General features: G+C 53.9%; 45 protein-coding genes and 4 tRNA genes. 24 read left to right on the forward strand and 25 right to left on the reverse strand.

Annotation, left to right across the window (positions count from 1 at the left end; all coding sequences use genetic code 11):
* Positions 1 to 15: 15 nt before the first annotated feature.
* The 6 genes from OGY67_RS21185 to OGY67_RS21210 all read right to left on the reverse strand — a co-directional run bounded on the left by OGY67_RS21185 (position 16) and on the right by OGY67_RS21210 (position 4,817).
* Positions 16 to 713, reverse strand: a protein-coding gene (locus OGY67_RS21185; RefSeq protein ID WP_095033700.1) for an IS1-like element IS1B family transposase whose coding sequence is annotated in 2 segments (ribosomal slippage) — positions 16 to 464 and positions 464 to 713 — 699 coding nt in all. Because the reading frame shifts where the segments join, the coding sequence is not laid out codon by codon here.
* A gap of 50 nt (positions 714 to 763) precedes the next feature.
* Positions 764 to 1,216, reverse strand: coding sequence for an isochorismatase family protein (locus OGY67_RS21190; protein WP_286574475.1), 453 nt, complete (start codon positions 1,214 to 1,216; stop codon positions 764 to 766).
* 163 nt (positions 1,217 to 1,379) lie between these two features.
* Entirely contained in the window at positions 1,380 to 2,231 is an 852-nt protein-coding gene (sitD, locus tag OGY67_RS21195; protein WP_032944764.1) for an iron/manganese ABC transporter permease subunit SitD, read from the reverse strand.
* Complete coding sequence (sitC, locus tag OGY67_RS21200; RefSeq protein ID WP_008785642.1) at positions 2,228 to 3,085, reverse strand: iron/manganese ABC transporter permease subunit SitC; 858 nt, start codon at positions 3,083 to 3,085, stop codon at positions 2,228 to 2,230. The genes sitD and sitC overlap by 4 nt, the downstream gene beginning before the upstream one ends.
* Positions 3,086 to 3,087: 2 nt before the next feature.
* A complete protein-coding gene (sitB, locus tag OGY67_RS21205; protein WP_286574476.1) occupies positions 3,088 to 3,903 on the reverse strand; it encodes an iron/manganese ABC transporter ATP-binding protein SitB in 816 nt (271 codons plus the stop codon).
* Complete coding sequence (locus tag OGY67_RS21210) at positions 3,900 to 4,817, reverse strand: metal ABC transporter substrate-binding protein (protein WP_286574477.1); 918 nt, start codon at positions 4,815 to 4,817, stop codon at positions 3,900 to 3,902. The genes sitB and OGY67_RS21210 overlap by 4 nt, the downstream gene beginning before the upstream one ends.
* Before the next feature lie 187 nt (positions 4,818 to 5,004).
* Between OGY67_RS21210 and OGY67_RS21215 the strand changes: the two genes are divergently transcribed.
* Entirely contained in the window at positions 5,005 to 5,349 is a 345-nt protein-coding gene (locus tag OGY67_RS21215) for a nitrous oxide-stimulated promoter family protein (RefSeq protein WP_048236638.1), read from the forward strand.
* Positions 5,350 to 5,471: 122 nt separating this feature from the next.
* Here the strand turns inward: OGY67_RS21215 and OGY67_RS21220 are convergent, their stop codons facing one another.
* From OGY67_RS21220 to hypA, 7 genes are all read right to left on the reverse strand, one after another.
* Positions 5,472 to 5,900 carry a TOBE domain-containing protein gene (locus OGY67_RS21220; RefSeq protein ID WP_286574478.1) on the reverse strand — a complete coding sequence of 143 codons (429 nt, stop codon included), beginning with the start codon at positions 5,898 to 5,900 and terminating at the stop codon, positions 5,472 to 5,474.
* Between the two features lie 44 nt (positions 5,901 to 5,944).
* Positions 5,945 to 8,023, reverse strand: a complete 2,079-nt coding sequence (flhA, locus tag OGY67_RS21225) for a formate hydrogenlyase transcriptional activator FlhA (RefSeq protein ID WP_032944751.1) — start codon at positions 8,021 to 8,023, stop codon at positions 5,945 to 5,947.
* A gap of 220 nt (positions 8,024 to 8,243) precedes the next feature.
* Entirely contained in the window at positions 8,244 to 9,254 is a 1,011-nt protein-coding gene (gene hypE, locus OGY67_RS21230) for a hydrogenase maturation carbamoyl dehydratase HypE (protein ID WP_234103182.1), read from the reverse strand.
* Positions 9,251 to 10,372 carry a hydrogenase formation protein HypD gene (gene hypD, locus OGY67_RS21235; RefSeq protein ID WP_003825899.1) on the reverse strand — a complete coding sequence of 374 codons (1,122 nt, stop codon included), beginning with the start codon at positions 10,370 to 10,372 and terminating at the stop codon, positions 9,251 to 9,253. The genes hypE and hypD overlap by 4 nt, the downstream gene beginning before the upstream one ends.
* Positions 10,373 to 10,645, reverse strand: a complete 273-nt coding sequence (gene hypC, locus OGY67_RS21240) for a hydrogenase 3 maturation protein HypC (RefSeq protein ID WP_003037411.1) — start codon at positions 10,643 to 10,645, stop codon at positions 10,373 to 10,375.
* Positions 10,636 to 11,508, reverse strand: coding sequence for a hydrogenase nickel incorporation protein HypB (gene hypB, locus OGY67_RS21245; RefSeq protein ID WP_003037409.1), 873 nt, complete (start codon positions 11,506 to 11,508; stop codon positions 10,636 to 10,638). Before hypB ends, hypC begins: the two co-directional genes overlap by 10 nt.
* Positions 11,509 to 11,611: 103 nt before the next feature.
* Entirely contained in the window at positions 11,612 to 11,983 is a 372-nt protein-coding gene (gene hypA / locus OGY67_RS21250; RefSeq protein ID WP_008785634.1) for a hydrogenase maturation nickel metallochaperone HypA, read from the reverse strand.
* 198 nt (positions 11,984 to 12,181) lie between these two features.
* Here hypA and hycA point away from each other — a divergent pair, with 198 nt between their 5' ends.
* The 9 genes from hycA (at position 12,182) to hycI (ending at position 20,060) form a co-directional block, all read left to right on the forward strand.
* Positions 12,182 to 12,640: a formate hydrogenlyase regulator HycA gene (gene hycA / locus OGY67_RS21255; protein WP_008785633.1), complete on the forward strand. Its 459-nt coding sequence runs from the start codon at positions 12,182 to 12,184 to the stop codon at positions 12,638 to 12,640.
* A 143-nt stretch (positions 12,641 to 12,783) separates the two neighbouring features.
* Complete coding sequence (gene hycB / locus OGY67_RS21260) at positions 12,784 to 13,395, forward strand: formate hydrogenlyase subunit HycB (RefSeq protein WP_003825909.1); 612 nt, start codon at positions 12,784 to 12,786, stop codon at positions 13,393 to 13,395.
* Positions 13,392 to 15,218: a formate hydrogenlyase subunit 3 gene (hycC, locus tag OGY67_RS21265; RefSeq protein WP_286574479.1), complete on the forward strand. Its 1,827-nt coding sequence runs from the start codon at positions 13,392 to 13,394 to the stop codon at positions 15,216 to 15,218. The genes hycB and hycC overlap by 4 nt, the downstream gene beginning before the upstream one ends.
* Before the next feature lie 2 nt (positions 15,219 to 15,220).
* Positions 15,221 to 16,144, forward strand: a complete 924-nt coding sequence (locus OGY67_RS21270) for a respiratory chain complex I subunit 1 family protein (protein ID WP_003825914.1) — start codon at positions 15,221 to 15,223, stop codon at positions 16,142 to 16,144.
* A gap of 17 nt (positions 16,145 to 16,161) precedes the next feature.
* On the forward strand, positions 16,162 to 17,871 hold the full coding sequence (hycE, locus tag OGY67_RS21275; RefSeq protein ID WP_003037393.1) for a formate hydrogenlyase subunit HycE: 1,710 nt from the start codon (positions 16,162 to 16,164) through the stop codon (positions 17,869 to 17,871).
* A 9-nt stretch (positions 17,872 to 17,880) separates the two neighbouring features.
* Positions 17,881 to 18,423, forward strand: a complete 543-nt coding sequence (locus tag OGY67_RS21280) for a formate hydrogenlyase complex iron-sulfur subunit (protein ID WP_286574480.1) — start codon at positions 17,881 to 17,883, stop codon at positions 18,421 to 18,423.
* On the forward strand, positions 18,423 to 19,190 hold the full coding sequence (hycG, locus tag OGY67_RS21285) for a formate hydrogenlyase subunit HycG (RefSeq protein ID WP_003037388.1): 768 nt from the start codon (positions 18,423 to 18,425) through the stop codon (positions 19,188 to 19,190). The genes OGY67_RS21280 and hycG overlap by 1 nt, the downstream gene beginning before the upstream one ends.
* Positions 19,187 to 19,597 (forward strand): formate hydrogenlyase maturation HycH family protein, encoded by a 411-nt coding sequence (locus tag OGY67_RS21290; RefSeq protein ID WP_003037385.1) that lies wholly within the window; start codon positions 19,187 to 19,189, stop codon positions 19,595 to 19,597. Before hycG ends, OGY67_RS21290 begins: the two co-directional genes overlap by 4 nt.
* Positions 19,590 to 20,060, forward strand: a complete 471-nt coding sequence (hycI, locus tag OGY67_RS21295) for a hydrogenase maturation peptidase HycI (protein WP_003037382.1) — start codon at positions 19,590 to 19,592, stop codon at positions 20,058 to 20,060. Before OGY67_RS21290 ends, hycI begins: the two co-directional genes overlap by 8 nt.
* A gap of 56 nt (positions 20,061 to 20,116) precedes the next feature.
* On the opposite strand, the gene OGY67_RS21300 is transcribed toward hycI, so the two are convergent.
* The 3 genes from OGY67_RS21300 to ascF all read right to left on the reverse strand — a co-directional run bounded on the left by OGY67_RS21300 (position 20,117) and on the right by ascF (position 23,430).
* Positions 20,117 to 20,356: a SymE family type I addiction module toxin gene (locus OGY67_RS21300; RefSeq protein ID WP_008785630.1), complete on the reverse strand. Its 240-nt coding sequence runs from the start codon at positions 20,354 to 20,356 to the stop codon at positions 20,117 to 20,119.
* A gap of 172 nt (positions 20,357 to 20,528) precedes the next feature.
* Positions 20,529 to 21,953 carry a 6-phospho-beta-glucosidase gene (locus OGY67_RS21305; RefSeq protein ID WP_286574481.1) on the reverse strand — a complete coding sequence of 475 codons (1,425 nt, stop codon included), beginning with the start codon at positions 21,951 to 21,953 and terminating at the stop codon, positions 20,529 to 20,531.
* A 22-nt stretch (positions 21,954 to 21,975) separates the two neighbouring features.
* On the reverse strand, positions 21,976 to 23,430 hold the full coding sequence (gene ascF / locus OGY67_RS21310) for a PTS cellobiose/arbutin/salicin transporter subunit IIBC (RefSeq protein ID WP_032944740.1): 1,455 nt from the start codon (positions 23,428 to 23,430) through the stop codon (positions 21,976 to 21,978).
* A 264-nt stretch (positions 23,431 to 23,694) separates the two neighbouring features.
* On the opposite strand from ascF, the gene OGY67_RS21315 reads away from it, so the two are divergent.
* The 3 genes from OGY67_RS21315 (at position 23,695) to hypF (ending at position 27,783) form a co-directional block, all read left to right on the forward strand.
* A complete protein-coding gene (locus tag OGY67_RS21315) occupies positions 23,695 to 24,708 on the forward strand; it encodes a LacI family DNA-binding transcriptional regulator (RefSeq protein WP_167820601.1) in 1,014 nt (337 codons plus the stop codon).
* Positions 24,709 to 24,853: 145 nt separating this feature from the next.
* The gene (hydN, locus tag OGY67_RS21320; RefSeq protein ID WP_003037366.1) at positions 24,854 to 25,399 is read left to right on the forward strand and encodes an electron transport protein HydN; all 546 of its coding nucleotides are present in this window, start codon (positions 24,854 to 24,856) and stop codon (positions 25,397 to 25,399) included.
* Positions 25,400 to 25,542: 143 nt separating this feature from the next.
* Entirely contained in the window at positions 25,543 to 27,783 is a 2,241-nt protein-coding gene (gene hypF, locus OGY67_RS21325; RefSeq protein WP_286574482.1) for a carbamoyltransferase HypF, read from the forward strand.
* 162 nt (positions 27,784 to 27,945) lie between these two features.
* Here the strand turns inward: hypF and norW are convergent, their stop codons facing one another.
* On the reverse strand, positions 27,946 to 29,079 hold the full coding sequence (gene norW, locus OGY67_RS21330; RefSeq protein WP_071445676.1) for an NADH:flavorubredoxin reductase NorW: 1,134 nt from the start codon (positions 29,077 to 29,079) through the stop codon (positions 27,946 to 27,948).
* Positions 29,076 to 30,524, reverse strand: coding sequence for an anaerobic nitric oxide reductase flavorubredoxin (gene norV, locus OGY67_RS21335; RefSeq protein WP_008785624.1), 1,449 nt, complete (start codon positions 30,522 to 30,524; stop codon positions 29,076 to 29,078). Before norV ends, norW begins: the two co-directional genes overlap by 4 nt.
* Positions 30,525 to 30,715: 191 nt before the next feature.
* Between norV and norR the strand changes: the two genes are divergently transcribed.
* Complete coding sequence (gene norR, locus OGY67_RS21340; protein WP_213752630.1) at positions 30,716 to 32,236, forward strand: nitric oxide reductase transcriptional regulator NorR; 1,521 nt, start codon at positions 30,716 to 30,718, stop codon at positions 32,234 to 32,236.
* Here norR and gutQ read toward each other — a convergent pair.
* From gutQ to srlA, 7 genes are all read right to left on the reverse strand, one after another.
* Positions 32,233 to 33,198: an arabinose-5-phosphate isomerase GutQ gene (gene gutQ, locus OGY67_RS21345; protein WP_213752631.1), complete on the reverse strand. Its 966-nt coding sequence runs from the start codon at positions 33,196 to 33,198 to the stop codon at positions 32,233 to 32,235. The genes norR and gutQ overlap by 4 nt on opposite strands.
* Positions 33,191 to 33,964, reverse strand: coding sequence for a glucitol operon DNA-binding transcriptional repressor SrlR (gene srlR / locus OGY67_RS21350; protein WP_213752632.1), 774 nt, complete (start codon positions 33,962 to 33,964; stop codon positions 33,191 to 33,193). Before srlR ends, gutQ begins: the two co-directional genes overlap by 8 nt.
* Positions 33,965 to 34,034: 70 nt before the next feature.
* Complete coding sequence (gene gutM / locus OGY67_RS21355; protein ID WP_008785622.1) at positions 34,035 to 34,394, reverse strand: transcriptional regulator GutM; 360 nt, start codon at positions 34,392 to 34,394, stop codon at positions 34,035 to 34,037.
* Positions 34,395 to 34,449: 55 nt separating this feature from the next.
* On the reverse strand, positions 34,450 to 35,229 hold the full coding sequence (srlD, locus tag OGY67_RS21360) for a sorbitol-6-phosphate dehydrogenase (protein ID WP_003037345.1): 780 nt from the start codon (positions 35,227 to 35,229) through the stop codon (positions 34,450 to 34,452).
* Between the two features lie 17 nt (positions 35,230 to 35,246).
* Positions 35,247 to 35,609: a PTS glucitol/sorbitol transporter subunit IIA gene (gene srlB / locus OGY67_RS21365; protein WP_008785621.1), complete on the reverse strand. Its 363-nt coding sequence runs from the start codon at positions 35,607 to 35,609 to the stop codon at positions 35,247 to 35,249.
* 13 nt (positions 35,610 to 35,622) lie between these two features.
* A complete protein-coding gene (srlE, locus tag OGY67_RS21370; RefSeq protein WP_048225255.1) occupies positions 35,623 to 36,594 on the reverse strand; it encodes a PTS glucitol/sorbitol transporter subunit IIB in 972 nt (323 codons plus the stop codon).
* On the reverse strand, positions 36,591 to 37,154 hold the full coding sequence (srlA, locus tag OGY67_RS21375) for a PTS glucitol/sorbitol transporter subunit IIC (protein ID WP_003037339.1): 564 nt from the start codon (positions 37,152 to 37,154) through the stop codon (positions 36,591 to 36,593). Before srlA ends, srlE begins: the two co-directional genes overlap by 4 nt.
* Positions 37,155 to 37,418: 264 nt before the next feature.
* On the opposite strand from srlA, the gene mltB reads away from it, so the two are divergent.
* From mltB to OGY67_RS21425, 10 genes are all read left to right on the forward strand, one after another.
* Positions 37,419 to 38,498 (forward strand): lytic murein transglycosylase B, encoded by a 1,080-nt coding sequence (gene mltB, locus OGY67_RS21380; protein WP_003037336.1) that lies wholly within the window; start codon positions 37,419 to 37,421, stop codon positions 38,496 to 38,498.
* 191 nt (positions 38,499 to 38,689) lie between these two features.
* A complete protein-coding gene (pncC, locus tag OGY67_RS21385; protein ID WP_286574483.1) occupies positions 38,690 to 39,187 on the forward strand; it encodes a nicotinamide-nucleotide amidase in 498 nt (165 codons plus the stop codon).
* Between the two features lie 92 nt (positions 39,188 to 39,279).
* On the forward strand, positions 39,280 to 40,344 hold the full coding sequence (gene recA / locus OGY67_RS21390; protein ID WP_003037330.1) for a recombinase RecA: 1,065 nt from the start codon (positions 39,280 to 39,282) through the stop codon (positions 40,342 to 40,344).
* A gap of 86 nt (positions 40,345 to 40,430) precedes the next feature.
* Positions 40,431 to 40,931 (forward strand): recombination regulator RecX, encoded by a 501-nt coding sequence (recX, locus tag OGY67_RS21395; RefSeq protein ID WP_008785618.1) that lies wholly within the window; start codon positions 40,431 to 40,433, stop codon positions 40,929 to 40,931.
* A gap of 128 nt (positions 40,932 to 41,059) precedes the next feature.
* The gene (alaS, locus tag OGY67_RS21400) at positions 41,060 to 43,687 is read left to right on the forward strand and encodes an alanine--tRNA ligase (protein ID WP_241177016.1); all 2,628 of its coding nucleotides are present in this window, start codon (positions 41,060 to 41,062) and stop codon (positions 43,685 to 43,687) included.
* A 238-nt stretch (positions 43,688 to 43,925) separates the two neighbouring features.
* Positions 43,926 to 44,111: a carbon storage regulator CsrA gene (csrA, locus tag OGY67_RS21405; RefSeq protein WP_000906486.1), complete on the forward strand. Its 186-nt coding sequence runs from the start codon at positions 43,926 to 43,928 to the stop codon at positions 44,109 to 44,111.
* 336 nt (positions 44,112 to 44,447) lie between these two features.
* Positions 44,448 to 44,540: transfer RNA gene (locus OGY67_RS21410), tRNA-Ser, on the forward strand.
* Positions 44,541 to 44,543: 3 nt separating this feature from the next.
* Positions 44,544 to 44,620, forward strand: a tRNA-Arg gene (locus OGY67_RS21415).
* Between the two features lie 60 nt (positions 44,621 to 44,680).
* Positions 44,681 to 44,757: transfer RNA gene (locus OGY67_RS21420), tRNA-Arg, on the forward strand.
* 192 nt (positions 44,758 to 44,949) lie between these two features.
* A tRNA-Arg gene (locus tag OGY67_RS21425) sits at positions 44,950 to 45,023 on the forward strand.
* Position 45,024: the final 1 nt, after the last annotated feature.

The following is a 45,024-nucleotide window of genomic DNA, read 5'->3' on the forward strand; positions in this document are numbered from 1 at the left end:
GGTAATGACTCCAACTTATTGATAGTGTTTTATGTTCAGATAATGCCCGATGACTTTGTCATGCAGCTCCACCGATTTTGAGAACGACAGCGACTTCCGTCCCAGCCGTGCCAGGTGCTGCCTCAGATTCAGGTTATGCCGCTCAATTCGCTGCGTATATCGCTTGCTGATTACGTGCAGCTTTCCCTTCAGGCGGGATTCATACAGCGGCCAGCCATCCGTCATCCATATCACCACGTCAAAGGGTGACAGCAGGCTCATAAGACGCCCCAGCGTCGCCATAGTGCGTTCACCGAATACGTGCGCAACAACCGTCTTCCGGAGCCTGTCATACGCGTAAAACAGCCAGCGCTGGCGCGATTTAGCCCCGACGTATCCCCACTGTTCGTCCATTTCCGCGCAGACGATGACGTCACTGCCCGGCTGTATGCGCGAGGTTACCGACTGCGGCCTGAGTTTTTTAAATGGCGGAAAATCGTGTTGAGGCCAACGCCCATAATGCGGGCGGTTGCCCGGCATCCAACGCCATTCATGGCCATATCAATGATTTTCTGGTGCGTACCGGGTTGAGAAGCGGTGTAAGTGAACTGCAGTTGCCATGTTTTACGGCAGTGAGAGCAGAGATAGCGCTGATGTCCGGCGGTGCTTTTGCCGTTACGCACCACCCCGTCAGTAGCTGAACAGGAGGGACAGCTGATAGAAACAGAAGCCACTGGAGCACCTCAAAAACACCATCATACACTAAATCAGTAAGTTGGCAGCATCACCCGAAAATCTTATGCGGTGAGGCAATGACCGTTTCGCCATCATAAATATATGGCTTAAACTGCGGTAAAAAGTCTGCGCCGGAATTTTCAAAATTCTCCATCGTCAGTGGACCTTTACGACTGAACATTCCAGTGCCGTGCATAAATGTTTCTCCCGGTGCGGTAGATTGCCATTTATGGTCGTGCGGAAAGTAATAATGTGGAGAAATAAAAACAGGCATTTGTGCTTCTTTTGCCATTTTGAACAACGTCTCGAGATTTTCTACAGTATTATTTTCAATAATGCTGTCTTTAAAAACCTCCCAGCCAATACCCTGAGGACTTAAAAAATCGATCTGTGGATCGACTACCACCAACGCAGCTTCCTTATTATTAAGTGTTATACCTTTGCGTGGTAAGCCATAGGCCTCTGGTTCAGAATAGATTTCTGACATGCTCATCTTGCTCATAAAATTTACCTGTATTTTTATCTAATGTGATAGTGACTATCTGATTATTAAATAGCGCTGGTAAATATGGCATGGTTTCAGAACGGGGCATTTGTTCAGGACGCTGGGAATATTGTCATTACGTATTCTAATAACGATAGTGGGCATATCACTGCCCACTCCGTTAGAGGTCGTATTGCTGGCGTCGCCGTTCTAAACGACGATCGCGCAGGGTGGAGTAAATAAAGGTCATCACAAACAGTAGTGAAAATAGTACGACGATGGTGGGGGCCGGTGCACTGTCGATGAAAAAAGACAGGTACACGCCCATAAACGAGGTAACGACCGACATAATCACCGCCAGCCACAAGGCGTGGGAAAATTTCCGCGTCATTAAAATCGCAATGGCGCCAGGCGCAATCAGTAAGGAGATCGACAAAATAATCCCTACTGATTTTAGCGTGGCGACAATCGTCAGGGCGATCATGCACAGCAGGCCGTAATGTAGCAGTGCAGTGTTAAGCCCACTGGCCTTTGCCTGATGCGGGTCGAACGCATGCAGCAGCAGATCTTTCCACTTAAGCCCAATAATAAGCGCTATCCCAAGCGTAATAACCGCGGTTTGTATGATGTCGCTGAACGATACGCCCAGCATGTCGCCGAACAGAATATGATCGAGATGGACCTCTGACTGGATAGAGACGTACAGCACCAGCCCTGCGCCAAACATGCCGGAAAAGACGATTCCCATCAGGGTATCGCGTTTGATGCGGCTGTTATCGTCGAGATAACCCGTCGCCACCGCACAGAACAGCCCGGCGATAAATGCGCCAATTGCCAGTGGGATGCCCGCAATCCACGCCAGTACAATTCCCGGGAAAACCGCGTGGCTCATTGCATCGCCCATCAGTGCCCAGCCTTTGAGTACTAAAAATACAGACAGCAGCGCGCAGGGCACGGCGACAATGGTGGAGATGACCAGCGCATTGACCATAAAACCAAACTGAAAGGGTTCCAGCAGCGTTGTTAAGATCATACTGACTCCTTGTTCACCAGACGGGCGCGGCGGCGATTCGCCAGCAGACCGTGTTTTGGCGCGAAGACAAATGCCAGCAGGAACAGCAGCGTTTGCAGAACGACAATAATTCCGCCGGTTGCACCGTCCAGCCAGTAGCTCAGCCAGGCGCCGAAAAAGCTGGTCAGGCTGCCAATAGCTACGGCGATAGTGAGCAGGCGTGGAAAACGATCGGTCAGCAGCCAGGCCGTTGCACCGGGCGTAACCACCAGGCAAATCACCAGAAATGCGCCGACGGTTTGCAGCGCGGCGACTGTGGAAACGGAGAGCAGTGTAAAAAATAACAGCTTCAACCGGCCCGGATTCAAACCGATAGAGCGCGCGTGGTTTTCATCAAAAAAAACCACCATCAGATCTTTCCACTTCAAAAACAGGATGGTTAGCGAAATAACCCCGATGATGGCCAGTTGTAGAATATCTTCTGGCGCAATCGCCAGCACGTTGCCGAGAATGATGGTCTGAATGTTCACCGACATCGGATTGAGCGACACCATAAACAGCCCGATACCGAAAAAAGACGAAAAAATCAGTCCGATAATCGCATCTTCCTTCAGGCGCGAACGTTGATTAAGAAACAGCATACTGCCCGCCGCCAGTCCGCCGGAAAGGAATGCGCCAAGCGCGAAGGGAAGCCCTAACATATAAGCGCCTGCCACGCCCGGCACGATAGAGTGCGACAGCGCATCGCCAATCAGCGACCAGCCTTTGAGCATCAGATAGCAGGAGAGAAACGCACACAGGCCACCGACCATCGCCGAGACCCACATGGCGTTGAGCATGTACTGGTAGCCAAACGGCTCCGTTAGCCAGTTCATGGTTATTCCCCCTCGTTTGCCGTGCGTCGCGAAATAAACGGGCGTTCATCATCGGTAATTACGTGCTGTTCACCGCCGCTCAGCGCAACGTGACGCAGTACACCGCTGAATGCCAGTTCGAGATTCTCGGGGGTAAAGGTGGTTTCGTTGGGTCCACTTGCCAGCACCGTGCCCTTAATCATCACCGTGTAATCACAAAACTCGGTGACGGATCCCAAATTATGGGTAGAGACCAGCATGGTTCGACCCTCATTACGCAGTTCACGCAGCAGGTCGATGATCCGGGCCTCGGTTTTTACATCCACGCCGGTAAAGGGTTCATCCAGTAAAATAACCTGTCCGTCCTGTGCGATAGCCCTTGCCAGAAAAACACGCTTTTTCTGCCCACCGGACAGTTCACCTATCTGACGATGGCGATAATCCAGCATATCAACCCGCGCCAGCGCCGCATCTACGCAGGCGTGGTCAATTTGTTTTGGTCGACGCAGCCAGCCCATATGGCCAAAGCGTCCCATCATCACCACATCTTCCACCAGTACCGGAAACGACCAGTCCACCTCTTCTGACTGGGGGACATAGGCGATCAGATTCCGTTTGAGCGCCTTATTTACCGGCTGTTGCAGAATTGAGATTTCCCCCTGCGCCAGGCGGACAAAACCCATCAGCGCTTTAAAAAGTGTTGATTTTCCCGAACCGTTTACGCCGACCAACGCGGCAATTGAGCCGCCCGGAACCTGAAAAGTGGCGTCCCGCAATGCGGTATGACCGTTGCGATACGTCACCGTAACCTGATTTACGGTAATCGCAGAGTGACTCATGGTTGGCTCTCCAGACCCTTGTTGATGCCGTTAACAATGGTTTGCGTGGTGACGCGCAGTAAATCCAGATAGGTCGGTACCGGACCATCGGCAGCGCTGAGCGAATCGACATACAGCACGCCGCCGTAATGTGCGCCAGACTCACGGGCAACCTGACGCGCTGGTTTGTCGGACACGGTGCTTTCGCTAAATACCGTTGGGATATGATGCTCTCTGATGGCATCGATAACCTTGCGTACCTGCTTGGGCGTACCCTGCTGATCGGCATTGATCGGCCACAGATACAGCTCCTTGAGATTGTTATCACGAGCTAAATAAGAGAATGCGCCTTCGCTGGTGACCAGCCAGCGTTTATCAGCAGGGAGCTTTGCCAGTTCTGTATGTAGTGGCTCCAGGGTCTGCTGGATTTTCGCTTTATAATTCTGCGCATTATTCTGGTAGGTTGCGGCATTGTCCGGATCATATTTGATCAGCGCATCGCGAATGTTATCCACGTAGATCAGCGCGTTCTCTGCTGACATCCAGGCATGCGGGTTTGGTTTACCGTTGTACGGCCCTTCGCTGATGCCCATTGGCTGCACGCCGTTTGAGACCATCACTTCTGGTACGCCGGACAAATTTTGGTAGAAGCGGGAAAACCATAGTTCGAGGTTTAGACCGTTAGAGAGAATAAGCTGTGCGCCTTGCGCCCGTTTAATATCGCCTGGGGTTGGTTGATATTCGTGAATTTCAGCACCCGGTTTGGTGATAGAACTAACGTCCGCCGCGTCACCTGCTACATTGCTTGCCATATCGGCAATCACCGTAAAGGTGGTCACCACTTTGAATTTTTCTTTCGCCCAGGCGGGTGACAGCGTCAGCGCTGTTAACACGCTGGCAAGGAGAAATGACTTCAGATGGGGCAGATGCGGCATAGTATCCCTCGCAACAAAGTGGTTAATTTATCATCGAATATAGCCTTTGCTATGTTATATAGCACATGGCATAAACAAATGAAAATAATTCTTATTTGCGTAGGGTGCTAAGGATGTATCACCTTCAGGTAATAGTTCTGTGCTTAGTTAAGGTGTATTATTTATGCAACTTAATTGTGGAGGCATCATGTCCGGCAAACGCATTGCACGTGAAAAAATGACGATCCAGAGAATGATTTCGCTCTACGAGAGCCAGTGCCCGCAGGCTTCAGGCGAGCCGGGGCATTACGATGCGTTATTTGCCTATGCGCAAAAGCGCCTCGACAAGTGCGTATTTGGTGAGGAAAAACCGGCCTGTAAACAGTGTCCTGTGCACTGTTATCAACCTGCTAAACGCGAAGAGATGAAGCAAATTATGCGTTGGGCTGGGCCGAGAATGCTCTGGCGTCACCCGATTCTGACCGTACGTCACCTGATTGATGACAAACGTCCAGTGCCGGAGTTACCCGAGAAGTACCAGCGGAAAAAATAAGGTCGCTGTGCGCCGGATGGCGGCTGCGCCTTATCTGGCCTACGAGAATAAGTGCATCTGTCGCGTAGGCCCGATGCGCATTGCGCCATCGGGCAACTTAGCCATGTGGTGATGAATGGCGACTACGCTTTGGTGGCAATCAGAATAGCTGAGGCTTTGATCAGCGCAACAACACGGCTTCCCTGACTCAGTTTCATCTCTTGCTGACTTTCGTTGGTGACGACGGCAACAATCTCGAAGCCTGCGTCAGTTTTGATATGTACCGTGGCGTTGACTGCGCCTTCTGTGACCTGGGAAACACTGCCAGCAAACTGGTTGCGGGCAGAGAACTTCAGACCACGGTCTTCAGTTGCCAGCGTCACCCATGGCGCTTTAATCAGGGCAATTGCTTCTTTCCCTTTCGCCAGACCCAGCGCCTGCTGGCTGCTATGGGTTACAATCGCGACCAGTTTTGCGCCGCCAGCCAGCGTCAGTTCAACTTCATCATTCACTGCGCCCGTAGCGACTGCGCTCACCGTACCGGTTAATTGATTACGTGCTGATACCGCCATACTGCCTCCTCTCGTTGAGATATCACCCAGTATAGCCACACTGGCTAAACCAGTGCATCCTTATCAATGCCTAATCTCTTCATGCGTGAGAGTAACGTTGTACGTTTCAGCCCCAGCCTTTGTGCCGCGCCTTTGGGACCGGCAACCACCCCGTTGGTTTCTTTCAGTACGCGCATAATCAACTGGTATTCATCTTCACCGTCCTGCGCGACTTCGGTTGCCACCGGAGGCGTAGACGGCGTCAAAGGGGCAATATCCGGAAGGGATAGTTGCAGTACGTTGCCCCGGGTAAGCAGAACCGCTCGTTCTACCACGTTTTCCAGCTCACGCACGTTACCCGGCCATTCCATACAGCTCAGTGTGCGCAGAGCCTCGGCGGGAATACTGTCGATATTGCGTCCCATCCGACGAGCAATTTTAAAGGTGAAGGCTTTTACCAGCAGCGGAATATCTTCCGGGCGCTCACGCAGCGGCGGCAGATGGATCGGGAAGACGTTCAGTCGGTAATACAGATCGTTACGAAATTCGCGATCGGCAACCATCTTCTTCAGATCGCGGTTGGTGGCGGCGATCAAACGGACATCGGTCTGGATCAGCTTATTACTGCCCAGACGTTCAAATTCCTGCTCTTGCAGAACCCGCAGTAGCTTAGGCTGAAGCTCCAGCGGCATATCGCCAACTTCATCGAGGAACAGCGAACTTTTGTCCGCCAGTTCGAAACGCCCAATACGTTGCGTGCTGGCCCCGGTAAACGCGCCGCGCTCATGACCAAACAGATCGCTCTCCAGCAATCCGGCAGGCATTGCCGCGCAGTTCATCTTCACCATCCGGCGGGCGTTACGTCCGCTCAGGTTGTGAATGGCTCGTGCGATCAGCTCTTTACCCGTTCCGGTCTCACCCAGAATCAAGACGGTGCTGTCGCTTTGCGCCACCATTTCGACCTGCTTGAGTACGCTGTACATAGCTTCGCTGCGACCAATGATTTCGCCGAACTCACTCTCTACGTTGTTGAGTTGTTCAGTCAACGCCAGGTTTTCATCGACCAGACGTTCCTTCAGGCGGTGAATTTCCTGGTAGGCTAGCGCGTTATCCACGGCAATTGCCACACGCTCGGCAATCTGGCGCAATAGCTTGAGGTTGGCGGTAGTGAAAACTTTCTCTTCGCACTGTGCCAGCTTGAGTACGCCGAGCATAGTATTGCCGGACATCAGCGGTAGCAGACACAGGGTTTGTAGCTGGTTGCCCCAGGTTTCGAACAGCATCCGTTCGTAAGGGGCAAGGATGTCACGTTCGCTCAGGTTGATCAGCAGCATCTCTTTGCTTTTGAAGACCCGTTCAGAGAGCGTTCCCGCTTCGTCCACTTCACTCTGTTCGTGTGCCGGATGATGTTCATCCAGATAGTGAGTGGAATAGATACTGAGTTTATTTTTGCGATCGCTGCGTAACACGATGCTGATGGCATCGATGTCGAAGTAGTGGTGGATCTCTTTGGCGACTTCGCTGACCAGCTCATCAATATCCAGTCGGGAGAGCACGGCATTGGTGATGGCGACCAGGATGCGAAAGTTGTCACGCTCACGACATAGCAGATCGTAATCGACGTTGTTGCTGACTCTGCTTTGAATTTGTTCAGCAACGACGCCGACTATCTGAGTGAAGGTCTGTAGACGGTTATATTCTTTTTCACTCCACGGACGGTCTTCGTTACGGATGAATTCGCAACCGCCAAAGATGCGCCCATCTGCCGCCAGCGGCAGCAGGCAGTAGTGGCCAAATTCAGAATACAGTCCACCTGAAGCCAATTGTGGCCATGTTTCCGTAAACTCATGATAGTTGCAGTGCAACGCATCAGGGCGAGACAAAATACGGCGTACCGGACCATGTGCCAGCACCGTTTCGTCTTCATAATCGATGGGTTTACCATTTTCACGCGTTGCAAAATAACGCGCACGTTGCGTTTGTGCCTGCCATAAGACAATAGCCGCGCAGTCGGCCAGCGCTGAACGCTTGACCAGCTGCGAAAGCGCCTCGCTAAGAGACGGGAGATCGGGCTGCTGTAATAATGTACGAGTAATATCGAACAGGCCTTGCTGTCCGAGGTCACTCATCGGTGTATACGACATATTGCTTTTCCAGGGAAAGCACCGCAGAACGGTGCGAAAACGGTAAATGAATTATAGGTATAAGTCGTAAATTATTGCCGGATGGCCTGCCACTGAACTGGCCAGGATATACAATCCGTTGGCCCGATCAGCAAAGCGGTATCAGGCATAATGCAGCATTAACGCCGGATGTTGACGCTAATGCGTCTTATCCGGCCTACAGCATGCTGCCAACCGGCTGCTAGCATATACGAGGTAATGGTTCGGCGTGTGGTAAATCGAGGGTTCGTTTTACGCCGTAGAGTCCGGCAAGACGAACACCTTTACGTTCAACCACTTCACCAATCATTGCCGCATCGCGTCCTAACGGATGCGCGTGCAGCGCGGCAAGCACGCTTTCAGCGGCCTGACGCTCAACGGCAATCACCAGTTTGCCTTCGTTAGCAAAGTTGAGCGCATCCAGACCCAGCAGCTCGCAAACGCCACGCACCGCTGGCTTCACGGGCAGGGCAGCTTCAGACAGCTCAATACCAAATCCGCATGCAGCGGCAAATTCATGCGTGACCGCATTCACGCCGCCACGGGTGGCGTCACGAAGCGCCTTCACGCCAGGAATATCACGCAGTGTCTGGATAAGAGGTGTTAACACCGCGCAGTCGCTGACCAGTTCGCCATCCAGACCCAATTGCTCGCGTAGGTTAAGGATAGTTGCGCCGTGATCGCCAAGAGAGCCACTGACCAGCAGCACATCACCCACGCCGAGAGTCTGTGCGCCCCAGTGAATGTTGGCGGGAATTGCCCCCATTCCGGCAGTGTTAATGAACAGCTTGTCTGCTGCACCACGCTGCACGACTTTGGTATCGCCAGTCACGATGGCGATGCCTGCTTCGCGCGCGGTTGCTGCCATGCTGTTAACAACGGTTTTCAGTGTCTCCATCGGCAGACCCTCTTCGAGGATAAAACCGCAGGAGAGGTAGCGTGGAATAGCTCCGCTGACCGCGACATCGTTAGCCGTACCACAGATGGCCAGCTTGCCGATATTGCCGCCGGGGAAGAACAACGGATCGATAACGTAGCTGTCAGTTGAAAACGCCAGACGGTCGCCTTCTGCCACCAGTTGTGCCAGTTCCAGACGCGCCTGATCTTCTTGTTCCGCCAGCCACGGATTCGCGAAAGCCTCCATAAACAGACTGTTGATCAACTGCTGCATAGCCTGACCGCCGCTACCGTGGGCGAGTTGTACGCTGCTCATGCTTCACACTCCTGCTGACGATACTGATACCAGGCGGCACATGCGCCTTCTGAGGAGACCATCAGGGCGCCAAATGCGGTCTCCGGGTTACACGTTTTGCCAAATAACGGACACTGATGTGGTTTACATCTGCCCGTCAGCACTTCCCCACAACGCGCGCGCGGATCGTCATACACCTGCTGCGGCGCTGGCTGGAAATGTGCTTCGGCATCAAAGCGCTGATAGTCCGGCGTCAGGTGAACGCCAGAGGATTCGATAACGCCCAGACCGCGCCATTCGCTGTCACCATTGACGCAGAACACCTCGGCAATGGCCTGTTGCGCTAACGCGTTACCGGCATCCGGTACCACGCGGCGGTACTGGTTTTCTACCTGGCTTTGGGCTGCAATTTTCTGCTCAATTAACATCACTACGCCTTGCAGGAGATCAAGCGGTTCGAAACCGGCGACCACCAGGGGGCGATGGAAATCTGAAGCAATGAAATTATAGGCGTCGGTGCCAATTACCATGCTGACGTGGCCCGGTGCTAAAAAGGCGTCGATACCGTTGTCTGGCTGTTCCAGCAGACTGCGCAGCGTAGGGATAAGCGTGATGTGCTGGCAGAAAAAGTAAAAGTTCTGCACGTCACGCTGCTTTGCCTGTTGCAGGGTGATAGCAGTCGTTGGCATTGTGGTTTCAAAACCCAGGCCAAAGAACACCACTTTACGCGTTGGGTTTTCCTGCGCCAGCTTCAGTGCATCCATCGGTGAATAGACAATACGGATATCCGCACCGCGCGCCTTGGCTTGCAGCAGGGAGCCTTGCTTACCCGGGACGCGCATAGCGTCGCCAAAGGTGCAGAAAATCACTTCTGGATGGCTGGCGATTTCTACACAGCTGTCGATTCTGCCCATCGGCAGAACGCAAACCGGGCAACCCGGACCATGAATAAACTCCACGTTTTCCGGTAGCAACTGGTCGAGCCCGAATTTGAAGATAGCGTGGGTATGACCACCACAAACTTCCATGATCCGCAGCGGGCGTTCAGCCGTGTAGGAGAGGTGGGCGGCACGTTCACACAGGTGCTCTATCAACTGCATCACCTGTTCTGGTGCGCGGTATTCGTCAACAAAACGCATTTATTTTTCCTCGCCGTACAGCAACGCGCCGACATCCGGCTCAACGTCAAACATGTTTTGCAGCGCGTCGAGCGTATCGCGCGCTTCAGCTTCATTAATGATGCTCATGGCAAAACCGACGTGGACCAGTACCCACTGGCCGAGACGCGGTTGGCCATGTTCATCACAGCTACCGACCAGCGTCAGGTCGACGTCGCGCTGAATACCGCAGACGTCGACTTTGGCCTGGTTGCCATCAATGGTGCGGATTTGACCCGGAACACCTATGCACATCGCTGCGTCTCCAGCCAGGAGAGCCATTGATCCATCCCTTCTCCACTGGTGGCGGAAATTAGGATAATCTCAATCCCCGGGTTCACTTCCCGGGCGCTGGCAATGCATTTTTCAACGTCAAAATTGAGGTACGGCAGTAGATCCACTTTGTTGAGCAGCATCAGCGATGCGGCGGCAAACATATGCGGGTATTTCAGCGGTTTGTCTTCACCTTCGGTTACTGAAAGCACGGCCACTTTATGGCGCTCGCCGAGGTCGAAGCTGGCCGGGCAGACCAGGTTGCCGACGTTTTCAATGAACAGAATACCGTTATCGTCAAGCGGCAAACGCGGCGCGGCGTCAGCAATCATTTGTGCGTCGAGGTGGCAACCTTTACCGGTGTTGACCTGAATGGCGGGTGTGCCTGTGGCGCGAATACGGGCGGCATCGTTCACCGTCTGCTGGTCACCTTCAATAACGGCGCACGGCACGCTATCTTTCAACTTCATCAGCGTTTCGGTCAGCAGGGTAGTTTTACCAGAGCCCGGGCTTGAAACAAGGTTCAGCACCAGATGCTGACGGGCCGCAAAGCGGGCACGGTTGCGCTCGGCGAGGCGGTTGTTTTTGTCCAGTACGTCAATTTCCACTTCCAGCATACGGCGTTGGCTCATACCTGGTGCGTGGGTTCCGGCCTCACCGTGACCGTAGTGCAAATCGCCTTCTTCGGTCTGGCTCGGTGTGAAATTTGAGGTCTTCACACCGGTAATATTCAGCGCCGGACGAGCCGCCGGGGCAAATGGCGCGCTGCGAAACGCCGAGTGGGGATTATGCTCATCACCCTCTATATATAGGTTGCCTTCAGCGCAACCACATGTCGTACACATCGCTCACTCCTGATCTTTTTACTTGCGATACATCTGTTGCCGGATGGCTGCGTTGCCTTATCCGGCCTACAAACGAGCTGTTTCTGTAGGCTGGATAAGACGCTTAAGCGTCGCCATCCGGCGCTGGAGTTTCATCTATTTCAATACGTCGAATCTGTAAGCCGTCATCGGCCACAATTCTCAGCATATCGCTGTTGCATTGCGGGCATCGGCGCACGCGTTGCGTCAGTAACGTGACGTATTGCTGACAAGATTCGCACCAACATTCGGCTTCTTGTTCTTCGAGGTGGAGTTTACAACCTTCTGCAAGGGTCCCGCGGCATACCAGATCAAAACAAAAGGAGAGAGCGCTGGTTTCTACGCAAGAAAATGCGCCAATTTTGAGCCAGACCCCAGTTACTCGCTTAGCACCGTGTTGCGTGGCCTGTTGTTCAATCAATTCCAGTGCCCGTTGGCAGAGGGTTATTTCGTGCATACCGCCTCCTGTGAAGTTGCTGTATTAAAAGCAATAAGCATGCCAGGTTGATTTTTTTCATTCGTGACAATGACGACGATGACGAAATGACATGTCGTCACCCGCCTTTGATTTTTTATCTATATGAAAATTAAGTGATTTAATTTTGGCATGAAATGTGCTTAAGGCTGTTCATCTCTGCTAAACGGGTAACCTGACATGACTATTTGGGAAATAAGCGAAAAAGCCGATTACATCGCTGAACGGCATCGTCGCCTACAGGACCAGTGGCGTATTTACTGCAACTCGCTGGTTCAGGGGATCACCCTGTCAAAAGCGCGTTTGCATCATGCGATGAGCTGCGCACCGGACAAGGATCTCTGCTTCGTCCTTTTTGAACACTTCACTATCTACGTCACGCTGGCGGACGGCTTTAACAGCCATACCATCGAATACTACGTTGAAACGAAAGACGGTGATGATAAGCAGCTGATTGCACAGGCAGAATTGACTATCGACGGTAAGGTCGATGAGCGTATTAGCAACCGCGATCGCGAGCAGGTCCTGGAGCACTATCTCGAAAAAATCGCCACCGTCTACGACAGCCTGTACACCGCGGTTGAGAACAATATGCCGGTGAATTTAAGCCAGCTGGTTGAGGGACATAGCCCGGCTTAAGCCTCGGGTGCTGCCCACTTTGTCATGGTGCGGTCTACATACTGCGTCACGACGTTTTAGGGAATGGGCATGTCGAAAAATGTCGAAATGACATTTGGTAGACATGTTTTCGTCAAAAATGACTATCACCTGAGGAATGCCTGGTGAATCGTTTTGTAATTGCTGACTCCACTCTTTGTATTGGCTGCCACACCTGTGAAGCCGCCTGCTCAGAGACACATCGCCAGCATGGCCTGCAGTCAATGCCGCGCCTGAAAGTGATGTTAAATGAAAAAGAATCCGCGCCGCAGCTTTGCCACCAGTGTGAAGATGCGCCTTGCGCCACCGTGTGTCCGGTTAATGCCATTAACCGCGTTGATGGCGCCGTACAGCTGAACGAAAGCCTGTGCGTAAGCTGCAAACTGTGCGGGATCGCTTGTCCGTTTGGCGCGATAGAGTTTTCCGGTAGCCGTCCGCTACACATTCCGGCAAACGCCAATACGCCAAAAGCGCCTCCGGCTCCGCCAGCGCCTGCTCGCGTGAGTTCGCTGTTGGACTGGGTTCCTGGCGTTCGTGCCATCGCGGTGAAATGCGATCTGTGTAGTTTTGACGAGCAAGGTCCTGCCTGCGTGCGCATGTGTCCGACCAAAGCCCTGCATCTGGTGAGCAACATGGATATCGCCCGCGCCAGCAAACGTAAGCGTGAGCTGACTTTCAATACCGATTTCGGCGATCTCACCTTGTTTCAGCAGGCTCAGAGTGGGGATGCAAAATGAGCGCAATTTCACTGATTAACAGCGGCTTAGCCTGGTTTACAGCGGCTGCGGTTCTGGCATTTCTGTTTTCATTTCATAAATCGCTGAGCGGCTGGATTGCTGGGGTTGGCGGTGCAGTCGGCAGCCTGTGTACGGCAGCCGCGGGTTTTACCGTTCTGACTAATGCGCTGGCAGTGAGCGGCGTGATGCCGTTTATTGGTCACAGTCTGCAAATTACTCCGCTGAATGCTATCTGGCTGATTACGCTGGGCCTGTGCGGCCTGTTTGTCAGCCTGTACAACATTGACTGGCATCGTCATCCGCAGGTGAAAGCTAACGGCCTGCTGGTGAATCTGCTGATGGCCGCGGCGGTATGTGCGGTGGTTGCCAGTAACCTCGGTACGCTGGTGGTGATGGCGGAAATCATGGCGCTGTGTGCCGTGTTCCTCACCGGATGCAGTAAAGAAGGCAAACTGTGGTTTGCGCTGGGGCGTATTGGTACGCTGCTGCTGGCGGTCGCCTGCTACCTGGTGTGGCAACGTTACGGCACGCTGGAGCTGCGTCTGCTAGACCTGCGCACCCAGGAGCTGCCGCTCGGATCTGACATCTGGCTGCTGGGCGTGGCAGGTTTTGGCCTGCTGGCCGGGATTATTCCGCTCCACGGTTGGGTGCCACAGGCACACGCCAATGCCAGCGCACCGGCTGCGGCGCTGTTCTCTACCGTCGTCATGAAGGTTGGTCTGCTGGGTATTCTCTCCCTGTCGCTGCTGGGCGGTAACGCGCCGCTGTGGTGGGGGATTACGCTGCTGGTGCTGGGCATGATCACCGCGTTTGTTGGCGGTCTGTATGCGCTGATGGAACACAACATCCAGCGCCTGCTGGCGTACCACACGCTGGAAAACATCGGCATTATTCTGCTGGGTCTGGGCGCTGGCGTGACCGGAATTTCCCTGAATCAACCGGCGCTGATCGCGCTGGGTTTGACCGGCGGTCTGTACCACCTGGTAAACCACAGCTTGTTCAAAAGCGTTCTGTTCCTGGGTGCAGGCAGCATCTGGTTCCGTACCGGTCATCGTGATATCGAAAAACTGGGCGGTATCGGTAAACGTATGCCGGTTATCTCGCTGGCGATGCTGGTTGGTCTGATGGCGATGGCCGCACTGCCGCCGCTGAACGGTTTTGCCGGTGAGTGGGTTATCTACCAATCCTTCTTTAAGCTTGGCAACAGCGGCGCGTTTGTCGGTAGCCTGTTAGGACCGTTGCTGGCGGTAGGGCTGGCAATTACCGGCGCGCTGGCGGTGATGTGTATGGCGAAAGTCTATGGCGTTACGTTCCTTGGCGCACCGCGCACGAAGGAAGCTGAAAATGCCTGCTGCGCGCCAATCCTGATGGGAGTGAGCGTCGTCGCGCTGGCTATCTGCTGCGTGATTGGCGGCGTTGCTGCGCCGTGGCTGCTGCCGATGATCTCCTCCGCCGTTCCGCTGCCGTTGGAAACCGCGAACACCACCGTTTCTCAGCCAATGATCACGCTGCTGCTGATCGCGTGTCCGCTGCTGCCGTTCATCATCATGGCCATTTTCAAAGGCAACCGTCTGCCGTCGCGTTCACGCGGTGCGGCATGGGTGTGTGGTTACGATCACGAGCAGTCAATGGTGATTACCGCGCACGGTTTTGCTATGCCGGTGAAAGAAGCCTTTGCCCCGGTACTCAAACTGCGTAAATGGCTGAACCCGGTATCACTGGTTCCGGGCTGGCAGAATGCGGCTGCACCGGTGCTGTTCCGTCGCCTGGCGCTGATTGAGCTGGCGGTGCTGGTGGTGATTGTGGTTTCTCGAGGAGCCTGAGAATGAGTGTTTTATATCCGTTAATTCAGGCGCTGGTGCTGTTTGCCGTTGCGCCGCTGCTGTCCGGTGTTACCCGCGTGGCGCGTGCGCGTTTGCACAATCGCCGCGGTCCGGGCGTTTTGCAGGAATACCGCGACATTATCAAACTGCTGGGCCGTCAGAGCATTGCGCCTGCGGATTCCAGCTGGGTTTTCCGCCTGACGCCGTTTGTGATGGTGGGCGTGATGCTGACTATCGCCACTGCGTTGCCGGTAGTGACCGTTGGCTCGCCGCTGCCACAACTGGGCGATCTGATCACCTTAATTTACCTGTTCGCCATTGCCCGTTTCTTCTTCTCTATCGCGGGACTGGATACCGGTAGCCCGTTTACCGCCATTGGCGCCAGCCGTGAAGCGATGCTCGGTGTGCTGGTTGAACCTATCCTGCTGCTGGGGCTGTGGGTAGCGGCACAGGTTGCGGGTTCAACCCATATCAGCAATATCGCCGATACCATTTACCACTGGCCTGCTGCGCGCAGCATTCCGCTGATTCTGGCACTGTGCGCCTGTGCTTTCGCCACCTTTATCGAAATGGGCAAACTGCCGTTCGATCTGGCGGAAGCAGAGCAGGAGCTGCAGGAAGGTCCATTGACCGAATACAGCGGCAGCGGTTTTGCCGTGCTGAAGTGGGGCATTAGCCTCAAACAGCTGGTCGTTCTGCAAATGTTCGTTGGCGTGTTCCTGCCGTGGGGACAGATGGAAACCTTCACCGCCGGTGGACTGCTGCTGGCGCTGGTGATTGCCGTCGTCAAGCTGGTCCTCGGCGTGCTGGTCATCGCCCTGTTCGAAAACAGCATGGCGCGTCTGCGTTTTTGCGCCACTTCACGCGTGACCTGGGCCGGTTTTGGGTTTGCGTTTTTAGCGTTCGTCTCCTTGCTGGTGGCGTGATTTAAGAGAGTTTGAGCATGTCTGAAGAAAAATTAGGTCAACAATATCTCGCTGCGCTGCACCAGGCCTTTCCGGGCGTGGTGCTGGATGAAGCCTGGCAGACCAAAGATCAGCTGACGATCACCGTCAAGGTGAACTACCTGCCGGAAGTGGTGGAGTTCCTGTACTACAAACAGGGCGGCTGGTTATCCGTGCTGTTTGGTAACGACGAACGTCAGCTGTGCGGTCATTACGCCGTTTATTACGTGATGTCGATGGAGCAGGGCACCAAGTGCTGGATAACCGTCCGCGTTGAAGTCGATGCCAATAAACTGGAGTTCCCGTCCGTCACGCCGCGCGTTCCAGCAGCGGTCTGGGGCGAGCGTGAAGTGCGCGACATGTACGGTTTGATCCCGGTTGGTTTACCGGATGAGCGCCGTCTGGTGTTACCGGATGACTGGCCGGACGAACTCTATCCGCTGCGTAAAGACAGCATGGATTATCGTCAGCGCCCGGCGCCGACTACCGATGCTGAAACCTACGAGTTCATCAACGAACTGGGCGACAAGAAAAATAACGTGGTGCCGATTGGCCCGTTGCACGTCACCTCCGATGAACCCGGTCACTTCCGCCTGTTTGTTGACGGTGAGAACATCATCGACGCCGATTACCGTCTGTTCTATGTCCACCGCGGCATGGAGAAACTGGCGGAAACCCGCATGGGTTACAACGAAGTGACGTTCCTGTCAGATCGCGTGTGCGGCATCTGCGGCTTTGCGCATAGCACCGCTTATACCACCTCCGTTGAGAATGCGATGGGCATCGTGGTGCCGGAACGTGCGCAGATGATCCGCGCCATTCTGCTGGAAGTTGAGCGTCTGCACTCGCACCTGCTGAACCTCGGGCTGGCCTGTCACTTCACCGGTTTTGACTCCGGCTTTATGCAGTTCTTCCGCGTGCGTGAAACGTCGATGAAGATGGCGGAGATCCTCACCGGGGCGCGTAAAACCTACGGTCTGAACCTGATCGGCGGTATTCGTCGTGACCTGCTGAAAGAAGATATGATCCAGACCCGTCAACTGGCGCAGCAGATGCGTCGTGACGTGCAGGAATTGGTCGATATGCTGCTCAGCACGCCGAACATGGAACAGCGTACCGTTGGTATTGGTCGTCTTGATCCGGAAATTGCCCGTGACTTCAGTAACGTCGGCCCGATGGTTCGCGCCAGCGGCCACGCGCGTGACACCCGCGCCGATCACCCGTTTGTCGGCTATGGTCTGCTGCCGATGGAAGTTCACAGCGAGCAGGGCTGCGACGTTATTTCTCGCCTGAAAGTCCGTATTAATGAAGTCTACACCGCGCTGAATATGATCGACTTTGGTCTGGATAACCTGCCGGGCGGCCCGCTGATGGTGGAAGGCTTTACCTATATTCCTCACCGTTTCGCACTGGGCTTTGCTGAAGCGCCGCGTGGAGATGACATCCACTGGAGCATGACCGGCGACAACCAGAAACTGTATCGCTGGCGCTGCCGTGCGGCGACTTACGCCAACTGGCCGACGCTGCGCTACATGCTGCGTGGCAATACCGTTTCCGATGCCCCGCTGATTATCGGTAGCCTCGATCCTTGCTACTCCTGTACTGACCGTATGACTGTGGTCGATGTGCGTAAGAAGAAGAGCAAAGTCGTGCCGTACAAAGAACTTGAGCGCTACAGCATCGAGCGTAAAAACTCGCCGCTGAAATAAGGAATCGCCATGTTTACCTTTATCAAAAAAGTCATCAAAACCGGGGCGCCGACGTCGTCGTATCCGCTGGAGCCGATTGCGGTCGATAAAAACTTCCGTGGCAAACCGGAACATAATCCGCAGCAGTGCATCGGCTGTGCGGCCTGTGTGAATGCGTGCCCGTCGAACGCGTTGACAGTAGAAACCGATCTGGTCACCAATGAGCTGGCGTGGCAATTCAACCTTGGGCGCTGCATTTTCTGCGCCCGCTGCGAAGAAGTCTGCCCGACAGCGGCAATCAAGCTGTCGCAGGAGTATGAGCTGGCGGTGTGGAAGAAAGATGATTTCCTGCAGCAGTCTCGTTTTGCGCTGTGCAATTGCCGCGTATGTAACCGTCCGTTTGCGGTGCAAAAAGAGATTGATTACGCCATTGCGCTGCTTAAGCACAACGGTGATACCCGCGCGGAAAACCACCGTGAAAGCTTTGAGACCTGCCCGGACTGTAAGCGCCAGAAATGCCTGGTGCCGTCTGACCGTATTGAACTGACTCGCCATATGAAAGAGGCCAACTGATGAGCAACTTATTAGGCCCACGTGACGCCAACGGTATTCCGGTACCGATGACGGTGGATGAATCCATTGCCAGCATGAAAGCATCGCTGCTGAAAAGCATCAAGCGTTCAGCGTATGTTTACCGCGTGGACTGCGGCGGCTGCAACGGTTGCGAAATCGAAATCTTTGCTACGCTTTCTCCGCTGTTTGATGCCGAACGTTTTGGCATCAAAGTCGTCCCGTCACCGCGCCATGCGGATATTCTGCTGTTTACCGGCGCGGTAACCCGTGCCATGCGCTCTCCGGCGCTGCGTGCCTGGCAGTCTGCGCCAGATCCGAAAATTTGTATCTCTTACGGTGCCTGCGGTAACAGCGGCGGTATCTTCCACGACTTATACTGCGTATGGGGCGGCACGGACAAAATCGTACCGGTGGACGTGTATATTCCAGGTTGTCCGCCGACGCCTGCGGCAACGCTGTATGGTTTTGCCATGGCGCTGGGTCTGCTGGAGCAAAAAATTCACGCGCGTGCGCCGGGTGAACTGGACGAACAGCCGGCGGAAATTCTGCATCCGGACATGGTTCAGCCGCTGCGCGTGAAGGTGGATCGCGAGGCTCGCCGTCTGGCGGGATACCGCTATGGTCGCCAGATTGCTGATGACTATATGACGCAGTTAGGGCAGGGCGAGCATCAGGTGGCGCGCTGGCTGGAAGCGGAAAACGATCCGCGTCTGACCGAGATCGTCACGCATCTTAACCATGTTGTCGAAGAGGCGCGTATCCGATGAGTGAAACGGTGGTGTTCAGTCAACTGAGCCGTAAATTTATTGATGAGAACGATGCGACGCCCGCTGAGGCGCAGCAGGTTGTCTATTACAGCCTGGCGATTGGTCACCACCTTGGGATCATCGATTGCCTGGAAGCGGCATTAACTTGTCCATGGGACGAATATTTGGCATGGATTGCTACCCTTGCTGAGGGAAGCGAAGCCCGCCGGAAAATGGAAGGCGTGCCGAAATACGGCGAGATCGTTATCGATTTCAACCATGTACAAATGCTGGCGCGCGCGTTCGATGATGCGCGTGCCGTGCAGACCCCGCAGCAGCAGGAGTGGAGCAAGCTGATGCTTAGCATGCTGCACGACATACACCAGGAAAGCGCCATCTATCTGATGGTGAGGAGACACCGTGACTGACGTTTTATTATGTGTGGGTAACAGCATGATGGGCGATGACGGCGCGGGCCCGCTGCTGGCTGAAATGTGTGCTGCAAATCCTCAAGGCAACTGGGTTGTCATCGACGGCGGTAGCGCGCCGGAGAACGATATTGTCGCCATCCGTGAACTGCGCCCGCAACGTTTGTTGATTGTTGATGCCACCGATATGGGGCTGAACCCCGGTGAAATCCGCATTATCGATCCTGATGACATTGCCGAGATGTTCATGATGACCACCCACAACATGCCGCTGAACTACCTGGTAGATCAGCTGAAAGACGATGTTGGTGAGGTGATTTTCCTCGGCATTCAACCGGACATCGTCGGTTTTTACTACCCGATGACACAGCCGATCAAAGATGCGGTTGATACCGTCTATCAGCGATTAGCCGGTTGGGAAGGACACGGTGGATTCTCCGAGCTGGAAGCACCAGAAGAGTAAACCGTATCAGTGCCGGATGTGAACCACATCCGGCCTGTTTTCCCAGTGTATCCTCGTCATTCAATTGCCTGCTCAATAATTAATTTCCCCTGCATCACTGATACATTCACTGCCGTACCGGTCGGAAATCCAGCTTGTTCCAGCCAGTCGCCGTTCAGCGTGAGTGAGGCGTGACGACTGATTCGTCGTGTATATCCCGTTTTTGGATCTTCATGGCGTTTTCTGACATAGCTGACTTTCAAGCGACGTACCGGTTTGGTGATTGCCACCGCTGTTTTGCCCTTTTTATCAAACATGCACGCTTCCTTGTGGTGAACGGCCAGGATTAAAAACTACTGAATAAAATGCCAGTAAAAAAGGGGGAGGGCAAACCTGAAACTGGAAGGACGATTCCAAATCCGGAATGTAATAAATGAAATGAAAATATGTACTTCTGCCGGAAGGTTGTAACCCCCTCCGGCAGATCCGTCATGCCAGATCGGCACCGTTACTGGCGATGACTTTTTTGTACCACCAGAATGATTTCTTGCGTGTACGTGCCAGCGTGCCGTTGCCCGCGTCATCGCGGTCCACATATACAAAACCGTAGCGTTTGCTCATCTCTCCGGTTGAGGCTGAAACCAGATCGATACAGCCCCAGGAGGTGTAACCCATCAGCGGCACGCCATCTTCAATCGCGTCTGCCATGGCGCGAATATGTTCGCGTAAATAGCTGATGCGATAGTCGTCATTGATCTCACCGTTGGCATCAATTTCATCTTTCGCTCCCAGCCCGTTTTCCACCAGAAACAGCGGTTTCTGGTAGCGGTCATACATCATATTCATGGTGATGCGCAGGCCGAGCGGATCGATTCCCCAGCCCCATTCACTGGCGGCAATGTACGGATTACGCAGCGACTTCACCACGTTGGCGGCACTAGTATTGCCCGTGTTCATTTCAGCGGAGGCGCAGCGCGATGCGTAATAGCTGAAAGAGACGAAATCAACGGTGTTTTTCAGGATGTCGTCGTCTTCCGGGGCTTTTTCGATTACCACGCCTTTTTCGCGAAACACGCGGGCAGAGTAAGCCGGGTAGGCCCCGCGCGCCTGCACATCAATAAAGAACAGGTTTTCACGGTCTTTTTCCAGTGCGGTCCACACATCTTCCGGCTTACACGAGTAAGGATAAAAATTACCGCCAGCCAGCATACAACCGACCTGGTTTTGCGGATTAATTTCATGGGCTATTTTAGTCGCCAGGGCGCTGGCTATCAGTTCGTGGTGAGCGGACTGATATTTTACCTGATCCTGATTTTCACCTTCTTCAAATACCAGCCCGGCGCCTGAAAAGGGGCTGTGCAGCATAATGTTGATTTCGTTGAACGTCAGCCAGTACTTCACCAGACCGTCAAAGGCCTCGAAGCAGGTACGGGCGTAGCGGGTAAAGAACTCCACCATTTTGCGGTTACGCCAGGAGCCGTACTCGGTGACCAGATGCATAGGCACATCGAAGTGACACAGCGTGACTAATGGCTCAATACCGTATTTTTTACACTCGGCAAACACGGCCCGATAAAACGCGATTCCCTCTTCATTCGGCGTCAGCTCGTCGCCGTTAGGGTAGAGGCGGCTCCAGGCAATGGAAGTACGAAAAACCGTAAACCCCATTTCCGCCATTAGCGCGATATCTTCTTTATAGCGATGATAAAAGTCGATCGCCTGATGGCTGGGATAAAATTCGTCATCCCGCAGCGTAAAGCGCTTTTCCTGACCCAGTTTGACGGGCATGCGGTGTGTGCCGTGGGGGATCATATCGACGGTAGTCAGCCCTTTGCCGCCTTCCCGGTATGCCCCTTCAGACTGGTTGGCGGCCAGTGCGCCGCCCCATAAAAATCCTTGCGGAAAAACAGACATAATTAACCTCAGTTCGTACCAGTCAAATGCTGGCTCCATTGATATTGCCCGGTTGTGCGGCCTGGTTTTTTCTGGCCTGCGCGGCTGCATCTTCGACAGGAATATCTTCAAAGCCGAGAATCAGCGTTAATACAAAAGAAAGCACTACCGCCAGCGCCATCACGCCAAATACCCAAACGATGGTCATCGGATTGGCCGGATCGAAAAACTGGACACTGGTGAACAGACCTGGAGCCGCCATGGAGTGGCTTGCAAGCCCGGCCATTCCAGCAACAGCACCGCAGATAAAACCGCTGATAAGGCTCGCAATCAGCGGACGTTTCAGGCGGATTGCCACGCCATACAGCGCGGGTTCGGAAATGCCCGCCATGATGGCTGAGGCGGCGGCCGCTAACGCCGTCTGGCGCAGCTCCGGGTTTTTGGTTTTCCATGCCACTGCCAGCGATGAACCACCTAACGACAAGTTGGCGCCGATTTCCGACGGCATCACCATGCCTTCTTTTCCGGTTTCGGCAATGGTCTGAATAATGGTTGGTGTAAAGACACGGTGCATACCGGTCATTACCAGCAGCGGCCACAGCGCGCCCATAATGGCCACTGACAGCCAGCCGAGATAGCCGTGGATGGTATAGACCAGCGCTGAAATCGCGCTACCGATCCAGATACCGATCGGGCCAATGATGACGATGGCGAGCGGGGCGGCGATCAGCACGATCAGCATCGGTTTGAGGAAGTTTTTGGTCACCGCCGGAGTTATACGATCGACCCAACGTTCGATGTATGACAAGCACCAGGTCATGACCAGCGCCGGGATCACCGTGTAGGTGTATTTCACCGCCGTTACCGGGATCAGGGCAAACTCAACGTGCTCACCCTGCGCGGCCTTCGCCATCAGGTCGATAAAGCTGGGATGCACCAGTACGCCCGCGATGGCGATAGCCAGCGACATGTTGGTTTTGAATTTGATAGCGGCCGACGCGGCGACCATCAGCGGCAGGAAGAAGAATGCACCGTCGCCAATGACGGTCAGAATGGTGAGCGTGGACGATCCTTTCACCAGCACGCCGGTCATTTCCAGAACCATCGCCAGCAGCTTGAGCATTGATCCGCCGATAATCGCCGGGATCAACGGCGACATTGTGCCGATCAGCGCATCAAGGATCCCCGCGCCAATCCGCTTCAGCGTCAGTCGGGGTTTGATTTGCGGCTCAGCAGGCTGCATGTTGGCAGGCAACAGGCTGACCACTTCACGATACGCCTGCGAAACGGTGTTGCCGATAATCACCTGACATTGGTTCTCGTTGCGCACCACGCCCAGCACGCCAGTGAGGGTTTTCAGCGTCGCGCTGTCGACCTGCGAGTCATCTTTGATAACGAAACGCAAACGGGTCATACAGTGGGTCACTGCTGTGATGTTGTCGACGCCTCCCAGAGCCGTTACAACGGAGCGCGCCAGCGCTGCATAATTCTTGGACATCGGATTTAATCCTGTTTTATCAGTAGAGTACGTTATTTTTTATCCGTTTACGTGGATCGCTTTTCTGGGTTGATGAAACGCAGATAGGAAACCGGTTCCACAAAATCATGTTTAAATTGTATTAACTGATCAAGATTTAATTTTGATCAATTTTTGTAATTGTGACTCCGATCACCAGATGTCAGCGTCTGCGATTTAGCAGCAAGGACAGCGGCAAAACGGTGCAGTACACTGCGTCACATTGAGAGAAAAGGGATGAGTAATATGACCACGATGCTGGAGGTGGCGAAGCGTGCCGGAGTGTCGAAAGCGACGGTTTCCCGGGTGCTTTCCGGAAACGGCTATGTCAGCCAGGAAACCAAAGACCGCGTGTTTCAGGCCATTGAAGAGAGTGGTTACCGCCCAAATTTGCTGGCGCGCAGTCTCGCGGCGAAAACCACGCAGACACTGGGTCTGGTGGTAACAAACACCCTTTATCACGGCGTCTATTTCAGCGAACTGCTGTTTCATACCGCGCGGATGGCGGAAGATAAAGGGCGCCAGCTGTTACTGGCTGACGGTAAGCATAGCGCTGAGGAAGAGCGCCAGGCGATCCAGTACCTGCTCGACCTGCGCTGTGACGCGATTATGATTTATCCGCGTTTTCTCAGCGTGGATGAGATAGATGACATCATCGATGCCCACAGCCAGCCGATTATGGTGCTTAATCGACGCCTGCGGAAAAACAGTAGCCATAGCGTATGGTGCGATCAAAAGCAGACCAGCTTTAACGCCGTTACTCAGCTCATTGCCGCCGGGCATAAAGAGATTGGTTTTATTACCGGCTCGATGGATTCGCCAACCGGCGTGGAGCGACTTTCAGGCTATAAAGACGCGCTGGTACATCATGGGATCGCGCTAAATAATGATCTGATTGTTAAAGGGAAATGGACGCCAGCCTGCGGCGCAGCGGGTGTGGATACTTTGCTTTCGCGCAAGGTCAATTTTACCGCATTGGTGGCCAGCAATGACGATATGGCGATCGGTGCGATGAAGCAGTTGCACGAGCATGGTGTGAGCGTTCCCGCACAGGTGTCGGTGATTGGCTTTGATGATATCGCCCTCGCGCCATACACTATTCCGGCGCTTTCCAGCGTTAAAATTCCGGTAACAGAAATGATTCAGGAAACGATTGGGCGTCTGATCTTTATGCTAGGTGACGGGGCGTTTACGCCGTCAAAGACCTTCACCGGTGAACTCATTGCGCGCGACTCAGTTGCGCCGCCCGTTTCGCGCTGACGGCTGTCATTTGTCATCGTCACTAGTGACGATGACACGCCCTTCTTGCGTTCTTCAGAATAAAATTCCTTTAATAACAGTAAATTAAATTCTGGCACGATTTGTGTATGCTTCGGCAGATATTCTGTCATTGCTGGAGAAATTGATGAACCGTTTCATCATTGCAGACGCCAATAAATGCATTGGTTGCCGTACCTGTGAAGTGGCCTGCGTGGTATCCCATCAGGATAACCAGGATTGCGCATCGCTGACCCCTGAAACCTTTTTACCCCGCATTCACGTCATCAAAGGCGTTAATGTCTCCACGGCGACGCTGTGCCGCCAGTGCGAAGACGCGCCGTGCGCTAACGTCTGTCCGAACGGTGCGATCAGCCGTGATAAAGGTTTTGTTCATGTAATGCAGGAACGTTGCATTGGCTGTAAAACCTGCGTTGTGGCTTGTCCTTACGGCGCAATGGAAGTGGTCGTGCGTCCGGTCGTGCGTAACAGCGGCGCAGGTCTGAACGTCCGTGCAGAAAAAGCTGAAGCCAATAAGTGCGACCTGTGCCACCATCGTGAGGCCGGTCCTGCCTGTATGGAAGTGTGCCCGACTCACGCACTGATATATGTGGATCGCAATAAGCTTGAGCAACTGAGCGCGGAAAAACGTCGTCGCGCCGCGCTGGATTCCACCGCATCTTTGCTGTTCTGATATCTGAAAATCCGCGTAAAATACGGTAGTACTTATGCCGGATGGCGGCTTTGCCTTATCCGGCCTACTGTTCGTATCCACGTAGGCCTGATAAGCGTAGCGCCATCAGGCAAACCGGGATAGATGACTGCGGGAACGACTTAATGACAATAAACAACCACTCCGGCGTACAGCTGCGTATTCGCGGCAAAGTACAGGGCGTCGGATTTCGCCCCTACGTCTGGCAACTGGCGCAGCGCTTACAACTGCATGGCGATGTGTGTAACGACGGTGACGGTGTGGTTGTGCGCTTACAGGAAGATCCGGCGGAGTTTATTGCGCAGTTGCATCAACACTGCCCACCGCTGGCGCGCATTGACAGCGTTGAGAGTGAACCATTCGCCTGGATGCAGCAGCCTGCCGATTTCTCGATTCGTCAAAGTGCTGGCGGTACGATGAATACGCAAATCGTTCCGGACGCCGCGACCTGTCCCGAATGCCTTGTAGAAATGAACACCCCCGGCGAACGTCGTTACCGATACCCCTTTATCAACTGCACCCACTGTGGTCCGCGTTTTACGATTATCCGCGCGATGCCCTACGATCGTCCGTTTACCGTAATGGCGTCATTCCCACTCTGCGCGCAATGTGACAAAGAGTATCGCGATCCGTACGACCGTCGCTTCCACGCCCAGCCAGTGGCTTGTCCGGCATGCGGCCCTCATCTGGAGTGGTTCTGTGCAGGTGAGCGAGCGGAGAAAGAAGAGGCGCTGCAGGCGGCGGTATCGCTGCTGAAAGCAGGCGGTATTGTGGCGGTTAAAGGCATTGGTGGGTTTCATCTGGTGTGCGATGCGCGAAATGATAACGCCGTAGCGCTACTCAGGCTGCGCAAACACCGTCCGGCGAAACCTCTGGCAGTGATGCTGCCCTCTGATGAAGGATTGCCTGAACCCGCTCGTCGTTTGCTGACTACCCCTGCTGCGCCGATCGTGCTGGTGCAGAAACGCTATGTCGCTGCATTGAGCGAGGGCATTGCGCCGGGGTTAACGGAGGTTGGCGTCATGCTGCCAGCGAATCCGTTACAGCATTTACTCTTACAAGAGATGAATTGTCCGCTGGTGATGACCTCTGGCAACCTCAGCGGCAGGCCTCCGGCCATTACTAACGCCCAGGCGCTGGAAGATTTACATGACATTGCCGACGGTTTCCTGCTGCATAATCGCGAAATTGTGCAGCGGATGGATGACTCCGTGGTGCGTGACAGTGGGGAAATGCTGCGTCGTTCCCGAGGTTATGTGCCGGATGCGGTCGCACTACCACCAGGATTTCGCGACGTGCCGCCGATGCTGTGCTTAGGCGCGGATCTGAAAAATACTTTCTGTCTGGTCCGTGGTGAACAGGCGGTTATCAGCCAGCATTTGGGCGATCTCAGCGATGACGGCATTCAGCAACAGTGGCGTGATGCGCTACGCCTGATCCAGAACATTTATGACTTTACGCCGCAGCGTATCGTGCATGATGCACACCCTGGCTATGTTTCCAGCCAGTGGGCCAGTGAAATGGAGCTGCCAACTGAAACGGTGCTGCATCACCATGCGCATGCCGCTGCGTGTCTTGCGGAGCACGGCTGGCCGCTCAATGGCGATGATGTGATTGCTCTGACGCTAGACGGTATCGGTATGGGGGAAAACGGCGCGCTGTGGGGAGGGGAGTGTTTGCGGGTCAACTATCGTGAATGCGAACACCTTGGCGGCTTACCGGCGGTAGCGCTGGCGGGCGGCGATCTGGCGGCAAAACAGCCGTGGCGTAATCTGCTCGCGCAGTGCCTGCGTTTTGTTCCTGACTGGCAGCGTTATCCGGAAACATCGGTGCTGCAACATCAAAACTGGAACGTGCTGGCGCGCGCTATTGAACGGGGAATTAACGCTCCGCTGGCGTCATCGTGCGGACGACTGTTTGATGCCGTTGCCGCCGCGTTGCAATGTGCACCGGAATCATTGAGTTATGAAGGTGAAGCGGCCTGTGCGCTTGAGGCGATGGCATCGCAATGTGATGGCGTTGATCACCCAGTCACGGTGCCGCTTGATGACAATCATCTGGACTTAACGGTTTTTTGGCAGCAATGGCTGAACTGGCAGGCCAAACCAGCGGAAAGGGCGTGGGCGTTTCACGACGCGCTGGCGCGTGGATTTGCCACTCTGATGCGAATGCAGGCCGAAGCGCGCGGGATTAAGACGTTAGTATTTAGCGGTGGCGTGATGCATAACCGCTTATTGTCGGCCCGTCTGGCGTTTTATCTGCGTGATTTTACCTTACTGTTCCCGCAGCGTTTACCGGCGGGCGACGGCGGGTTGTCATTGGGGCAGGGCGTGATTGCCGCAGCGCGAGCATTGGCGAAAAAATAAAAAAAAGCCCCGGGACTGGCGGGGCAAGGAAAACATGTCGGGGCATACCGACAAGTGGCAACGCACATCCATGTGCGTGAGGTTAATAAATCAGTAGCAGCGTTGCCGGGCAAAGTCGTAGGCCGGATAAGACGCGAAGCGGCGCCATCCGGCATCCCGGACTTACACGGGCAACGTTTTCAGCAGCGCAAAGGCCTCTTTCATGCGGTCTTCACTGACGACAAACGCACACAGCTGGCCCTCGTCGTTCATCCCTCTGGCAACCATTCCCTGCGCTTCGGCGGCGATGTGCCAGTTTAGATCGCGGCGCTGGGTTTCCCCGGCCAAATGCAGAGGCAGTTCTGGCGTTTTGACTTTTACCAGCATGGCTGGCAGTTTCAATGGCGCATTGCCGCCGAGCAGGTTTTTCGCCAGATACATGGCGCTCAGCTGAATCGGCTGCAGGAACGGGAGCACCTGACCGTTAATCTCCGCACAGTCGCCGAGAGCAAAAATGTCCGGGTGGCTGGTTTGCAGGTAGCTATCGACGCAGACGCCACGATTGATGTTCAATCCGGCACGACGCGCCAGTGCGGTCTCCGGGCGTAAGCCGGTGGCGGCGATCACCGCATCGACTTCTACGCTGCGGCTACGATCGAGCGTGGCACGAATACCTGACGCCGTTTTCTCCAGCCCCTGAAGCTGTGATTTCAACAGCAGGTGTACGCCCATATCGGTCAGACGATGCTGTAAGCGACTGCTAACTTCCGGTGGCATCAGCGAAGCCAGAATGCTGGCGGCGTTGTCGATAAGCGTTACCGCTTTACCGGCACGACAGAAATCCATCGCCAGTTCACTGCCAATCAAGCCGCCGCCGACAATCAGTACCCGCTGGGCATCACGCAACTGCGTTTCACAAGCGCGATACTCTTGTTGGCTGTTCAACGTGAGCATTAACTCACGTCCGGTAACCGGCGGTACAAAGGCTGAAGCGCCCGTCGCCAGCACCAGTTTGTCGTACTGCCACTGCTGATCCTGGCTTTTCACTACGTGGGCATCAGCATCGATGTCGGTTACCCAGGTGTGCGGAAATAGACGCAAATTAAACTGTTCGGCAAACTCCCCCGCCGACTGGCGGGTGAGGTCGTCTGCACGCTGTGACTGACTGATAACATGGCTGAGATCGGGCTTGTTGTACTCATCCATGCTGTCCGCAGCAATCAGGGTCAGCGGGACATTTGCATCCTGCTTACGGATATTTTTGACTAACTGGCGGGCGGCGAATCCCGAACCAATAATGACAATTCCGCGGCTCATTTTGCCTCCGTTGCCAGGACGTCGAAGACGTCTTTACCTAATGAACATTCCGGGCACAGGAAGTTATCCGGCACGTCGCTCCACGGTGTTCCCGGCGCGACATCCTGCAGCGGTTCACCTTTTGCCGGGTCGTAAATCCACTGGCACACGCTGCACTGCATGCTAGGTCCAAGATCGGCGGCAGCCGCAGCGGCGCAAGCGCATTCTTCTTCTTTGGATGCGGCTTTTACGGTTGTTTCCGGCAGTGGAGCAAGCGCCCACTGACGTGCGATTTCACGGCCGTGCTGGCGGCATAGTTCCAGTGCATCCAGGTCCGGACGCCATTTCGCCTTCAGGCTCAGCGACATTTCGAAACCAGCATCCTGCAAACGCGTAGACAAACGGTCTACTGCGCCGCCGCTCCAGCCGTGTGAGCCAAAGGCGCTGGCGCGTTTGTTACGAAAACGCAGGCCGGTCATCTCTTCCACCAAACCGGCGATTTTTGGCATCATCACGTTGTTCATCGTCGAAGTACCGACCAGCACGCCTTTAGAGCGGAAGACGTTAGTCAGAACTTCGTTCTTATCGCTACGGGCGACGTTAAAGATTTTCACTGCCACGTTCGGGTCAACTTCGTTGATGCCCTGGGCTATGGCGTCCGCCATCATGCGGGTGTTGTTGGACATGGTGTCGTAGAAAATGGTGATGCGGTCTTCCTGATAATCCGCCGCCCATTTCAGATACATTTCCACGATTTGCGTCGGGTTGTCGCGCCATACCACGCCGTGGGAAGTAGCAATCATATCGACAGGCAGGTTGAAGCCGAGGATCTCAGTAATTTTCGGTGTAACCAGACGGCTGAACGGCGTCAGAATGTTGGCGTAGTAACGCTGGCACTGTTCGAACAGTTCGGTCTGGTCAACTTCGTCGTTAAACAGACGTTCGTCGCAGTAGTGCTGGCCGAAGGCGTCGTTACTGAACAGCACCGCGTCGCCGGTCATGTAGGTCATCATGCTGTCAGGCCAGTGCAGCATTGGCGTTTCAACGAAGATCAGCTGTTTGCCGTTACCAATGTCCAGTGAATCACCGGTTTTCACCACGTTGAAATTCCACTCCGGGTGATGGTGATGCCCGTTGATGGAGTCAATGGCGTTGGCTGTGCAGTAAATCGGCGTGTCCGGGATGCAGGACATCAGCTCAGTCAGCGCCCCTGCATGGTCTTCTTCCGCGTGGTTAATGATGATGTAGTCGATATCCGCGAGGTCAATTTCACTGCGCAGGTTCTGCACGAATTCACGGCTAAACTTGTGGTCTACTGTATCGATCAGGACATTTTTTTCTTCACGGATGAGATAGCTGTTGTAGCTGCTGCCGCGCAGCGTTTTGTATTCAGTCCCGTGGAAATCACGAACTTCCCAGTCACGTTGGCCAACCCAATGAATGTTATTTTTAACCAGAATAGACATAGCAACCTCAGTAATTAATTCAGCGTTTTTCTAAAAAAGATGTTTTGCTTATTGCAGGTTGCGTGCCAACTTTTTATCTTTTTGATTTTAATGGTTTTATTGTTTCCTGCTTATTAAGGGGTAGTCAAAATGACTATTCATTTTATTGTCAATATGACAATATGAATTGTCAAAATGACAATGAGGTAGTCATGAGCTTTTCCGTAGACGTGCTGGCGGGCATCGCCATTGAATTACAAAGCGGTATTGGGCATCAGGACCGTTTTCAACGTCTGATAACCACTTTGCGTCAGGTGCTAGAGTGCGACGCGTCGGCACTGCTGCGCTACGAGTCGCGACAGTTTATTCCGCTGGCGATCGATGGGCTGGCGCAAGATGTTCTCGGCAGACGCTTTACTCTGGAAGGGCATCCGCGTCTGGAGGCGATTGCCCGCGCCGGAGACGTGGTTCGTTTCCCTGCCGACAGCGATTTGCCAGACCCATATGATGGTCTGATTCCGGGGCAGGAGAGTCTGAAGGTGCATGCCTGTATTGGGCTGCCGTTGTTCGCCGGTCAAAATTTGATTGGTGCGTTAACTCTGGATGGCATGGAGCCCGATCAGTTCGATGTTTTCAGCGATGAGGAGCTTAGGCTGATTGCCGCGCTGGCGGCGGGTGCGCTGAGCAATGCGCTGCTGATTGAACAACTGGAAAGCCAGAATATGCTGCCAGGTTCGTCAACCAACTTTGAGCAGGTGACGGAAACCCAGATGATTGGCCTTTCGCCCAATATGATGCAGCTGAAAAAAGAAATTGAGATTGTGGCGGGGTCCGATCTCAATGTGCTGATTAGCGGCGAAACAGGGACCGGGAAGGAGCTGGTGGCTAAAGCTATCCATGAAGGTTCGCCGCGCGCAGTGAATCCACTGGTGTATCTGAACTGTGCAGCGTTGCCGGAAACCGTAGCCGAAAGTGAGCTGTTTGGTCATGTAAAAGGCGCGTTTACCGGGGCTATCAGCAATCGTAGCGGTAAGTTTGAAATGGCCGACAATGGGACGCTGTTTCTCGACGAGATAGGCGAACTCTCGCTGGCGCTACAGGCTAAGCTGCTGCGCGTATTGCAGTACGGCGATATTCAGCGCGTGGGTGACGATCGCAGCCTGCGCGTGGATGTGCGGGTGCTGGCGGCGACGAACCGTGATTTACGCGAAGAGGTGCTGGCCGGGAATTTCCGCGCGGATTTGTTCCACCGTCTGAGCGTCTTCCCCCTTTCTGTACCGCCTCTTCGTGAGCGCGGCGAAGATGTGGTGCTCCTGGCCGGCTATTTTTGCGAGCAATGCCGACTGCGGCTGGGTCTTTCCCGCGTGGTGCTAAGCCCCGGCGCGCGTAGCCATCTGCTGAATTACGGCTGGCCCGGAAACGTGCGCGAGCTGGAACATTCCATTCACCGGGCGGTTGTTCTGGCGAGGGCTACCAGGGCAGGGGATGAAGTGGTGCTGGAGGCGCAGCATTTTGCCTTGCAGGATGAAGGTCCGGCTCCGCAGGCGGCGGAAGTTGTTGCGGAGATCCCACAACATCACAATCTGCGTGAAGCAACAGAGTCGTTCCAGCGGGAGATGATCCGCCGGGCACTGGCGCAAAATAATCACAGTTGGGCGGCAAGTGCGCGGGCGCTGGAAACAGACGTTGCCAACCTGCACCGGCTGGCGAAACGTCTGGGTCTGAAGGATTAGATAATACCGGCCTGATAGAAATCCTGCAGGTTGATAGCACCGGTGAGTTTACCGTTTTCATCGACCACCGGTGCGGCAGTGATTTTACGCTTCATCAGGATCTCTTTGGCGTCAATCGCGCGGCTCTGCGCCTGCAGCGTAATGCCATTCTGAGTCATAGCTTCGCTAACCTGGGTGGTGAGCGCTCCGCCGCCAACCAGCCAGCGGCGCAGGTCACCGTCGGTAAAGACCCCTTTCACCAGTGACTGGTCGTCGCATACCGCGACCAGGCCAAGACCCGTGCGACTGAGTTCCAGCATCGCGTCCATAACGCTGGTGGTGAGCTTCACCTGAGGTATGGCATCGTCACGGCGCATCAGATGATGCACTTTATTTAACAGACGAGCGCCCAGCGCACCTGCCGGATGTGAGCGGGCAAAATCTTCTTCGTTAAAGCCGCGCGCCTGCATTACGGCGATCGCCAGCGCGTCGCCCATCATCAACGTATTTACGGTGCTGGACGTCGGTGCCAGGCGCATCGGACAGGCTTCGCGCTCAACGGAAATATCCAGCACGGCTTTGGCTGCCAGACCCAACGGTGAGGTCGGTTTTCCGGTCATTGCCAGCAGTGCGACGGATTTGTCTTCCAGGCGTGGGATGATGAGATCCAGCTCTTTCGCACCGCCGGAGTAGGAGATAAACAGCATGACATCACGGCTTTCGATCATCCCTAAGTCGCCGTGCAGCGCTTCCGCCGGATGCACAAAAAAGGCGGGCGTGCCGGTGCTGGCGAGGGTCGCCGCAATTTTTTTGCCAATATGACCTGATTTACCAATACCGGAGACAATGACTTTGCCTTCACAGTGGATAATCGTATTGGCGGCGCGGACAAAATCATCGCCCATGCGTTCTGGCAGTCGGCTGGCTTCCTGTAGTTCCAGCATTAACGTCTGACGGCCCGCGTTCAGTAGTGCATCACTCATTGGTTTCTCCGGTTATGATCACTTCAATCCCTTTTGCTTCCAGCGCCTGACGAAACGCAGGGTCGATGCCCGTATCGGTAATCAGCTTGTCGACGCTTTCCAGACTGCATACAACATTAGGGCTTTTGCGCCCAAATTTTGACGAGTCAGCCATCAGAATCACTTCGCGAGCGGCATTGCACATCGCTTTACTGACGCTAAACACCTCATTAAAGGTGGTCACGCCGGCATTGAGGTCAATGCCGTCGGTGCCCATGAAGAGTTTATCAAAGCTGAACTGCTCAAAGGCGTTTTCTGCCAGCTGACCGTGAAATGACGCAGATTTTTTGCGAAAGGTCCCGCCGGGCATCAGGATAGTTTGCTCGTTGTCCAGCTCCGAAAGGGCGTTAACAATGTGCAGACTGTTGGTCATGACGGTGATGTTGCTAAAGCGCGTGAGCATCGGCACCATCTGCAGTACGGTGCTACCCGCATCCAGAATAATAGAGTCGCCATCGTGTATAAAACGGACGGCGGCTTCGGCAATCTGCTCTTTTTTATGCGTATTGATTAGCGTTTTGTGATCGATTGGCGGGTCGGATTCATCTTTATTTAATACCACGCCGCCATAGGTACGAATGACGGTTCCGGCATTTTCCAGAATGACCAGGTCTTTGCGAATGGTCGTGCCGGTCGTGTCAAAGTAGTGGGCCAGTTCTTCAACCGAGCATTTGCCCTGCTTTTGCAGATGCTCCAGTATGGCAGCCTGACGCTGACGAGGTTTCATAGGCGTGATTACCCTGACTTAATAAGTTGCAAAATGATAATTTCGCAAGCTATTAGCATTCACAACGAAATTACCCATGTTTCAGTTTAAGCGCCAATGATAGTGCATTCTGTGATAACGGATCATGGGGAAAGATCACATCAGGCTGTAAATCATCAAGATGTTTGCCCATTATCGTGGCAATTTTGCCTGGTCGGGCGAATACCGTAAGACCTTTCATAAATAACGTGTCGGTCACCCGTTGCTGCTCATCCAGCGCAATGGCTACCACCACGCGCGGTTTAAAACGCCCACCGGAGCGACCAACACCAACCCGACCTTGCTGGCAGAGTTGATCAAACGCCCGGTTAAAGCGGGATATTTGCCAGCCACCAAGCGCCAGTTGCAGGCACCAGGCGATAGCGGCGACGGTAATCAGTGCGGAAACCATTATGTACTCCTTTGATTTTGCCGGATAAGCGCAGCCGCCATCCGGCAATTCAACATTAAAACATCACCTGACCGCCGGTCACGTTGATGGACTGCCCGGTGCAGTAAGAGGCTTTTGGACTGGCGTAAAACAGCAGCATGTTCAGTACGTCCTGATAATCGCAGCCGCGTTTAAGCGGAACCTTATCAATGTAGTACTGCTCCACCTCATCTGGCTTAAGGCCCAGCTTGGTCGCATATTGCGGTAATAACGACTGAAACATTGGTGATTTCAGTAGGTTGCCGAGCATCAGCGAATGTACGGTGATCCCGTACTCCGCCAGATCCAGCGCCAGCGACTGAGTTAAGCCCACGCCACCAAATTTTGCCGCGCTGTAGCCTGAATTGTGTTTGCTGCCCACTTTCCCTGATTTTGAGTTGATCTGGATAATGCGTCCCTGCACGCCATCGCGGATCATCAGGCGTGAAAATTCACGAGCACAGAGGAAGTAGCCGACCAGATTGACCTGCAGCGAGCGGTCGAAATCCCCAAGCTGAAAGTCGCTGATAAACGCGGCTTTAGCGATACCCGCACTGTAAACCAGCAGATCGACACGACCGAATATTTCATCCACTCCGCGCGACAGCGCCAGCACGCTCTGTTCGCTGGTGGCATCTGCGCCAAAACCGTACGCGGTACCTTCGCCAAACTCGGCGTTAATTTCTTGCGCGACGTTGGCAGCTTTATCGCTTTGAATATCCACCACCGCGACGCGGTATCCTTCTGTCGCAAGCCCACGGCAAAGGAATGCCCCCAGGGTCTGGCCTCCACCAATGACAACGGCAACCTGATTCATTTTTATCTCCTTCAATCTTAAGCAACAAACTTCAAAATACAGCCCGGGGTGATACCGTCCGGGACGGGGCCCGCAACGTGTACAGTGCCGGGGAATTCCGCTTCGCTCTGCCCGTCAAAGCGCAGGGTGATATGCCCGAGTTCACGTAAGTTTTGTTCCGCCACGCTGCCCACGGCGGTGACCGGGTAGTGGTGCTGGCCCAGTTCAAACTGGATCCCTGCTTGTAAAGAGCCGTTCAGGTCCCCGTGGCAATGGATGAAACAAAACTCTTCGATATCCGCTGGCGCGCCTTCACGAAAGGTAATCAGCATCTGGTCGCACAGTGCATCCGGGGCGCTCTGGCCGATACGGGTGATGGTGGTTTGATAAATTACGGTCATTTTTGAGTGCCCCTTATTGGTAAATAAAGCCAGAAACAAACCAGGCGATGAGAACGGTAGGCGCGCCGGTCAGAAAACGGCTCACCAGTACGGATGGCACGCCGACGCGAACAGTGTCCTGACGCGCTTCGGCCAGCGACAACCCAACCGGAATAAAGTCACATGCAGCCTGGGCGTTAATGGCGAACAGGGCAGGTAGTGCAAGATGCGGAGGAATGTTCCCCAGACCAATCTGTACACCGATCAGCACGCCGATAACCTGGGCGATAACCGCACCGGGGCCGAGGAAAGGCGACAGCAGCGGGAAAGAGCAGATCAGCGCCAGAGTAACCAGTCCCAACGGATGGCTGGCCAGCGGCGCGAGTCCATGGGCAATCCAGTCTCCCAGACCCGAAGCCATAATGATGCCGATCAGTGCCGAGACGAACGCCATAAATGGCAGAATAGTTTTCAGTACGGTATCGATGGTGTCACGTCCGGACTGGAACAGAACCGCAACGGCTGAACCCATGCCCATTCCCACTTTTGCCAACAGGCCGTCGCTTTGTTCGGTAATCTTTTTACTGGTGTCGTAATCGCGACCGATAGTGCTGCTTGCAGGTTGCGGCGCAGCGGATGCCTCGCCGACAATCGTGATGTTTTCTTCTTTCACGCCAGAGACATAGATATCTTCGACAATGTACTGAGCCAGCGGGCCGGATTTACCCGTAGCGTGAATATTCACCGTCGGTATACGGCGTTTGGGATAGATCCCACAGCGCAGCGTGCCGCCGCAGTCGATGATCGCCACACCAATTTCGTTCTCCGGCGGCTCGCCTTCTTTGAAGCCATCAACTGCCTGCCAACCGGTCAGGCTTGCTATCCTGTCGACTATTGCGGGGCGAGTTCCGGCGGTGATATAGACAATTTTCTTGCCCGGTACGGCATCCAGTTCAAGGGGGCCACCCCAGCCACCGGTGCCTTTTTCAATACGAATACGTGTCATGATGTTGCTCCCGCCAGATGCACCTTCTGCTCAAGTTGAATACCCATTTTTTTCTCGAAGATAGTGGTGGTGAAATCGGTCACCCAGCCGCGGAAGAAGTTAGTCACCAAACCGACCAGCAGGTAGCTCACCGCCAGTGGGCCAAGCGGAAGCCCCAGCGTGGTCAGGCCGCTGGCGATCCCCAGATAGACAAACAGTTCGCCGGGGTTGATGTGCGGGAATAAGCCGTTCATGGAATGGCAACTGTAAGAGGCGGCGGCGTAGTAGCTGGGCTTGTATTTTTCTGGCATAAAGCGACCCAGACTCAGCGTCATCGGGTTACAAAATACAAATGTGCCGATGCACGGCAGCAGCAAATAGCGGGACAGTGGATTTCCGGCGCAGCGCTGAGCAAAACGTTCAATACGTTGCTGGCCGATAAAGTTAATCAGCGCATTCATGATGACCAGCAGGCTAATCAGCAGGGGAAGAATACCGGTCACCATACCGGTAAACACTTCTCCGCCTTTCTGGAACAGCCCGATAAACCACTCAGCACCGAGTGTGATGGTGTCGATCATTATTCTCTCCTGTAGGGATTTTAGTTATCTTGCCAAACGGTGGCTAATTTTAATCAGACTGAAAGATATAAAAGTGTTATTTTGATCTCAAAATGAAAGATAAATATTTTAATTTGAAAGTTATTGCGTGAAAGCTCGCAAATGTGAAGGTCAGAGATGAAAGGGGATGTAAATTCTGTGAAGGAGAGCGACTACCGCTTCCTTGTATGGCGGAGGATGCTTTACCATACTTCTCCCAGGCTGAATTTGTTTAATGGATGTCTCATGTTCAAGCGTCGTTATGTAGCGTTACTCCCCCTTTTCGTACTGCTCGCTGCCTGTAGCAGCAAACCTAAACCTTCAGAGACTCAAACGACTACGGGTGCGCCATCCGGCGGCTTCCTGCTTGAGCCACAGCACAACGTCATGCAAACGGGCGGTGATTTTGCCAATAATCCGAACGCGCAGCAGTTCATCGAAAAAATGGTGAACAAGCACGGCTTTGACCGCCAGCAGCTGCAGGAGATCCTGTCGCAGGCCAAGCGTCTGGACTCGGTATTGCGTTTGATGGACCGCCAGGCACCGACGACTCAACCGCCAGCCGGTCCTAACGGCGCATGGCTGCGCTACCGCAAACAGTTCATCACGCCTGACAACGTGCAAAATGGCGTAGCCTTCTGGAATCAATATGAAGATGCTCTGAACCGTGCGTGGCAGGTCTATGGTGTTCCGCCGGAAATTATCGTTGGCATTATCGGCGTTGAAACGCGTTGGGGCCGCGTGATGGGTAAAACGCGGATTCTGGATGCGCTGGCGACGCTGTCGTTTAACTATCCTCGTCGTGCGGAATACTTCTCTGGTGAACTGGAAACCTTCCTGCTGATGGCGCGAGATGAAAGCGACGATCCGCTCGATTTGAAAGGTTCTTTCGCCGGCGCGATGGGCTACGGCCAGTTTATGCCGTCTTCCTATAAGCAATATGCCGTTGATTTCAATGGCGATGGCCACATTAACCTGTGGGATCCGGTTGATGCCATCGGTAGCGTGGCGAATTACTTCAAGGGCCACGGCTGGGTGAAAGGCGATACGGTCGCGGTGCCGGCAAATGGTCAGGCACCTGGGCTGGCGAACGGCTTTAAAACCCAGTACAGCATTTCTCAGCTTGCTGCGGCGGGTCTGACGCCACAGCAGTCGTTGGGTAATCATCAGCAGGCCAGCCTGCTGCGCCTGGATATTGGTACCGGCTATCAGTACTGGTATGGATTGCCGAACTTCTACACCATCACCCGCTACAACCACAGTACCCACTACGCGATGGCCGTGTGGCAGTTGGGTCAGGCGGTCGCGCTGGCGCGCGTGCAGTAATCGCTCCACCGGCCTACAGGAAGAAATCTCTTGTAGGCCAGATAAGATGCCCTGACATCGTCATCCGGCAGGTCTTATTTATGCAACGGAGCAATTTTTGGAATCCCCCTCGTAAAACGTTCTCTCCATCCCCACATTGGTTATGAAAGTGCTATCTTGTCCGGCATATTTTTTAACTGACAGAGGCTGAAATGACCGACAGTGAACTGATGCGGCTTAGCGAACAGGTCGGGCTGGCGTTAAAAGCGCGTGGGGCGACCGTTACGACGGCGGAGTCCTGCACCGGCGGCTGGGTGGCCAAAGCGATTACGGATATTGCCGGAAGCTCCGCCTGGTTTGAACGCGGGTTTGTGACCTACAGCAACGAAGCCAAAGCACAGATGATAGGCGTGCGCGAAGAGACGCTGGCCCAGCATGGGGCGGTGAGCGAGCCTGTAGTGGTGGAGATGGCGATTGGCGCGCTAAAAGCTGCCCGCGCGCATTTCGCGGTCTCGATCAGCGGTATTGCCGGGCCGGATGGCGGCAGTGAAGAAAAGCCCGTAGGTACCGTATGGTTCGCCTTTGCCAGCGCGAGCGGCGAGGGGATTACGCGTCGGGAATGCTTCAGCGGCGATCGCGACGCGGTACGTCGACAGGCGACCGTCTACGCGTTACAAACCCTGTGGCAACAATTTCTACAAAATACTTGATACTGTATGAGCATACAGTATAATTGCCTCAACAGAACATTATCTATCACGTTTCGCGGTTTAACCCGAAAGCGGCATGACAGGAGTAATTAATGGCTATCGACGAAAACAAACAGAAAGCGTTGGCTGCAGCGCTGGGTCAGATCGAAAAGCAATTCGGTAAAGGCTCCATCATGCGCCTGGGTGAAGACCGTTCCATGGATGTGGAAACTATCTCCACCGGTTCGCTTTCTCTGGATATCGCATTGGGCGCGGGCGGTTTGCCAATGGGCCGTATCGTCGAAATCTACGGGCCTGAATCCTCCGGTAAAACAACGCTGACCCTGCAGGTTATTGCCGCTGCACAGCGTGAAGGTAAAACCTGTGCATTTATCGATGCGGAACACGCGCTGGATCCGGTCTATGCACGTAAGCTTGGCGTTGATATCGACAACCTGCTGTGTTCTCAGCCGGATACCGGTGAACAAGCGCTGGAAATCTGTGATGCGCTGGCGCGCTCCGGTGCGGTTGACGTTATCGTTGTCGACTCCGTTGCCGCATTGACGCCGAAGGCAGAAATCGAAGGCGAGATTGGCGACTCTCACATGGGCCTTGCGGCGCGTATGATGAGCCAGGCGATGCGTAAGCTGGCCGGTAACCTGAAGCAGTCCAACACGCTGCTGATTTTCATCAACCAGATCCGTATGAAGATTGGCGTTATGTTTGGTAACCCGGAAACCACCACCGGTGGTAACGCCCTGAAATTCTATGCGTCTGTTCGTCTGGATATCCGTCGTATTGGCGCGGTGAAAGAAGGCGACAATGTGGTCGGCAGCGAAACCCGCGTTAAGGTTGTGAAAAACAAAATTGCAGCACCGTTCAAACAGGCTGAATTCCAGATCCTTTACGGTGAAGGCATCAACTTCTACGGCGAACTGGTTGACCTGGGCGTGAAAGAGAAGCTGATTGAAAAAGCCGGTGCATGGTACAGCTACAACGGTGAGAAAATCGGTCAGGGTAAGGCGAATGCGACCAACTGGCTGAAAGAAAACCCGGCAACTGCGAAAGAAATTGAGAAGAAATTGCGTGAGTTACTGCTCAATAACCAGGATTCAACGCCTGATTTCTCCGTTGATGACAGCGGCGAAGACGTAAAAGAAACGAACGAAGATTTCTGATAATCTGTTTTGAATCGCATGTTGTGAATCACATATAGTAAAGGGCTGCATATCATGCAGCCCTTTTTCATTTCTGAAGGCTTACTATGACAGAAGCAACTTCCCGCCGTTCCGCTTATTCCCGACTGCTTGACCGCGCCGTACGCATTCTGGCGATGCGCGACCACAGCGAGCAGGAACTGCGGCGCAAGCTGGCCGCTCCGGTGATGGGGAAAAATGGACCAGAAGAAATTGATGCCACGCCGGAGGATTACGACAAGGTCATCGCCTGGTGTATTGAAAGTCGTTATCTGGATGATGATCGTTTCGTGCAGCAGTTTATCGCCAGCCGTAGCCGCAAAGGTTATGGACCAGCCCGAGTGCGCCAGGAATTAAACCAAAAAGGGATCGCACGTGAAGCTATCGAGCGGGCCATGCGTGAGTGCGAAATTGACTGGGCAGTGCTTGCACGCGAGCAGGCCATTCGGAAGTACGGTGAACCTTTACCTGTCGATTTTTCAGATAAGATAAAGGTTCAGCGTTTTTTGCTCTATCGCGGCTATCTGATGGAAGATATTCAGGCAATATGGCGAAATTTTGACGATTGACCGCATACGGGATTTTACTTCCCAGTAAAGAAAACTTATCTTATTCCCACTTTTCGATTGCCAGAGGCGCAGTTTGCGTGCCGATGCTGGTAATGACATTTCGTTAGCTTGATTTCTTCAGGATAATTATGAGCAAGAGCACCGCTGAGATCCGTCAGGCGTTTCTCGATTTTTTCCATAGTAAAGGACACCAGGTAGTTGCCAGCAGCTCCCTGGTACCGAACAATGACCCTACTTTGTTGTTTACCAACGCCGGGATGAACCAGTTCAAGGATGTTTTCCTTGGCCTCGACAAGCGTAATTATTCCCGCGCAACCACCTCGCAGCGTTGTGTACGTGCGGGCGGTAAGCACAATGACCTGGAAAACGTCGGTTACACTGCACGTCACCACACTTTCTTCGAAATGCTGGGCAACTTCAGCTTCGGCGATTACTTCAAACACGACGCTATTCAATATGCATGGGAACTGCTGACCGGTGAAAACTGGTTTGCCCTGCCAAAAGAGCGTCTGTGGGTAACCGTCTATGAAACTGACGATGAAGCCTATGAAATCTGGGAAAAAGAAGTCGGTATTCCGCGCGAACGTATCATCCGTATCGGTGATAACAAAGGTGCGGCTTATGCTTCAGACAACTTCTGGCAGATGGGTGATACCGGTCCTTGCGGTCCATGTACCGAAATTTTCTACGACCACGGCGACCATATCTGGGGTGGACCTCCGGGAAGCGCAGAAGAAGATGGGGATCGCTACATTGAGATCTGGAACATCGTCTTCATGCAGTTCAACCGTCAGGCTGACGGCACCATGGAACCGCTGCCGAAACCGTCCGTGGATACCGGTATGGGTCTGGAGCGTATTGCGGCCGTGCTGCAACACGTTAACTCCAACTATGAAATCGACCTGTTCCGCTCATTGATCGAATCCGTGGCGAAAGTCACTGGCGCAACCGATCTGAGCAACAAGTCTCTGCGCGTTATCGCCGACCATATCCGTTCCTGTGCATTCCTGATTGCCGATGGCGTTGTGCCGTCGAATGAAAACCGTGGCTATGTGCTGCGCCGTATCATTCGTCGCGCGGTACGTCATGGCAACATGCTGGGCGCGAAGGATACCTTCTTCTACAAGCTGGTTGGTCCGTTGGTGGACGTCATGGGCTCTGCAGGTGAAGAACTGAAGCGTCAGCAGGCTATGGTTGAACAGGTTCTGAAAACCGAAGAAGAGCAGTTTGCGCGTACTCTGGAGCGTGGTCTGGCGCTGCTGGACGAAGAACTGGCAAAACTGTCTGGCGATACGCTGGATGGCGAAACCGCATTCCGTCTGTATGACACCTACGGTTTCCCGGTTGACCTGACGGCAGACGTTTGCCGCGAGCGTAACATTAAGGTTGATGAAGCGGGCTTTGAAGCTGCAATGGAAGAACAGCGCCGTCGTGCGCGTGAAGCCAGCGGCTTCGGCGCAGACTACAATGCGATGATTCGCGTTGATGGCACCTCTGAATTTAAAGGCTACGAGCACCTGGAACTGAACGGCAAAGTGACCGCGCTGTTTGTTGATGGTAAAGCGGTAGACGCAATTAACGCAGGTCAGGATGCCGTTGTCGTACTGGATCAGACGCCGTTCTATGCGGAATCTGGTGGTCAGGTTGGCGACAAGGGTGAGCTGAAAGGCGCAGGCTTCGCGTTTGCCGTTAGCGACACGCAGAAATATGGCCAGGCCATTGGTCACATTGGCAAGCTGTCTGCGGGTTCTCTGAAAATTGGTGATGCGGTACAGGCTGATGTGGATGAAGCCCGTCGTGCGCGTATTCGTTTGAACCACTCCGCAACGCACCTGATGCACGCAGCGCTGCGCCAGGTTCTGGGCACACATGTGGCACAGAAAGGCTCGTTGGTTAACGATAAACTGCTGCGCTTCGACTTCTCTCATACCGAAGCAATGAAGCCTGCTGAAATCCGTGCCGTTGAAGATCTGGTGAACGCGCAAATCCGTCGCAACTTGCCGATTGAAACGAACATCATGGATCTCGAAGCGGCAAAAGCCAAAGGCGCAATGGCACTGTTTGGCGAGAAATATGACGACCATGTGCGCGTTCTGAGCATGGGTGATTTCTCTACCGAACTGTGTGGCGGTACTCACGCCAGCCGTACGGGTGATATCGGTCTGTTCCGCATTGTGTCCGAGTCAGGTACTGCGGCAGGCGTTCGTCGTATTGAAGCCGTAACCGGTGAAGGTGCTATCCAAACCGTGCATGCTGAGAGCGATCGCTTAAGCGATGTTGCGCAGTTGCTGAAAGGCGATAGCCAGAATATCGGTGACAAAGTTCGTTCCGTGCTGGAGCGTACTCGTCAACTGGAAAAAGAATTGCAGCAATTGAAGGAACAGGCTGCGGCGCAGGAGAGTGCAAATCTTTCCAGCAAAGCGGTTGATATCAACGGCGTGAAGCTGCTGGTCAGCGAACTCGCGGACGTTGAGCCGAAAATGTTGCGTACCATGGTTGATGATCTGAAAAATCAACTGGGGTCTACCGTTATCGTTCTGGCAACGGTAGTGGAAGGTAAGGTTTCTCTGATTGCGGGTGTGTCTAAGGACGTGACAGATCGCGTGAAAGCAGGGGAACTGGTTGGAATGGTCGCTCAGCAGGTCGGCGGTAAGGGTGGCGGTCGTCCGGACATGGCGCAAGCCGGTGGTACGGATGCAGCGGCTCTGCCTGCAGCGTTAGCCAGTGTGAAAGGCTGGGTCAGCGCAAAACTGTAATAATTATAAGCGTAAGTCGACGCTGCGGACTTCAATCCGCAGCGTTTGAATCAACGCTATCGACAACGATAAAGTCAGGTTGAAGTTGTGTATATCGGCTAAACTTAGGTTTAACAGAATGTGATGCCGTGACTGCTTACACTTAGGTGTTTGTCATCGCTTACTTTTTGGCGTTATATGATGGATAATGCCGGGATACAGAGAGACCCGACTCTTTTAATCTTTCAAGGAGCAAAGAATGCTGATTCTGACTCGTCGAGTTGGTGAGACCCTCATGATAGGCGATGAGGTCACCGTGACAGTTTTAGGGGTGAAGGGCAACCAGGTGCGCATTGGCGTAAACGCCCCGAAAGAAGTTTCTGTCCATCGTGAAGAGATCTACCAGCGTATCCAGGCTGAAAAATCCCAGCAGTCCAGTTACTAAGGTTTTCGCGTCTCACCTTTCTGGTGAGGCGCAACCTGATTGAGTTACTCTTTTTCTTCTCTTTTCTTCTTCGTCTTCCCCATTTTTTCGATTCCACTGCGCGTAATGCCTTTTCCTGCGAAGTTTCCGTTTGTTCACTCCTTCAGGAAATTGCCAATTTATCTGTTGATAAAACACTCTTTTTGCCGTTTTTGCAGACTAATTGCGCGTGAAATGTGCAAACGATAAAAGCTCTGGAAAAATTGTTTGACTTATAAGTCCCAGAAAGTAATATGTGCGCCACGCAGCGACGATGAGCAGAAACAAGTTCTTCGAAGCACTCGCAAGAGGCGTGTTGGTGAGGTGGCCGAGAGGCTGAAGGCGCTCCCCTGCTAAGGGAGTATGCGGTCAAAAGCTGCATCCGGGGTTCGAATCCCCGCCTCACCGCCATTTGCATCCGTAGCTCAGCTGGATAGAGTACTCGGCTACGAACCGAGCGGTCGGAGGTTCGAATCCTCCCGGATGCACCATATTACTTGATAGCGCTTTAGCAGCGACATCAAATCTGCAGTAAAGTAAGTTTCCCTGATGCATCCGTAGCTCAGCTGGATAGAGTACTCGGCTACGAACCGAGCGGTCGGAGGTTCGAATCCTCCCGGATGCACCATCTTCTCCGAGGCAACAGCAAAACTGTTGTTTCATGGTCTGCGAGATAATCGCGAGCACCAGGGAGGATAACGTTGCTTCAGCAACGGCCCGCAGGGCGAGGCGCAACCGAGTAATCCTCCCGGATGCACCATCTCTTACTTGATATCGCTTATCACGATATCAATATCGGCAGTAAAGCAAGTTTTCCGATGCATCCGTAGCTCAGCTGGATAGAGTACTCGGCTACGAACCGAGCGGTCGGAGGTTCGAATCCTCCCGGATGCAC

The sequence above is a fragment of the Citrobacter sp. Cpo015 genome (assembly GCF_030333035.1).
In the GTDB taxonomy this organism is placed as follows: domain Bacteria; phylum Pseudomonadota; class Gammaproteobacteria; order Enterobacterales; family Enterobacteriaceae; genus Citrobacter; species Citrobacter portucalensis.

What these genes read in the sequence shown, in the direction of transcription:
- OGY67_RS21190 (WP_286574475.1), bottom strand. Translation starts at nt 1,216, where the DNA reads ATGAGCAAGATGAGCATGTCAGAAATCTATTCTGAACCAGAGGCCTAT.
- sitD (WP_032944764.1), bottom strand. Translation starts at nt 2,231, where the DNA reads ATGATCTTAACAACGCTGCTGGAACCCTTTCAGTTTGGTTTTATGGTC.
- sitC (WP_008785642.1), bottom strand. Translation starts at nt 3,085, where the DNA reads ATGAACTGGCTAACGGAGCCGTTTGGCTACCAGTACATGCTCAACGCC.
- sitB (WP_286574476.1), bottom strand. Translation starts at nt 3,903, where the DNA reads ATGAGTCACTCTGCGATTACCGTAAATCAGGTTACGGTGACGTATCGC.
- OGY67_RS21210 (WP_286574477.1), bottom strand. Translation starts at nt 4,817, where the DNA reads ATGCCGCATCTGCCCCATCTGAAGTCATTTCTCCTTGCCAGCGTGTTA.
- OGY67_RS21215 (WP_048236638.1), top strand. Translation starts at nt 5,005, where the DNA reads ATGTCCGGCAAACGCATTGCACGTGAAAAAATGACGATCCAGAGAATG.
- OGY67_RS21220 (WP_286574478.1), bottom strand. Translation starts at nt 5,900, where the DNA reads ATGGCGGTATCAGCACGTAATCAATTAACCGGTACGGTGAGCGCAGTC.
- flhA (WP_032944751.1), bottom strand. Translation starts at nt 8,023, where the DNA reads ATGTCGTATACACCGATGAGTGACCTCGGACAGCAAGGCCTGTTCGAT.
- hypE (WP_234103182.1), bottom strand. Translation starts at nt 9,254, where the DNA reads ATGAGCAGCGTACAACTCGCCCACGGTAGCGGCGGTCAGGCTATGCAG.
- hypD (WP_003825899.1), bottom strand. Translation starts at nt 10,372, where the DNA reads ATGCGTTTTGTTGACGAATACCGCGCACCAGAACAGGTGATGCAGTTG.
- hypC (WP_003037411.1), bottom strand. Translation starts at nt 10,645, where the DNA reads ATGTGCATAGGTGTTCCGGGTCAAATCCGCACCATTGATGGCAACCAG.
- hypB (WP_003037409.1), bottom strand. Translation starts at nt 11,508, where the DNA reads ATGTGTACGACATGTGGTTGCGCTGAAGGCAACCTATATATAGAGGGT.
- hypA (WP_008785634.1), bottom strand. Translation starts at nt 11,983, where the DNA reads ATGCACGAAATAACCCTCTGCCAACGGGCACTGGAATTGATTGAACAA.
- hycA (WP_008785633.1), top strand. Translation starts at nt 12,182, where the DNA reads ATGACTATTTGGGAAATAAGCGAAAAAGCCGATTACATCGCTGAACGG.
- hycC (WP_286574479.1), top strand. Translation starts at nt 13,392, where the DNA reads ATGAGCGCAATTTCACTGATTAACAGCGGCTTAGCCTGGTTTACAGCG.
- OGY67_RS21270 (WP_003825914.1), top strand. Translation starts at nt 15,221, where the DNA reads ATGAGTGTTTTATATCCGTTAATTCAGGCGCTGGTGCTGTTTGCCGTT.
- hycE (WP_003037393.1), top strand. Translation starts at nt 16,162, where the DNA reads ATGTCTGAAGAAAAATTAGGTCAACAATATCTCGCTGCGCTGCACCAG.
- OGY67_RS21280 (WP_286574480.1), top strand. Translation starts at nt 17,881, where the DNA reads ATGTTTACCTTTATCAAAAAAGTCATCAAAACCGGGGCGCCGACGTCG.
- hycG (WP_003037388.1), top strand. Translation starts at nt 18,423, where the DNA reads ATGAGCAACTTATTAGGCCCACGTGACGCCAACGGTATTCCGGTACCG.
- OGY67_RS21290 (WP_003037385.1), top strand. Translation starts at nt 19,187, where the DNA reads ATGAGTGAAACGGTGGTGTTCAGTCAACTGAGCCGTAAATTTATTGAT.
- OGY67_RS21300 (WP_008785630.1), bottom strand. Translation starts at nt 20,356, where the DNA reads ATGTTTGATAAAAAGGGCAAAACAGCGGTGGCAATCACCAAACCGGTA.
- OGY67_RS21305 (WP_286574481.1), bottom strand. Translation starts at nt 21,953, where the DNA reads ATGTCTGTTTTTCCGCAAGGATTTTTATGGGGCGGCGCACTGGCCGCC.
- ascF (WP_032944740.1), bottom strand. Translation starts at nt 23,430, where the DNA reads ATGTCCAAGAATTATGCAGCGCTGGCGCGCTCCGTTGTAACGGCTCTG.
- OGY67_RS21315 (WP_167820601.1), top strand. Translation starts at nt 23,695, where the DNA reads ATGACCACGATGCTGGAGGTGGCGAAGCGTGCCGGAGTGTCGAAAGCG.
- hydN (WP_003037366.1), top strand. Translation starts at nt 24,854, where the DNA reads ATGAACCGTTTCATCATTGCAGACGCCAATAAATGCATTGGTTGCCGT.
- hypF (WP_286574482.1), top strand. Translation starts at nt 25,543, where the DNA reads ATGACAATAAACAACCACTCCGGCGTACAGCTGCGTATTCGCGGCAAA.
- norW (WP_071445676.1), bottom strand. Translation starts at nt 29,079, where the DNA reads ATGAGCCGCGGAATTGTCATTATTGGTTCGGGATTCGCCGCCCGCCAG.
- norV (WP_008785624.1), bottom strand. Translation starts at nt 30,524, where the DNA reads ATGTCTATTCTGGTTAAAAATAACATTCATTGGGTTGGCCAACGTGAC.
- norR (WP_213752630.1), top strand. Translation starts at nt 30,716, where the DNA reads ATGAGCTTTTCCGTAGACGTGCTGGCGGGCATCGCCATTGAATTACAA.
- gutQ (WP_213752631.1), bottom strand. Translation starts at nt 33,198, where the DNA reads ATGAGTGATGCACTACTGAACGCGGGCCGTCAGACGTTAATGCTGGAA.
- srlR (WP_213752632.1), bottom strand. Translation starts at nt 33,964, where the DNA reads ATGAAACCTCGTCAGCGTCAGGCTGCCATACTGGAGCATCTGCAAAAG.
- gutM (WP_008785622.1), bottom strand. Translation starts at nt 34,394, where the DNA reads ATGGTTTCCGCACTGATTACCGTCGCCGCTATCGCCTGGTGCCTGCAA.
- srlD (WP_003037345.1), bottom strand. Translation starts at nt 35,229, where the DNA reads ATGAATCAGGTTGCCGTTGTCATTGGTGGAGGCCAGACCCTGGGGGCA.
- srlB (WP_008785621.1), bottom strand. Translation starts at nt 35,609, where the DNA reads ATGACCGTAATTTATCAAACCACCATCACCCGTATCGGCCAGAGCGCC.
- srlE (WP_048225255.1), bottom strand. Translation starts at nt 36,594, where the DNA reads ATGACACGTATTCGTATTGAAAAAGGCACCGGTGGCTGGGGTGGCCCC.
- srlA (WP_003037339.1), bottom strand. Translation starts at nt 37,154, where the DNA reads ATGATCGACACCATCACACTCGGTGCTGAGTGGTTTATCGGGCTGTTC.
- mltB (WP_003037336.1), top strand. Translation starts at nt 37,419, where the DNA reads ATGTTCAAGCGTCGTTATGTAGCGTTACTCCCCCTTTTCGTACTGCTC.
- pncC (WP_286574483.1), top strand. Translation starts at nt 38,690, where the DNA reads ATGACCGACAGTGAACTGATGCGGCTTAGCGAACAGGTCGGGCTGGCG.
- recA (WP_003037330.1), top strand. Translation starts at nt 39,280, where the DNA reads ATGGCTATCGACGAAAACAAACAGAAAGCGTTGGCTGCAGCGCTGGGT.
- recX (WP_008785618.1), top strand. Translation starts at nt 40,431, where the DNA reads ATGACAGAAGCAACTTCCCGCCGTTCCGCTTATTCCCGACTGCTTGAC.
- alaS (WP_241177016.1), top strand. Translation starts at nt 41,060, where the DNA reads ATGAGCAAGAGCACCGCTGAGATCCGTCAGGCGTTTCTCGATTTTTTC.
- csrA (WP_000906486.1), top strand. Translation starts at nt 43,926, where the DNA reads ATGCTGATTCTGACTCGTCGAGTTGGTGAGACCCTCATGATAGGCGAT.